Consider the following 56,357-nt stretch of genomic DNA (forward strand, 5'->3'; position numbering starts at 1 on the left):
CGCCCCCCCCCCGGGGGGGGGGGGGGGGGGGGGGGGGGGGGGGGGGGGGGGGGGGGGGGGGGGGGGGGGGGGGGGGGCGGCCCCCCCCCGCCCCCCCCCCCCCCCCCCCCCCACCCCCCCGTGGTCCCCCGTTCCCCCGTTCTCCCCCGTTCCCCCGTGTTCCCCCGTTCCTGTCCCCCGTGTTCCCCGTTGCCCTCCCCCTTGAGAGCGGCTGGTCGGGTTCCTGATACACCCCGGACGGAAGAAAGTGCCGGAAAAAAATCCCGGCCTGATGCCGGGCGGTGCGCGGCCCGGAAAGAGGTGTCCCCCCGGCCCAGGATCCGGGGGGACGTCGAGGGTGTGCGGTGGTGCGGGGGATTCGGTGGTGCGGTGGTGCGACGGCCGGGGCCTCAGCCGGTGAAGCCGGCCGTGATGGAGGTGAACTGCCAGTTGTCCTGGCTGATGCCGGAGCAGTTGCTCACCACGCCGCCGCCCGGGCACGGCCGGTCGCGGTTGACCGACCAGAAGGCGAGCCGGGCGATGTGATGGCCGTTGGCCCAGTCACGGATCTGGCCCCAGATCGCCGGGGTGGTGTTCTCCTGCTGGTCGGACAGGCCGTTCATGCCGGAGATGCCGATGTGCGAGTAGGCGGTGGCGTCGTCCCAGCCGAAGGTCGACTTCAGCTTGGCCTTGAGGCCCTCGGCCGCGTTCACGGTGTTGCCGTACATGTCCGAGCCGCCACCGAAGTCGAACGGCATGATGGTGAAGACGTCGATGCCGGCGTTCAGCGACTGGGCCTGCTCGATGAGCCGGTTGCCGTAGTAGGTCGGGCCGGTGGTCGAGGTGCCGAAGGTGACGATCGTCTTCAGGCCCGGGTTGTCGGCCTTGACGGTCTTCAGCGCGGTCAGGATCTTCGCCTGCACGGCCTCGTTCTCGAACTCGTCCGTGTTCTCGATGTCCATGTCGACGGCCTTCAGGCCGTAGGCGTCGATCACCTTCTGCAGGGCCCCGGCGAGCGCGCTTGCGGAGGAGCAGTTGGCGCCGAGCTTGCTGCCCTGCCAGCCGCCGAACGACGGCACCACGTCACCGCCCGCGGAGCGGATCTGGCTGATGGCGCTCTGGTCGACGCCGCCGGTCAGCGGCCGGCTGCCGTCCCAGGCGGGGTTGCAGCCACCGGAGTCCAGCATGAACGCCATCGTGAACCACTTGATTCCGGTCGTGCTCATCACCGAGGACGCGCCGGGCGGGTCGCCCCAGCCCTCGTACAGGTAGGGCGCCGCCTGCTTGAAGCCGCCGCTCCCGCCGCCGGCGTCCGTCGTGACGCTCACGGAGTTGGAGGCCGCCGAGACGTTGCCGGCCGCGTCCCGAGCCTTGACGGTGAAGGTGTGGTTCGTGCTCGGCGAGAGCCCGCCGACCGTCGCACTGGTCCCGGAGACGCTCAGCACCTGGTTGGAACCGCTGTAGATGTCGTACGCCGTCACACCGACGTTGTCCGTCGAGGCGTTCCACTTCAGCGACACGCTCGACGACGACTTGCCGGTGGAGGTCAGACCCGTCGGCGCGGTCGGCGCCTGGGTGTCCCCGCCTCCGCCGCCCCCGGGGCCGTCCAGAGCGATGTCGTCGGCGTAGTAGGTGCCTTGCGCGTACCAGCCGTGCACGTAGATGGTCGCGCTGGTCTGGGAGGCGCCGGTGGTGAAGGACACCGACAGCCGGCTGTACGCCGACGGGGACGTCGTCCAGGTCGAGGCGCCGCCGTTCACACCGAGGTAGACGTATGAGCCGCGGACCCAGCCGCTCAGCGTGTACGTCGTGTTCGGCTGGACGGAGACGGTCTGGCTGCACTGGGCGTTGTCGCTCGACGTCACCGCGCCCGCGAGGGCCTTGGCGCCGCTGTGCACGGGCGAGGAGACGACGGACCCGAGGTTCGAGGTGCAGGTCCAGGGGGAGACGTTGCCCGACTCGAAGCCGGGGTTGCCGAGGATGTTGGCCGCGTGGGCCGTGCCGGGGAGGGCGACGGCTCCGGCGAAGGCCAGGGCCGCGGAGCCGAGCAGGGCGAGAAGCCGGCGTCTGGGACGTCTGAGTGTGTCGCGCACGCGATCTCCCTGAAGGAGTGGGGTTGTTCGGGAGGGCACGGGTGGGGAAGTGACCTGACCGTGCAGGAGAGTGCGCAACCAAGTTGGTATGGACCAATCAGAGTGTCAAGATGCGGCACCACAATTGGTCCAGACCGATAGTGCCGTCGGGGCTGGGCCGGGCCGGGCCGGGGTGGGGTGGGCCGGGCCGGGGTGGGGGCGGACCGGGGGCCGGATCGGGCCGGGGCCGGCGTCGTCCGCCATGCGGATCAGGCCGGTCCCGGTCCGGCTGGTGGCTGCCTGGCTGATGGCCGTCCGGCCGGTCCCGGTCCGGCCGGTGTTCTTCAAGCCGGCGTCCTCGCCCGGGTGGTGGACTGTGCCGGGACCTCGCCGGCCGGTTGGGGTGCGGGGACCGGTACGGCCGGCAGCAGCGGTTCCACGGGCTGTGTCCGCTGCTGCGGAAGCGACACCGGCCGCAGCGGGCGCGGCCCCGACACCACCGTGTAGTCCTGTCCCAGGAACGGGGGCGCCACCTGCCCGGGGTCCTCGCCGAGCGCCAACTGCACGGCCGACCAAGGGACGTTGATCCCGCACTGCGACAGCTGGTGCAGCCCGCCCGCGGGACGTGTGTTGACGTCCAGCAGCACCGGCTGTTCGCCGTACATCCGGAACTGGATGTTGGACAGGTAGTGCAGTCCGAAACCCTCCGCGATCCGCCGGGCCGGCTCCAGCCACTGTTCGTGCAGGGTGAAACCACGGCGGCGCCCGTTCTTGGTGCGGCCCACCGCCAGACGGACCCGGTTGTCCGGCCCGGTCAGGCAGTCCACCGAGACCTCGGGCTGATCCAGGCGAGGCATCACCAGCCAGTCGACGGGCTCCCCGGCCCGTTCCAGGGCACCGAGGACCAGGTCGAGGGGGACGTGGGGGCCCGGGAAACCACTCAGATGTGTGAGGGAGAACGGCGCCCGCGTGATGACGCGGAAGCCAACCCCGCCCGCGCCGGACGCAGGCTTGAAGCACGCCCGCTGCCCGGACGCCTCCAGTACCTCGACAGCGGCCAGCAGTTCACCGGCCGTGCGCACCCGCCACCACGGCGGCACCGGCACGCCGATGGACCGGACCGCCTCGTACGCGGTCGCCTTGTCCTCGAAGACGGCCACCGCCTGCGGGGTCGGCGCGAGCAGCGCGGTGCCCGCGGCGGAGAAGTCCGCGCGGTGCGCCACGATCGCGGCCTGGTGCAGCCGGGGCACGAACACGTCGATGCCGCGCCGCACGCACAGGTCCAGCGCGTACTCGACGTACGCGGCCGGGGACAGGCCCTCGGGTTCGAGCTCGGCGGTGTCGGCGGCCGCCAGCACGGGGGAGTCGGCGTCGCCGTGCGTGGCGTGGATCTCGACGGCCCGGGCGCTGGGATTTCTCCGCAGCTGATCCATGAAGAACACGTTCTCCGCGTACGTGCGGTTGAGCCAGACGCGTACGCAAGAGACCATGCAGGCCGCCTTTCACGGTTCGCGGGCAGGGCGAAGCGGGCCGTGCCCGGCCAGAGGGGAAGAAGGGACACCAAACCGCCCTGCGCGAGGGAGAGTTCCAGCGGTGGTGTTGGGGCGATCATACGGCTTTGAACAGCCGTCGAGTGCAACGCGCGTGTTACGGATTGGCTCCGCGCCCAACCGCCGCCGCCCCGGGGGTCGCCGGGGCCGCGGGGGCCGCCGCGCAGGGGCGCCCTTGTCCGGACGCCCCCGGGTGTGTTCTTGTGGAGCCAACGTGCGCGCGATGGGGGGGCGAGAGGTGACGGGGACGCCCGGCGGATCCGGACGGCTGCTGGCCATCAGCGACCTGCACATCGGCTACAGCGAGAACCGCGCTCTGGTGGAGCGGATGGAACCCGGCTCCGAAGGCGACTGGCTGCTGGTCGCCGGGGACGTCGCCGAGACCGTGGCCGACATCCGCTGGGCCCTGAAGACCCTGGCGAGCCGCTTCCGCAGGGTCGTCTGGGTGCCCGGCAACCACGAACTGTGGACCCACCCGCGCGATGCCGTCACCCTGCGAGGTGTCGCCCGCTACGAACGCCTCGTCGAGATGTGCCGCGAACTGGGCGTGACCACGCCCGAGGATCCGTATCCCGTCTGGGACGGCCCCGGTGGCCCGGTGGCCGTGGCGCCGCTGTTCCTGCTGTACGACTACTCCTTCCTGCCGGCCGGCTGCACCACCAAGGACGAGGGTCTGGCCCACGCGCACGGCACCGGAGTGGTCTGCAACGACGAGTACCTGCTGCATCCCGACCCCTACCCGAGCCGCGAGGCCTGGTGCCGGGCCCGGGTTGCCGAGACCGCGCGCAGGCTCGCCGAACTGCCCTGCGACCTGCCCACGGTGCTGGTCAACCACTACCCGCTGCACCGGCACCCGACGGACATCCTGTGGTACCCCGAGTTCGCCATGTGGTGCGGCACCCGGCTGACCGCCGACTGGCACAGCAGATTCCGCGTGGCCGCCATGGTCTACGGCCATCTGCACATCCCGCGGACCACCTGGCACGAGGGCGTCCGCTTCGAAGAGGTGTCGGTGGGATACCCCCGCGAGTGGCGCAAGCGCCCGGAACCGCCGGGCAGGCTGCGCCGCGTTCTGCCGATGGAGGACGGAACCCGGTGATCGAGGAACTGCTCCCGGACTCGGTGGTGGCGGTGGAGAGCCGCGGCGACGACGAGGCCGGCCACGCCACGCTGTTTCCCGAGGAGCAGGTGGTCGTGGCCCGGGCGGTCGCCAAGCGCCGCCGCGAGTTCGCCGCCGTACGCTCCTGCGCGCGCCGCGCCATGGAGAAGCTCGGCGTGCCGGCGCAGCCGCTCCTGCCCGGCGAACGGGGCGCCCCGCGCTGGCCCGAGGGCCTGAACGGCAGCATGACCCACTGCGACGGCTACCGTGCCGCCGCCCTGGTCCGCGCCACCGACCTGGCCGGCCTCGGTATCGACGCCGAACCCCACGCGCCCCTCCCGGACGGCGTCCTGGCCTCCGTCGCCCTCCCCGCCGAGGCGGAGCGGCTCGGGCGGCTGGCCGCCGAGCGGCCCGGCGTCCACTGGGACCGGCTGCTGTTCAGCGCGAAGGAGTCCGTCTACAAGGCGTGGTTCCCGCTGACCGGCAAGTGGCTGGACTTCTCGGAGGCCGACATCGAGATCAGCACCGACCCCGACACCCCCTGCCACGGTGCCTTCCGCGCCGCACTGCTCGTCCCCGGCCCCCTGGTCGGCGGCCACCGGCTCACCCACTTCGACGGCCGCTGGACCGTCACCGACGGCCTGGTGGCCACCGCGGTGACGGTCCCGCACGCCTGACTCCAGGCTCGCGCAGGGTGCACCGCTCCCCTACGGCCGGCCGGAGTCACGGGTCCGGTGCGCCCCGCTGCCCGGCCGGTCCGGGCGCACCGCAGTCCGGGCGCGGTCAAGGCCGGGGGCACCAGTGGTGGAGCAGGCGGAAGAAGGCGTCCTCGTTGCCCGTGAGGCCGGCTCGGGTCAGGGCCTGCTCGGCCTCGGCGAGCACGGCGGGCGGGACGAGCGGTGGCCGCCCGGCGCCCGGGGGGCCGTCGAAGGCGGCGCGCACCGTGTGCAGCAGTCGCAGGTAGGCCTGGACGGCGGTTCGCTCGCGGTCGGTCAGTACGGCGGTCGGCATCGCTTGCTCTCCCCGGTTTGGGCGTCACAGGTCACGCCCCCGGTCACCCGGACGGCGCACATGCGCCTCCGCGCGGCGGTGGCGCACCCTCAAGCCTGCCGCCCACCACTGACAACGCCCCCGCGCTCCGCTCCGGTTCGCCCGCTCGGCCGAGGAGAAGTCCCTGATCACTCCGTGTTCGCGCGTCCGTGTGCCCGCGTCCGTGTTGCCGTGTCCGTCTTCGCGCGTCCGTGTTGCCGTGTCCGTGTTGCCGTTTCCTGGTTCCTACGTCCGGCCCCTCGCCGCGGCGTCGCCCTCCACCCGTCGGCCCAGGTAACCGAGCGAGGCCTCGATCCGCCCCGCCAGGTGGTCGCGGTGCACCGGACCCCGCAGGGACGAACTCGCGAGCCACGTACGGCATTTGCTGGCCAGCAGCAGGCCGAAGGTCTCAGCGGCCTCCTCCTCGGCCAGGTCGAACCGGCTGCGCGCGGCAACCCGTTGGACGGCCGCCCGCAGGTCTGCTCCGTCGCCGAGCAGGCGCGCGGCGACCGTGACCCCGTCGACGTGGTGGCCGCAGTGGCCGGCCGTCATGTGCCACAGCTCGTGGCCGAGGATCACCAACTGGTGGTCGGGGGCGGTGCGTTCCTCGACGAGGACCAGGTCCTGGTCGGCCATGTCGAGCCACAGCCCGCTGGCGGTACCGGCCGGGAAGGCGGCCATGCGCAGAAGGACCGGCCGCCCGCGGCGCCTGCTCATCGCCTCGCACAGCGCGGCGTACAGATCGGCGGGCCGGGCCGGCGCCGGCAGTGTCAGTTCGGCGACCAGCTCGCCGCACAGCCGGCGCATGTCCCTGCCGATGCCCACGCCTTTGACCAGCATCACGACTCGGGCCGCTTGACGCTCTCCAGGAGCATGTCCAGCCATTCGGCGACCTTGTCGCGGTGCTGGTCGGTGGGCAGCTGCGCGGCCCGCCAGGCGATTCCGCGGACGCCGTGGTCCTGCAGCAGCCGCTCCAGCGGGTCGTCGGCGGCCGCGGCTGCGGCTGCGGCCCGCTCGCGGTCGGCGAGCCGCTGCAGCAGTTCCTGCTCGGTGCGCTGCAGGGCGCCCGCCAGGGCCTCGGGATCCTCGGCGGTGAGGAAGCCCGCGTGCACGCGGAAGAAGCGCTGGATGGCGTCGCAGTGCTCCATGGTGGGACGCCGGTCGCCGTTGATGAGCGCGCCCGCCTGCTGCCGCGACATGCCGGCGCCGTCGGCTATCTCCTGCTGGGTGTAGCGGCGCCCGTTGGGCTTGAGCCGGGTGCGGCGCAGCAGGTCCAGCCGCTGCAGGAACCGGGCCTGCACATCCGGCTCGCCCGCCGGCCGCCCGCTCAGCAGGGCCCTGACCACGGACTCCGGGACGCCGCAGGCCACGGACAGCCGGCCGACGTCGAAGACCTCCGCCTGAGACACGCCGAGCCGCTCGGCGAGCGCGGTGACGCGTGCGACGACGGCCGGCAGCACGGTCGGCGCCGTGGTGCCCGGATCCTCGATGCCATCGGTCACCGACAGATCTCCTACGTCTCTCACAGGCTTGTCACAGGGCGGGGTGCCGTGAACTTCCCGGAGAGTAGCGGGTCATTCGAACTCACATCCAGGTCTCGCCACAACTGTGGCCAATTTCAGCCGTCAACCGGCATGAAATGCCACGATAGTTGACACGACTCGCCTCTGAGCAGCAGGATCAAGGCGCCGCGTGAAGGCCGCAGAGGCAAGAGGGGTGACCTCCCGATGGCATTTCAGGCAGGAGGGCAGCGGCCGGCGCCGCCACCCGTCCCCGTCAGTCCCGAGGCGCAGGCCTATCTGCAGGACTACGCCACGCTGCTTCAGGCCGTCTCCTTTCCCTCCCTCGTCGTCGACCACCGCTGGGACGTGGTGCTGACCAACAGCGCCTTCACCGCGCTGTTCGGAGGCGTCGGTCCGCATCCGACGGCGATGCCGGACGACAACTTCCTGCGTTTCGTCCTCTTCCACCCGGAGGCGGGCACGGTCCTCGGCGAGCACGAGTCGCGCTGGTGCCTGCCGATGCTGGCGCACTTCGCCGCCACCGTGGAGCGCTGCGGCCACGACCACGGGCTGCAGGCCATCCGCCGGGACATCGCCCAGGACCCCATCATGGAAGCCGCCTACCGCCACGGCCTGCCGCACTGGATCAGCGCGGTCGGCGAGTCCGCCGCCGAGTCCGACGGCGCCGTCCGTCCCCTGCTGCATCCGGATCCGCGCTGGGGCGCCACCGACTGCCGCATCGTCGAGGAGACTCCGGCGACCCTGCGGGAACTGGGCTACACCCGCCTCACCCTGGTCCTGCGCGAGACGCGCCGCCCCCTCTCGGCCCCGCGCGGAGCGCGCCGGGCCCGCCGCGCCTCGGGCCACCTCAGCGTGGTCCCGACCCCGGAGACCTGACCCGGCACCGCCGGCGTTCAGGCCGCCGACGGCGCCGGGCCCACTCGCTGGCCGTCACTCCCTGGCCGCAGCCCGGTGTCGCGGGGCAGCGCGAACCAGTCCCAGCGCGTGTAGTCCGAGTACGCCGACCGCCGCGGATCCAGGTCGAGCAGCAGTGGCCGTACGTCCCCCCGGCGGTGGACCGTCACCACTCCAGCCACGCCGGCACGTCGGTCAGCGGTTGTCGGCGGACACGGCCACCGCCGGCCGGGTGTAGCCGCCGGCGGTCCGCGAGCCGGTCCGACCTATTCTCAGAGGCTGTGATGTGTGACATAGTACTGGTGTGAGCGAGCCGCTGACCTGCGATGTCGTGGTGGTCGGCGCCGGGATGGTGGGCGCCGCGTGTGCTCTGTACGCCTCCCGGGCGGGCCTGGACGTCGTCGTGGTCGACCGCGGTCCGGTGGCCGGCGGGACGACCGGCGCCGGGGAGGGAAACCTTCTCGTCTCCGACAAGGAACCCGGACCCGAACTCGGCCTCGCCCTGCTCTCCCTGCGCCTGTGGCGCGAGCTCGCGGCCGAACTGGGCACGTCGGTGGAGTACGAGCCCAAGGGCGGTGTGGTCGTCGCCGCCACCCCGGACCGGCTGACCGCCCTGGAGCGCCTCGCCGCCGCCCAACGCGCCGCCGGAGTCGACGCGGTGACCGTTCCCGCCGACCGGCTCCCCGACCTGGAACCGCACTTGGCCGCAGGCCTCGCGGGCGCCGTGCACTACCCGCAGGACGCACAGGTCATGCCGGCCCTGGCCGCCGCCCACCTGCTCAGGGCGTCCGCGGCCCGGCTGCTCACCGGCCGCACGGTGACGGAGGTGCTGCGCGGGACGGACGGCGCGGTGCGGGGCGTACGGACGGACCGGGGCGACCTGTTCGCCCCCGCGGTCGTCAACGCGGCGGGCACCTGGGGCGGCGAACTGGCCGCCCGCGCCGGGGTGCACCTGCCCGTCCTGCCCCGGCGCGGCTTCGTACTCGTCACCGAACCACTGCCGCCACGCATCCGGCACAAGGTCTACGCAGCCGACTACGTTGCCGACGTCGCCGGCGACGGTGCCGCCCTGCGGACCTCACCGGTGGTGGAGGGCACCGCCGCCGGGCCGGTCCTGATCGGCGCCAGCCGCGAACGGGTCGGCTTCGACCGGTCGTTGTCCCTGCCCGCGGTGCGCGCGCTGGCGGCGGGCGCCACCGGCCTGTTCCCGTTCCTGGCGCGGGTACGGGCCCTGCGGACGTACATGGGCTTCCGGCCGTATCTGCCCGACCACCTGCCCGCGATCGGCCCCGACCCGCGGGTGCCCGGCCTCCATCACGCCTGCGGGCACGAGGGCGCGGGCATCGGACTGTCCACCGGCACCGCCCATCTCATCGCTCAGGTGCTGACGGGCAGGACACCCGATCTCGCACTGGGGCCCTTCCGGCCCGACCGCTTCCTGCCGGAGGTGCCATGAGGCCGGGGAACCCGCCGGAGCGGGCGGGCGCACCGTCCGCACCCGCCTTCGCCGTCACCTTCGACGGCCGACGGATCGAGGCCCTGCCCGGCCAGACGGTCGCCGCCGTGCTCTGGGCGGCCGGCGTCACCTCCTGGCGCACCACCCGGGGCGCGCGCCGGCCTCGTGGGGTCTTCTGCGGGATCGGCGTCTGCTTCGACTGCCTGGTGACCGTCAACGGCCGCCCGAACCTCCGGGCCTGCCTGGTGCCGGTACGCCCCGGCGACGACATCCGCACACAGGAGGGCACCGGCCATGAGGACTGACCTCGCCGTGATCGGCGCCGGCCCGGCGGGACTCGCCGCGGCGCTGGCGGCGGCCGCACGCGGCCTGCGCGTCACGCTCCTGGACGCGGCCGAGGCACCGGGCGGCCAGTTCCTCCGGCAGCCCGCGGCGGCCCTCGCGGCCCGGTACCCCGGGGCATCGCATCCGCAGGCGTCGCACCTCCCCGAACCGCACCTCCCCGAACCGCGTCCCCACGAACCGCATCCCAAGCCACCGCATCCCAAGCCACCGCATCCCAAGGCACCGCGCCACCAGTGGCGCACCTGGGAACGGCTGCGCGACGGCCTCGCCGCGAGCGGGGTGACGGTCCTGGCGGAACACCACGTATGGGCCGTCGAGCGCGGCTTCACCGTGCACGCCCTGCTCGGCCCCGAGCAGGAGGAGTCCGTCGCCGTCCGGGCAGCGGCGGTGCTGCTGGCGACCGGCGGCTACGAGAAGGTACTGCCCTTTCCCGGCTGGACGCTGCCCGGTGTCGTCACCGCCGGCGGCGCGCAGGCCATGCTCAAGGGCGCCCTTGCGGTACCGGGGCGCCGGGCCGTCGTGGCCGGGACCGGGCCCCTGCTGCTGCCGGTGGCCACCGGACTCGCGGCAGCCGGGGTCGAGGTCGCCGCGCTCGTGGAGTCGGCGGACTTCAAGGCCCTGCTGCGCCATGGCCCCGCCCTGGCCGCCAAGCTGCCGGAGGGCGCCGGATACGCGGCCGGGCTCCTGCGCCACCGCATCCGCCTGCTCGCCCGCCACACGGTCGTCCGCGCGCACGGCGCCGGCACCCTGACCGCCGTCACCGTCGCCGCCCTCGACCCCGCCGGCCGGGTCCGGCCCGGCAGCGCGCGGCGCATCCCCTGCGACACGCTCGCCGTCGGCCACGGAATGCTCGCGCACACCGACCTCGCCGAGAGCCTCGGCTGCCGGCTCGCCGGGCTTGCCGTGCACGTCGACGACGAACAGCGCACCGACGTACCCGGCGTGTGGGCGGCGGGGGAGGCCACCGGCATCGGCGGTGCCGCCCTCGCCCTCGCGGAGGGACACATCGCCGGACGGTCGGCGGCGGCCCGCCTCCGGGGCACCGCGCCCGACCCGGGAGACTGGGCGGGTGCCGCCAGGTCACGCAGCAGACTGGCGAGGTTCGCGCGGGCCCTCGACGCCGTCTACACACCACCCGCCCACTGGCCCGAGCAGGTCACCGACGACACCGTGGCCTGCCGCTGCGAGGAGATCACCGCCGGGGCCGTGCGGGCGGCCGTTGGAGAACTCGGCGCGGGCGACCTGCGCACCGTGAAGCTGCTCACCCGGGCCGGGATGGGCTGGTGCCAGGGCCGGATGTGCGCACCGGCGGTCGCGGGCCTCGCAGGATGCGAGGCCGCTCCGTCCAGAAGGCCGTTCGCACGACCGGTGCCGCTGGGCGTACTGGCCCGGCAGCACCGCGACGCCACCGAGGAAGGAGCCCCATGACCGACCACCGCCCCTGGCGCGGCGTCCTCGTCGCCACCGCGCTGCCCCTGAACGACGACCTCTCCGTCGACCACGGCCGCTACGCCGAGCACTGCGCCTGGCTCGTCGGCAACGGCTGCGACGGCGTCGTCCCGAACGGCTCGCTCGGCGAGTACCAGGTGCTCACCACCGCCGAGCGCGCCCGGGTCGTGGAGACGGCCGTCGCCGCGATCGGCGGGCAGCGCGTGATGCCCGGCGTCGCGGCCTACGGCTCCGCGGAGGCCCGCCGCTGGGCCGAGCAGGCGCGTGACGCCGGCTGCCGTGCGGTGATGCTGCTGCCGCCCAACGCCTACCGCGCGGACGAGCGCTCCGTCCTCGCCCACTACGCGGAGGCGGCGAAGGCGGGCCTGCCGATCGTGGCGTACAACAATCCGATCGACACCAAGGTCGACCTCGTGCCGGAACTGCTGGCGCGACTGCACGGCGAGGGGTACGTGCAGGCCGTCAAGGAGTTCTCGGGCGACGTCCGCCGCGCCTACCGGATCGCCGAACTCGCCCCGGACCTGGACCTGCTGGCCGGCGCGGACGACGTCCTGCTGGAACTCGCGCTCGCGGGCGCCAAGGGCTGGGTGGCCGGCTACCCCAACGCCCTGCCCGCCGCGACCGTGGAGCTGTACCACGCCGCCGTCGACGGCGACCTGCCCACCGCGCGGGCCCTGTACCGGCAGCTGCACCCGCTGCTGCGCTGGGACTCGCGGACCGAGTTCGTACAGGCCATCAAGTTGTCCATGGACATCGCCGGACGCTACGGCGGCCCCGTACGGCCCCCGCGCATGCCGCTGCTGCCGGGGCAGGAGGCCGGCGTGCGCGCCGCCACCGAGAAGGCCCTCGCGGCCGGGCTCGCCTAGGAGGAGGGGGAGCAGCACATGCGCAGCAAGCTCGTCCTGCACGCCGTCGACTCGCACACCGAGGGCATGCCCACCCGCGTGATCACCGGCGGGATCGGCGCCGTCCCCGGCGCGACCATGAACGAACGGCGGCTGTACTTCCGTGAACACCGCGACGAGATCAAGCAGTTGCTGATGAACGAGCCGCGCGGCCACTCCGCCATGAGCGGCGCCATCCTCCAGTCGCCGGCCCGCCCCGACTGCGACTGGGGCGTGGTCTACATCGAGGTCTCGGGCTATCTGCCGATGTGCGGGCACGGGACGATCGGCGTGGCGACCGTCCTCGTCGAGACGGGGATGGTCGAGGTCGTCGAACCGGTCACCACCATCCGGCTGGACACCCCGGCCGGGCTCGTCGTCGCCGAGGTGGCCGTGGTGGGCGGTGCGGCCAGGGCCGTGACATTGCGCAACGTCCCGTCCTTCGCCGTCGGCCTCGACCGCAAGGCCGTGCTGCCCGGGGGGCGGACGGTGACGTACGACCTCGCCTACGGCGGCAACTTCTACGCCATCGCACCGCTGGAGCAGTTCGGCCTGCCCTTCGACCGCTCCCGCAAGGACGAGATCCTCGCGGCGGGTCTGTCCCTGATGGACGCCGTCAACGCCGGGGCCGAACCGGTCCACCCCGAGGACCCCACCATCCGCGGCTGCCACCACGTCCACCTGTACGCGCCCGGAGCCACCGCCCGGCACTCGCGGCACGCCATGGTGATCCATCCGGGATGGTTCGACCGCTCGCCCTGCGGCACCGGCACCAGTGCTCGGATGGCTCAACTGCATGCGCGGGGCGAACTGCCGCTGCACACCGACTTCGTGAACGAGTCCTTCATCGGCACCCGGTTCACCGGACGGCTGCTCGGCACCACCGAGGTCGCCGGCCGGCCGGCCGTCCTGCCCTGTTTCACCGGGCGAGCCTGGATCACCGGCACCGCCCAGTACCTGCTCGACCCGGAGGACCCCTTCCCTGCCGGGTTCGTGCTGTAGCCGGTTCCGGTAGGGTCCGGTGACCGCAGAGGAGGACGACCGTCATGGCCGCGCAGCACACGCCCGCCCTGCCCGCGCTGGGCGGCAGCAGGCCCAGCTACCGGGAGCGGGTGGCGGACGCGCTGCGAGCCGCGCTGATCGCGGGGGAACTGCGCCCCGGTGAGGTGTACTCCGCCCCCCATCTCGCCGCCCGCTTCGGAGTCTCCGCGACCCCGGTGCGCGAGGCGATGCTCGACCTCGCCAAGGAGGGACTGGTCGCCACCGTCCCGAACAAGGGCTTCCGGGTCACCGCCGTCTCCGAGCGGCAGCTCGACGAGTACACCCACATCCGGTCCCTGATAGAGATCCCGACCACGGCCGCACTGGCGGCCACCGCCGGACCCGCCGACCTGGAGGCGCTGCGGCCGGTCGCCCAGGAGATCGTCACCGCTGCCGTGGCCGGCGACCTCATCGCCTATGTCGAGGCGGACCTGCGCTTCCACCTCGGCCTGCTGGCGCTCGCCGGCAACGGCCACCTCGTGGAGGTCGTAAGGGACCTGCGGCGCCGCTCCCGGCTGTACGGGCTGACGGCGCTGGCCGAGCAGGGGCGGCTGCGGGCGTCGGCCGAGGAGCACCTGGAGCTCCTCGACGCGCTGCTCGCGCGGGACGAGGAGGCCGTGCGGGCGGTGATGACCCGGCACCTGGGCCATGTCCGGGGGATGTGGGCCGCGCCGTAGTCCGAACCCGGTCGTACCCCGACCCGAACCGCAGTCTCGCCCAGGGCCGCCCGGCCACCGCGACCGGCTCGCAGGAGGTCTGCACACCCGGCAAGGCGGCCGACGGCGACGCGAACGGCTACTGGGGGTCCACCAACGACGCCTTCGCGCAGTCCTGGACGGTGGACCTGGGGTCGAGTCGGGCCGTGCGCCGGCTGGTGCTGAAGCTGCCGCCGTCGTCGGCCCGGGGCACCCGGACCCAGACCTTCACCGTGCTGGGCAGCGCCGACGGCTCCGGCTGCTCGACCGTGGTGGGCGCGCCCGCTCCGAGGCTGGACCGACGCCGCATCGCCGCCATGTTCATCAGCCCGTGTCGCGCAGGGGCGGGCGCACCCGGACAAGAGGCCGTCATCGCCACCGTGGCCGTCCTCGGCGCCGTCGCGGACACCGTCAGCGGCACGGCTGCCGCGCACCTGGCGTACCGCCGGGTTTCACACGGGCGCCACCGCACCCTTCCCTCCCGTTCGGTGCTCTTGGAACACTCGCTCCGCGACATTCCGTCCGTTCCGGCCATCCGCACCCCAGGATGAGAGGTCCTTGCCCATGCCGTCGCCCACCCCCGAAGTCAACCGGCGCCGATTCCTTCAGATCGCGGGCGCCACCACGGCGTTCACCGCGCTGTCGAGCAGCGTCCAGCGTGCCGCCGCGTTGCCCGCGAACCATCGCACGGGGTCGATCGAGGACGTCGAGCACATCGTCGTCCTCATGCAGGAGAACCGTTCCTTCGACCACTACTTCGGCACGCTCTCAGGCGTCCGCGGCTTCGGCGACCCGCGCCCGGTCGCAGGGCGGAACGGCAGGACCGTATGGCACCAGACGGACGCCGGTGGCAAGGAGATCCTGCCCTTCCACCCCGACGCCGACGACCTCGGCCTGGCGTTCATCCAGGACCTGCCGCACGGCTGGAACGACGGACACGCCGCCTTCAACTCGGGCGCGTACGACAAGTGGGTGCCCTCCAAGGGCACCACTACGATGGCGTACCTGACCCGTGACGACATCCCCTTCCACTACGCGCTCGCCGACGCCTTCACCATCTGCGACGCCTACCACTGCTCGCTGATCGGCTCCACCGACCCCAACCGCTACTACCTGTGGACGGGTTACACCGGCAACGACGGCCAGGGCGGCGGCCCGGTCCTCGGCAACGACGAGGCGGGGTACGGCTGGACGACGTATCCCGAGCGGCTGCAGAAGGCGGGCGTGTCCTGGAAGATCTACCAGGACGTCGGCGACGGCCTCGACGCCGCCGGCGGATGGGGCTGGATCCAGGACGCCTACCGCGGCAACTACGGCGACAACTCGCTGCTGTACTTCAAGCAGTACCAGAACGCGACGCCCGGCGACCCGCTCTACGACAAGGCCCGCACCGGCACCGACGCCCGCAGGGGCGAGGGCTTCTTCGACCGGCTGAAGGCCGACGTCAAGGGCGGGGAGCTGCCGCAGATCTCCTGGATCGTCGCCCCCGAGGCCTTCACGGAGCACCCCAACTGGCCCGCCAACTACGGTGCCTGGTACGTCGCCCAGGTCCTGGACGCGCTCACCTCCGACCCCGAGGTGTGGGCGAAGACCGCGCTGTTCATCACCTACGACGAGAACGACGGTTTCTTCGACCACGTCGTGCCGCCGTTCCCGCCCGGCTCCGCCGCCCAGGGCAAGTCCACGGTGGACGTGGGCCCCGACCTGTTCAAGGGCGACGGCAGTCACGTCGCCGGACCCTACGGGCTCGGTCAGCGGGTGCCGATGCTCGTCGTCTCGCCGTGGAGCAAGGGCGGGTTCGTCTGCTCCGAGACGTTCGACCACACCTCGGTCATACGGTTCATGGAACGCCGCTTCGGGGTGCACGAGCCGAACATCTCGCCCTGGCGGCGTGCGATCTGCGGCGACCTGACGGCCGCCTTCGACTTCTCCCGCAAGGACACCCGGCCGGTCTCGCTGCCGGACACGGCCGGCTACCGGCCGCCGGACCACGACCGGCACCCCGACTACGTGCCCACCCCGCCCGCGCAGGGGGCGCTGCCGAAGCAGGAGCGCGGCCACCGGCCCACGCGCCCGCTCAAGTACGCGCCCTTCGTGGACGGTTCGGCGGACGCCGCGGCCGGGAAGCTCACCCTGGCCTTCGCCTCCGGCCCGCATGCCGGCGCCGCCTTCCTCGTCACCTCCGGCAATCGCACCGACGGCCCCTGGACCTACACCACCGGGGCCGGCCGGACCGTCTCCGACACCTGGAACTCGGCCTATTCCGGCGGCTCCCACGATCTCACCGTGCACGGACCGAACGGGTTCCTGCGGGTCTTCAAGGGCCCCGGCAGGACGGCGGGCCCGGAGGTCACCGCGCGGCACGTGGGCGACGGCGTCGAACTCGCCTTCACCAACAGGGGCACGGGCGCGGCGCGGCTGAGGGTGACGAGCGGCTACGGCGGACACCCGACGGTGCTCGTCGTGCGGCCCGGCGCCACGCTCAGGCACCGCTTCGACCTCACGGCGAGCAGGCGCTGGTACGACCTGACCGTCACGCGGGAGGCGGATACGTCCTTCCTGCGGCGGTTCGCCGGACATGTGGAGAACGGGCGCCCCGGGGTGAGCGATCCGGCGATCGTGACCGGCTGACGTCCGCGGCGGACGGCGGTTGCTTTGCGGCCGGCTCGCGGTAGTGTGCCCCGGTGACCACGCATTCGAACACACCTGCAGGTTGGTACCCCGATCCGAACGGGGCGGCGCAGACGCTGCGTTACTGGGACGGCTCCCAATGGACGGAGCACACCCATGCCGGCCAACAGGCCCAGGCGGCACCGCGGACACCGTCGCAGGTGCCGGCACAGCCCGCCGGTCCCGACGCGCGCGTACAGCGCCAGGTGCAGCAGCAGGCCGGGGTCGCCCCGAGCGGCCCCGGCGGCGGCTCGCTGTTCAGCGAGCCGGTGCTCGTGGTGAACCAGAAGGCCAAACTGATCGAGCTGACCAACGAGTACAAGGTCTTCGACCAGAACGGCAACCAGATCGGTGCGGTCACCGAGGTCGGGCAGAGCGCGCTGAAGAAGATCCTGCGGTTCGTCTCCAGCCTCGATCAGTTCCTGACGCACAAGCTGGAGATCCGGGACGGCTACGGCCAGCCGCAGCTGGTGCTCACCCGGCCCGCGAAGTTCTTCAAGTCGCGCGTGATCGTGTCGCGTCCGGACGGCTCGGTGGTGGGCGAGATCGTCCAGCAGAACGTCTTCGGCAAGATCAACTTCGCGATGAACGCCAACGGGCAGCAGGTCGGCGCGATCAAGGCGGAGAACTGGCGCGCCTGGAACTTCGCCATCGTCGACCACGCCGACAACGAGGTCGCCCGGATCACCAAGACCTGGGAGGGCCTGGCCAAGACGATGTTCACCACTGCCGACAACTACGTCCTGCAGATCCACTACCAGCTGCCCGAACCGCTGCTGAGCCTGGTGGTGGCGACGGCGCTGACCGTCGACACCGCACTCAAGCAGGACTCGCGCGGGCTGGGCTGACGAACGGTCACAGCGGTGTGAGACGCCCCGGCCCGGCCGGCCGGTGCAGCAGCCCAGGTTCCCCGGACGCCGGCCGCGGCTCCAGGGCCAGGACGGCGGCCACGGGGTGCGCCTCGTGGCCGCCGTGCTGTCCGTGTGGTGCGCCCTGTGGGAGCTGCACGTGCTGTGCGTGCTGTGCGTCCGGTTCCGTCGTGGGGTGCGGGACCTCCACCGCGGAGTGCGGGGACGTCCCTGGGGTCCGGGAGAGTTCCACCACCCCCCGGGCGGCGAGTGCCGCGCCCGCCAGCGCGAGCAGTATCCCCGTCGCGCCGCCCGTCAGTCCCTGGCCGAGCAGCGACAGCCCGATCACCGCCGCCGCCACCGGGTTGGCCAGGGTCACCACGGCCAGCGGGGCGCCCAGGCCGCCCCGGTAGGCGGTCTGCGACAGCAGCAGCCCGCCGGTCGCGAACGCCGCGACGAGCAGCGCCACCACGATCACCCGCGCGCTGAGCAGCGGCCCCGAGTGGTCCGTGGCGGCCACCGTCACCGTCTGGGTGAGCGCCGAGGCGACACCCGAGGCGACACCGGAGGCGGTCGCGTGCCGCAGACCCGGCCGCGCCCCGGGCCGCGAGAGCGCACCGATGAGAACGGCCGTGCCGCCCGCGACCGCCAGCGCCCGGACCGGGCTCAGTACCTGTGTGGGCGCCGGCCCGGACGCCGCGAGGAGAATCGCGCCCAGCCCGAGCAGCGTGCAGGAGGTGCCCCGCCACTCGGCCGCGGTCACCCGCCGGCCGGCCAGTCGTGCCCCCATCGGCACGGCGGCCACCAGAGTGAGCGCGCCCAGCGGCTGGACCACGGTCAGCCGCCCGTACCTGAGGGCCACCACGTGCAGCAGGGCCGCCGACCCGTTCAGAGCGACCGCCCACCACCAGGTACCGGAGCCGAGCAGGCGCACCAGGCCCGCGCCGGCGTCGCGTGCGGCGAGCCGCTCCTGGGCGACGGCGGCGGCCGCGTAGGCGACGGCCGAGAACAGCGACAGGACCACGGCGAGGACGGCGGCGCTCATCGGCCCGTCCCCACCAGCGTGTTCCCCTCGGCCGGCACGATCCGGGCCCGGCCCTGCCCGGCGGAGGCGCCCGCCGCGTGGCGGGGCCCGGGTATCGCCACGAGGGCGAGGCCGAGCAGGACCGCCGCGACGATCGCATCCAGCCAGTAGTGGTTGGCCGTGCCCACGATCACCAGCAGGGTCAGCAGCGGGTGCAGCAGCCACAGCCAGCGCCACCGCGACCGGGTGACGGCGATCAGTCCGACGGCCACCATCAGCGCCCAGCCGAAGTGCAGCGACGGCATCGCCGCGAACTGGTTCGACAGATGGTCCGTCTTCGGCGGTCCGTACACCGACGGCCCGTACACCCGGGCGGTGTCCACCAGGCCCGCCGAGTCGAGCATGCGCGGCGGGGCGAGCGGGAACGTGAGGTGCACCACCAGGGCCGCGGCGGTGACCGCGGCGAGGACCCGGCGGGCCCAGCGGTAGTGCCCGGGGCGCCGCAGATGGAGCCAGACCAGGAACGCGGCCGTGGCCGGGAAGTGCACCGTCGCGTAATAGGTGTTCGCCAGGTGCGCCGGGACGTCGCCGTGCAGCAGCAGCGACTGCACGGTGTCCTCGCCGGGCAGGTGGAGCGCCCGCTCCAGGTTCCAGACGCGGTGCGCGTCGCGGTACGCCTCTGCGGTGTGCCCGGCGACCAGCTGCCGGCCGAACTTGTAGATCAGGAAAAGCCCCGCGACCAGCAGCAACTCACGCACGAGCGGGGGCCGCGCGGTCCCGTCGGGCTCCGCTTCGGCGGCCTCGCTTCCAGAGCCCATGCCCCGGCCCCCTCACTGAACGGTGGTGCGTGCGCGGCGACGTCCGTGCCGCCGGCTGTGCAGTACATCGATACGATAGCGTACCGATACGGCAGTGTACCGATACGACTGAGTACCGGTACACTGCCGTATCGACAGCGTGCGTCACACTGGACGGCGGGCCTTCGGGTCCCTGACACGAGCGAGGAGAAGAGCGATGACTTCGCAGGCCGCGGACGAACCGGAGTCGGTCGTCGCCTCGCGCCGCTCCAAGATCACGCCCGAGCGTGAGCAGGAGTTCTTCGACGCCGTGCTCGAACAGATCCGCGAATGCGGGTACGACGCCGTCACGATGGAGGGCGTCGCCGCCACCACCCGATGCAGCAAGTCCACGCTCTACCGGCAGTGGAAGACCAAGCCGCAGTTCGTGGTGGCCGCACTGCGCGCCAACCGGCGCTCGCGCTTCGCCGGAATCGACACCGGCTCGCTGGCCGACGACCTCAGGCGGGCCGCGTGGGTGGCGGGGGAGTGGTCCGGCAAGGACACCAGGCTCCTGCAGGCGCTCGGGCACGCGATCATGCAGGACGCCGAGCTGAAGCGGGCGCTGCGCGAGGCGCTGGTGGAGCCGGAGATCGCGGCGCTGCGGGAGATCCTGCGCCGCGGCGTCGAGCGCGGGGAGGTCAGTGCGGACAACCCGGCGCTGGAGTACGTACCGGCGCAGATGTTCGGCGTCCTGCGCATCCGGCCCGTGCTGGAGGGGGACTACGCCGACCCGGACTACCTGGTCCGGTTCGTGGAGGCCGCCGTGCTGCCGGCACTCGGCCTCACCTGAAGACCCAGGCCGCCGTCCACGGGATGACTGGACGGTGACCTGCCGGCGCCGCACCGTGGGGACGGGGGCGGCGCGCACCACCGGCCGGGTGGGGTTCCTCTGGAGCGGAGGGGCACCCCACCCGGTCGGCGCGTGTCCGGCGACCGGTCAGATGTTCTGGCCGTCGCCGCCGCCCGAGGACACCTTGATGCCCCGGGTGATGTCGTCGATCACGGACTGCTTCTGTCCCACGTCGAGACCGAAGCGGACGACGACCAGCCGCCGCGGGTCCGCGGGCGAGGGGAAGGCCAGCGACTCGACATAGCCGTCGGCGCCCTTCGCCGTCACCGCCTTCCAGCGGACCAGATAACCCTTCTGGCCGGCCACGGTCACCGCCTTGGAGGACAGCACCTGGTGCGAGGTGATCCCGCCGTAGGTCCGGCCGCCGTAGGACTCCTCGGCGTTGGCCGCTATGTCCGCCTTCGCGACCTGCTCGGCCGTGCTGTCCCGCCTGCCGAGCGCCAGGGCGGGCGCCGAGTACGCACCGCCCTTGGTGCACTGCTGGGAGGTGTCTCCGGGGCACTTGTAGGAGTCGTCGGAGGTGACCTGGGCGCCCACGGTGAGCTGCTGTCCGTACCAGCCGCCGGGAATGGGCAGGCTGATGCCGCTGGCCGCGTCGGTCACCGAACCGCTCCGGATCTTCGGCGCCGCGGACCGCCCCGGCCCCGGCGACCGGCCTCCGGAGCCCCCGGACCCGCCGCTGCCGCCGCCGAAGGGACCGCCCTGGCCGCCGGAACCCTCCTGCCCGCCGGGGCCGCTCTGACCGCCCCGGCCCTGCTGCGACCCCGCGCGGTCGCCGCCCGTGCCCTCGCCCTTGGTCAGCGCGTACACGCCGGCCCCGATGCTCGCCAGCACCGCCGCGGCCACCGCGACCGCGACACCCGTGCGCAGACCGCGGCGCGAACCGGCCGGCGCAGGGGCGGGATACCCCGGATGCACGGGCTGCCCCGGATGCACGGGCTGCCCCGGATACAAAGGCTGCCCGGGATGGGCCGGCTGCCCCGGGTGGGTCGCATGGCCCTGACCGGCCGGGGCGGCCGGGAACACCTCCCCGGCGGGCGGCTGCTGCCCCGGAGGACCCCATACGGCGGCCGACCCGGCGGGGCGGGTCCGGTCCGTCCATGCCCTACCGTCCCACCAGCGTTCGGTGGCGGGGCCGTCACTAGTCTGCCCGGGGTCGGGGTACCACCCGGGAGGAGTCGCCTGCGTCATGCCCCCACCGTAAGAGGCGTCGGTGAAAGCCGGATGAGAGGGACCCGGCCCCGGCGGCCCGGGCACGCCATCGCCGGCGAAGCGAAGCGGGAGGCCGGTCCCCCGGGTACGGCGGACGCCGGCGCCTGCCGGTGCGCATCCGGCCGCCCGAGCCGATCACACCCGTGGGGCCCGTCGACCGCACGGCGTCGACGCGCGTCCGTCACCGTGCGCGCGCCGCGCAGACACCCCGTCAGGAAAGTGGGGCCCGCCGCCCGGCCCTCCGTACACACCCCGCGCCACCACCGGCGCCACCTCCGGCTGTGGCGGTACCCGATGAGCCCGCCACCCGGGTCCCGCGCCTGACGTACCGTCAATGCCCACCCCGGCCCGCCTGGGCCCATACGCCTGACGTGCCGTCAGTGCCCGCCGCCCGGGCGCCGGTCCGGCCCCGGAGGGCACCGGCTTCCCGGCTACGCCCGTTGACATCCCGGTGCCGTCGCCGCGCAGGTCGCGGGGCTGCCGCGTCGCCCAGGCGCCCCACCCGTCACCCGTCACGGCAACAGGTGCCCGGTCCGCCCTCCACTTCGGCGGTCCGGGGGCTACGCTCGAGATCTGTACGTCGTTCGGGCGACTTGGGGAGGTAGCGGGATGACGGAGGTACGGCCGGACGAGGCCGCCTCGGCTTCCCTGTGGGAGCGCGACGAGGAAGTCACCGCTGTCCTGCGCGCGGTCGACACCCTGTGCGCCGACCGTTCGTCCTCGGGCGGCCTGCTGGTCGTCCAGGGCGAGGCGGGGCTCGGCAAGACCGCCCTCCTGGCCGAGATCCGCCGCCTCGCGCAGCAGCGCGGCTGCACCGTGTGGTCGGCACGCGGCGGCGAGATCCTGAAGTCCGTACCCTTCAACGTGGTACGGCAGTTGCTGCAGCCGGCACTCATGTCGCTGATGCCCGAGGAGGCCCGCGAGTACCTCGGCGACTGGTACGACATCGCGGGACCCGCCCTCGGCATCGCGGAACCCGGCGCGCGGCAGGCGGACCCGCAGGGCGTGTGCGACGGCCTGGTCGCCGCGGTGCGCCGGCTCGCCAAGCGGGAGTGGCCGCTGGTCCTGCTGATCGACGACGCCCACTGGGCCGACGAGGAGACCGTGCGCTGGCTCGCCGCGTTCGCCGAGCGCCTCGACGACCTGTCCGTGCTGGTCGTGGTGGCCCGCCGGACCGGCGAGGCCTCCGGGGACAGTGCCCGCCGGCTGGACGCGGTGGCCGCCGCCGCGGGGGTGAGCACGCTGAGCGCCCTCACTCCCGAGGCCACCGCCGGACTGACCCGCGCCACCCTCGGCCCGCACGCCGACGCCCCGTTCTGCCGCGAGGTGTGGGCGGTCACCGGCGGCAACCCCTACGAGACCGTCGAACTGCTCGCCAAGGTACAGGACAGCGAACTCGAACCGGTCGAGGCCCAGGCCGGCGAGCTGCGCGCGCTGAACCGCTCGGCCCGTGGCGGCGGCCTCGTCGCCCGCCTCGAGGAACTTGGCATCGACGCCACCCGGTTCGCCTGGGCCGCGGCCATCTTGGGCACCGACATCTCCGTGGACCTGGTCGCCAGGCTGGCCACCATGGGCCGCGAGGACGCGGTGCGCTGCGCCGAACTGCTGCGCGGCGCCCGCATTCTCACCAAACCCGACCCGGCGACCTCGCACGGCGACGACGGGGACCTGGAGTTCGTGCACCCGCTGATCGCCACCGCCGTCTACAACTCCATACCGGACGCGCTGCGCACCGCCATGCACGGCATCGCCGCCCAGGTCGTCTCGGACTCCGGGCTCGGTGCCGCCGCGGCCTCCCGGCACCTGCTCCAGGTCCACCCGGACGACGACGAGGAACTCGTCGAACAACTGCGCAAGGCCGCCCGCGAACACCTCGCCGTCGGCGCCCCCGACGCGGCCCGCCGCTGTCTGGAACGGGCCCTGCTGGAACCGCCCACCCCGGAGGTGCACGCGCGCGTGCTCTACGAGCTGGGCTGCGCCGCACTGCTGACCGCGCCCGCCACCACCATCGAGCACCTCCAGCGGGCCCTGGGCATGCCCGGCCTCGACGGCGACACCCGGGTGGACGCCGTCTGGCGGCTGTCCCAGGCGATGCTGCACAACAACCAGCTGGAGGAGGCGGTCCGCACCGTGGAGGCGGAGGCCGCCCGCCACGAACCGGGGCCCACCCGGCTGCGGCTGCAGGCCGTGCAGTACATGTGGGAGGGCCTGCACGCCGGCGAGACCGGTTCGCCGGACCGTTCCGAGCGGCTCGCCGAACTCGCCGCCCGCTGCACCGGACGGGACAACGCCGAACGCGCGCTGCTGATCCTGCGCGGTTTCGACGCCATGACCCGCGGCGAGAACGCCGAGGAGATCATCGAGGTCTGCGACCGCGCCCTCGTCAACGGCCGCCTCGCCCCCGGTTTCGGCTGGACCGACACCGAGTGGGGCATCGAACTGCTGCTGATGCTGGCCGGCGCCTACGCCTACTGCGACCGCCTGGACCGCGCCGAGGCCCTCTACACCGAGGCTCTGCGCACCTACGAGATCGCCGGCTGGAGCGGTGGCCACCTCGCCCTCGCACACGCCTATGTCGGCCTCGGGCACCGCAGGCGCGGCCGGCTCAGGGAGGCGGAGGCGGCCCTGCGTGAGTCGCTGCGCCTGGCCGAACGGGTCGGCCGCGGACTTCCCCTGTACTGGACCGCGTCCTGCAACCTCGTCGACACTCTGCTCGCCCGCGGTCATGTCGAGGAGGCCTGGGAGGTCGCCGAGCGGTACGGCTTCACCCCGCCCTACCCGGCCACCATCCTGATCCCCGATCCGCGTTGCGTCCGCGGCCGGCTGCTCCTCGCCGTCGGCCGCACCAAGGACGGCATCAACGAACTGGAGGCCGCCGAGAAGGCCGCGGCCGCCCGCGGCCACCACAACCCGGTGATGGTGCCCTGGGCGGCCGACCTCGCCCGCGCCCTCGCCACCGAGGACCCCGCCCGGGCCGGCCGCCTCGCCGCCGACAACCGCCGCCAGGCCGAGCGGTTCGGGACCGACACCGCGATAGGAGAGGCCCTGCGCTGCGCCGCCGCCCTGGAGACCGGCCAGCGCGCGGTCCGCCTGGCCGCCCAGGCCGTCACCTACCTCGAGGCGTCCCCGTGCCAGTACGAGCACGCCGCCGCCCGCGTCGAGTACGGCATCGCCTCCCGCTCCGTCGCCGAGCTCGACCGGGGTCTGGCGCTGGCGCGTTCGTGCGGCGCGGACGGGCTGGTGGCGCAGGCCCGGCAGGTACTGGAGTCGGGGCGCGGACTGCGGTGACTCACACCGTGGGCAGCCGGCCGGTCACCGCCGCCGGCCGCTGCGCACCCCGGTGCGGGGCGTCCTCGTGCGTCCGCGCAGGACGTGTGCCGCCGAAGTGGCGGCCCGAGCCCGGCTCCGGGGCCGGCCGCTCGGTGCGGCCCGGGTCGCGGCGGTGGTCCGGGACGACGCGGGCCGAGCGGACCGGCTCGACGGCGACGTACCGGCCGAGGCCGGACGCGGCACCGGCCGATCAGCACTGTGGACGTGCCTCCACCGCAGGCCGCGACCCGGGCGCCGGGGTGGCGCTACACGTCACGGCCCCCGGGGTCACCCTTCGCCGGACTCCTCCGCCAGCACCCGCTGGGCCACCGCGAAGGCCGAGTTCGCCGCCGGCACCCCGCAGTACACGGCGGTCTGCAGCAGCACCGCGCCGATCTCCTCGGGGGTGAGCCCGTTGCGGCGCGCCGCGCGCACATGCATGGCCTGTTCGTCGTAGTGGCCGTGCGCGACCAACGCCGTCACGGTGATCATGCTTCGCCGCCGACCCCAGGCTCGTACAGGGCATGGACCAGCACGTTCGGCACACCGCCCTGACCGCGAAGGCCCCCGCGCACCCCGCGCCATTGTCATCCCCGGGTCACCCCTGCGCGGCGAAGACCACCCAGACCTGGCCGCGGGCGAAATTCACGGCCGTGCCGTCGGCGGACGTGAACGCGGTGCCGTCCGCCGCCCGCGGCCGCTTCCAGGTGACGTCCCAGACGCGCCCGTCGCGCAGCACCTCCGCCTTCCCCGACCCCACGGTCTCGGTGTACGGCGTGTAGTTGCCGAGCACGTCGTGCAGGCTGGATCTGCGCACCTTCACGTGCTGCACCACCACGGTGGCCGGGGTCACCTGCCGGCCGTCGGCCGTCACCGTGGGCCTGCCGTCCATCGCCACCTGCCAGCCGTGCCGCCGCTCGGACCAGGTGAAGGTGAAGCGGGCCGCCGGGTAGCGGACCGTGCGGGAGGTCTCGGCGCGGCCGCCCGAGGGGGCCGCGCCGTAGTGGAAGCCGGTGGTCAGCGCGCCCGCTCCCGGTGCGGAGGCGAGCAGCCGGCCCGGGCGCACATAGAGGTTGTGCGGGGCCGCCCGGCCGCTGCCCCGGAAGTAGGCGCCGGGCTTCTTCCCGGGCGGCACGGCCGACACCGGGGCCGCATCGATCAGCGGCAGCAGCTTGGTCTGCGCGCCGGAGAAGGCGAGGGCCGGGCGGTCGAACTGACGCAGCAGCTCCAGGTCGGACTCGCGGGCGCTGCGCACCGGCCCGACGACCGGCGGCAGCTGTGTGGCGTAGACGGCCATCAGCCGGCTCAGCCCGCCCTCCACCTGCTCGGCATAGACGACGTCGGCGGCGTTCAGACCCGTCTGGGGCCGGGCCGGCGCCACGTTGTCGATCTTGACGGCGAGTACCGGGCCGGTGTGCCCCGGGGGTGCCGTCGGCGACTGCCTCTGGGTGTTTCCCCGCCCGTTCCCGGCCGGGCCGTGCCCTGTCGAACAGCCCGTCGCCAGGGCGGCCGACGCCATGGCGGCCAGCAGCGTCCCCGCCGTCACGGCGCGCCGCACGCGCGATCTTCGTCCCATGCCCACCGTTCCCGCCCCGTCTCCGTCGAGTTGTCCCTTGATTGTGTGTTCATCGGTTCATTCATGGCCATCCCCGCCCGGTTCCCATCGCGCGCGTTCCGCCGGGCCGGACGGCCCACGTGCCGCCGTGCACGTGCCCGGCGGTTCGGAGGTGGGCGCCCGGGTACCCGGGCGCCGCACAGGAGACGGAAGGCGACGGAGGGAGCGCGCCGCAATGAAGGCAGTGACCTGGCAGGGCAAGCGCGACGTTCGGGTGGAAGACGTCCCCGATCCGAAGATCCAGGAGCCGACGGACGCCGTCATCCGGATCACCTCGACCGGACTGTGCGGCTCCGACCTGCACCTGTACGAGGTGCTCACCCCGTTCATGACGCCGGGCGACATCCTCGGCCACGAGCCCATGGGCATCGTGGAGGAGGTGGGCCCAAAGGTGCCGAACCTCAAACCCGGCGACCGGGTGGTCGTACCGTTCCAGATCTCCTGCGGCCACTGCTTCATGTGTTCCGCGGGACTGCAGACCCAGTGCGAGACCACCCAGGTCACCAGCGAAGGCATGGGCGCCGCACTGTTCGGCTACACCCGCCTGTACGGCGCCGTCCCGGGCGCCCAGGCCGAGTACCTGCGCGTCCCGCAGGCGCACTACGGCCCGATCAAGGTCCCCGAGGGCCCGCCCGACGACCGTTTCGTCTACCTCTCCGACGTGCTGCCCACCGCCTGGCAGGCGGTCGCGTACGCCGATGTGCCGCAGGGTGGCACCGTGGCCGTGCTGGGCCTCGGACCGATCGGGGACATGGCCTGCCGGGTCGCGCAGGCCCGCGGCGCCGGACGGGTGTTCGGTGTGGACCTGGTCCCGGAGCGGCTGGCCCGGGCGCGCCGGCGGGGTGTGGAGACGTACAACCTGCGCAGTTTCGACAACGAGAAGGAACTGGTCGCCGCGATCCACGACGAGACCGACGGACGCGGTCCCGACGCGGTCATCGACGCGGTAGGCACCGAGGCGCACGGCAGCGCGGCCGCCCGGCTCATCCAGCAGGCCTCCGCGGCGATGCCGCGGGCGCTGAGCGGGCCGCTCGCCGAACGCTTCAGCGTGGACCGGCTGGCCGCCCTCCACACCGCCATCGAGCTGGTGCGCCGTGGCGGCACGCTCTCCCTGATCGGCGTCTACGGCGGCACGGCCGACCCGATGCCGATGCTCACCTTGTTCGACAAGCAGATCCAGATGCGGATGGGCCAGGCCAACGTCCGCCGCTGGAGCGAGGAGATCCTGCCCTATCTGACGGACGCGGACCCGCTGGGCGTCGACGACTTCGCCACGCACCGGGTGCCGCTGGCGGACGCGGCGCACGCCTACGAGATGTTCCAGCACAAACAGGACGGTGCCGTCAAGGTGGTCATGCACCCGTGAGCACCGGGGCGCGTCAGGGGCGGGCGCCGAGGATCTCCGCGAGGTCGTAGCGGACCGGCTCCTCCAGCTGGGCGTACGTGCAGCTCTCCGGGGTGCGGTCCGGGCGCCAGCGGCAAAAGCGCGCCGTGTGCCGGAACCGCCGGCCGTTCTCCATGTGGTCGTACGCCACCTCGGCCACCCGCTCCGGCCTCAGCGGCACCCAGGACAGGTCCTTCCTGCCCGACCATCGGCTGGGCGCCCCCGGCAGCCGGGCCGATGCGTGGGCCGCCTCCTCGGACCAGGCCGCCCACGGGTGCCCGGCGACATCGTCCATCCGCAGCGGCTCCAGTTCCTCGATCAGCTCGGCGCGCCGTTTCATCGCGAAGGCGGCCGACACCCCGACGTGCTGGAGCCGCCCCTTGTCGTCGTACAGGCCGAGCAGCAACGAGCCGACGACCGGACCGCTCTTGTGGTGGCGGTAGCCGGCCACGACCACATCCGCCGTGCGTTCGTGCTTGACCTTGAACATCGCACGCTCGTCCTGCAGATAGCGCAGGCCCAGCGGCTTGGCGACGACACCGTCGAGGCCCGCCCCCTCGTACTGCTCGAACCACTGCCGGGCCACATCGATGTCGGTCGTCGCCGGCGCCACGTACACCGGGGCCGTGACCCCGCCCAGCGCCCTGACCAGCAGCGCTCGCCGGTCGGACAGGGGCACGTCCAGCAGCGACCCGCCGTCCAGCGCGAGCAGGTCGAAGGCCACGAACGAGGACGGGGTCCGCTCCGCCAGCATCCGGACCCGCGTGTCGGCGGGATGGATCCGCTCGGTCAGTGCGTCGAAGTCCAGCCGGCCCTCCCGGGCGATCACGATCTCCCCGTCCAGGACGCAGCGCTCGGGCACCCGCTCCTTCAGCGCCGCCACCAGCTCGGGGAAGTACCTGGTCAGCGGCTTGCCCGTACGGCTTCCGAGCTCGACCTCGTCGCCGTCGCGGAACACGATCGCCCTGAAGCCGTCCCACTTCGCCTCGTACTGCATGCCCGGCGGGATCCTCGCCACCGACTTGGCGAGCATCGGCTTAACGGGCGGCATCACGGGCAGATCCATGGCATCGATTCTGCGCGTACCCGCCCGTGTTCGCCCGGTGTGCGAGGTGTGCGCGGTACGCCTACCGTGGCTCGCATGGGCGATGCGGTGGAACTGGAGGTGGCCGGCCGGACGGTACGGCTGTCCAGCCCGGACAAGGTGTTCTTCCCGGAGCGCGGATTCACCAAGCTGGACGTCGCCCGCTACTACCAGGCGGTCGCCCCGGGTGTCCTGCGCGCCCTGCGCGACCGTCCCACCACGCTGGAGCGCTACCCCGACGGCATCACCGGCGAGTGGTTCTACCAGAAGCGGGCGCCCAAGGGCATGCCCGACTGGATCCCGACCGCCCACATCACCTTCCCCAGTGGCCGCAGCGCCGACGAGATGTGCCCCACCGAGGAGGCCGCCGTGGTGTGGGCCGCCCAGTACGGCACGCTCACCTTCCACCCCTGGCCGGTACGGCGTCACGACGTCGACCACCCCGACGAACTGCGCATCGACCTCGACCCGCAGCCCGGCACCGACTACGCCGACGCCATCCGCGCCGCCCGTGAACTGCGCGCCCTGCTGGAGGAGTTCGGGGGACTGCGCGGCTGGCCCAAGACCTCCGGCGGCCGCGGTCTGCACGTCTTCGTGCCCATCGAACCGCGCTGGACCTTCACCCAGGTGCGGCGGGCCGCCATCGCGGTGGGCCGGGAGATGGAGCGCCGGATGCCCGAGCAGGTGACCATCAAGTGGTGGAAGGAGGAACGGGGCGCCCGCATCTTCCTGGACTACAACCAGACCGCCCGCGACCGCACCATCGCCTCCGCCTACTCGGTGCGCCCCCGCCCCGACGCACCCGTCTCGGCCCCGCTGCGCTGGGAGGAGGTGGGCGACGCCCACCCCCGCGACTTCGATCTGGCCACCATGCCGGCCCGCTTCGCCGAAGTGGGCGACGTGCACGCCGACATGGACGACCACGCGTTCTCCCTGGAAGCCCTGCTGGAACTGGCCGCACGGGACGAACGCGACCACGGCCTCGGCGACCTGCCCTACCCGCCCGAGCACCCGAAGATGCCGGGCGAGCCGAAGCGGGTACAGCCGAGCCGGGCGAAGAAGCAGGACCCGCCCGCCCGTTGACGGCCAGGCCTCAGCCGAGGCCGAGCACCGCCCATTCCCTGCACGGCTCCTCGTTTTCGGTCCGAGAGCGCTCTCACGGCGGTGTCCGGCGCCGGGCTATCCTGATCCGCAACCGCCGGTGAGGAGTGCCGAAGTGACCGAGACAGCGTCGCGTCCCACCTTGGAGGCCGTGGCCGCGAGGGCGGGGGTGTCGCGGGCCACCGTGTCCCGGGTGGTGAACGGCTCGGACGGGGTCAGGGAGCCGCTCGCCGAGCGGGTCCGGCAGGCCGTGGAGGAACTCGGCTACGTGCCCAACCAGGCGGCCCGCAGCCTGGTGACCAAGCGCCACGACGCCGTCGCCGTCGTCATCGCGGAGCCGGAGACCCGCGTCTTCGCCGACCCCTTCTTCGGACTGCAACTGCGTGGGATCAGCAAGGAACTGACGGCCCACGACGCCCAGCTCGTACTGCTGCTGACCGAGGGGCGGGACGACCACGCCCGGGTCGGGCGCTACCTCGCGGGCGGTCACGTCGACGGCGCGCTCGTCTTCTCCCTCCACCTCGACGACCCGCTGCCGGGCCTGATCCAGAGCGCCGGGGTGCCCACCGTGTTCGGCGGACGGCCCGGCTGGAGCGACGGCTTGGGCGGGGCCGTCTACGTCGACAGCGACAACCGGGGCGGGGCCCGGGAGGCCGTACGGCACCTCGTCGGACTCGGCCGCACCCGGATCGGGCACATCACCGGCGCCCTCGACCAGACCTCGGCCGTGGACCGGCTCGACGGCTTCCGGGACGTGATGGTCGACGCCGATCCCCGTCTGATCGTGGAGAGCGACTTCACCCCCGCCGGCGGCGAGCGCGCCATGCGTGAACTCCTGGACCGCTGCCCCGGCCTGGACGCCGTGTTCGCCGCCAACGACCTCACCGCCTCGGGCGCCCTGCGTGTCCTGCGCGAGCGCGGGCTGCGGGTGCCCGAGGACGTCGCCGTGGTCGGCTTCGACGACATGCTGCCCGTCGCCGAGCAGACCGACCCGCCGCTGACGACCGTCCGCCAGGACATAGAGGAGATGGGCCGGCTGATGGCCCGTCTCCTCCTGCGCGGCCTCGACCGGCAGAACGCCGAGACGGGCGTGGGAGGCGTACCGCGCAGTGTCGTCCTGCCGACGACACTGGTACGGCGCGCCTCGGCCTAGTAGTCCTTCGGGGCCGTCCGCGGCCTGCCGCTTTCGTGTTCACCTCACGGCTGCTGCGGCGCGCTCCTGATCACCGCGAAGCGGGCCCCGTAGGGGTCGGCGAGCCTGGCGATGCGGCCCACGCCCGGGATGTCGACGGCGGCCCTGCGGACCGAACCGCCCAATTCCCCGGCCCTGGCGACGACGGCGTCGACGTCGGTGACCTCGAAGTACGGCAGCCAGTACGCGCCGGTCCTGGCCTCGACCGGGTCGTCGGCGAGCGGCACGATGCCGCCGAACATGGCGTCCTCGCCGCCCTCGGCGGGGTTCACGCACGTGTATGTGCCGCCGGGGAAGGGCACCGCCGAGGTCTCCAGGCCCAGCACCTTGTTGTAGAAGGCGGCCGCGGCGGCGATGTCCGGCGTGTACAGCTCGACCCAGCACAGCGAGCCCGGCTCGCCGGCCGTGTCCACGCCCTTGGTCTGCCCCGGCTGCCAGATGCCGAACGGCACGCCGGCCTCGTCGGCGAGCACCGCCATGTGCCCCTGGCCCATCACGTCCATGGGCCGCACCAGCACATTGCCGTGCGCCTGCTCGGCGGCCTTGGCGGTCGCCTCCGCGTCGGCGCTCTGGAAGTACACGGTCCAGGAGGGCGGGCCCTGCTCCGCCGTGGTCTGCATTCCGCCGGCCACGGTCCGGCCGTCCAGCTGGAAGAAGCCGTAGCCGCCGGCCTCGGGGCCCGCCGACTGGAACGTCCAGCCGAAGAGCCCGCCGTAGAAGGAGCGGGCGCCGCCGATGTCGGAGGTGCCGACATCGATCCAGTTCGGGGCGCCGTTGACGAAACGGGTGGTGAGCATCCTTGCCCTCCTTCGAAGGGGCCCGGTTGTCTGCACTGCCGAGTCTTGCACCGCCCACTGACAACCGCTGCCGGAGCCCGCCACGTCCCGCGTCCGTCCCGCGCGCCGCCGTGCGCCGGCGCGCGGGCGGGTCCATCGTCGGTACGGCCACGACGCCCCGCGGCGCCGCGTTGATCCCGCGTTGATCGAACGTTTTTCACCGCCCGGCACGATCGGGCGCATGCACTTCGACACGATCACCCCGGCCGACACCGCCTGGCAGGCACAGGCCCTGTGCGCGCAGACCGGGGCCGACTTCTTCTTTCCCGAGCCGGGCAGCTCGGTGCGTGAGGCGAAGCGCATCTGCGGGATGTGCGAGATGCGCCCGGCCTGTCTGGAGTACGCACTGGAGAACGACGAACGCTTCGGCGTCTGGGGCGGCCTGTCCGAAAAGGAACGGCTGGCACTCCGGAGGGTGGCCCGGTAGCGCCACGGGCCCCGCGCCGGGCGGCGGGTCAGCCGCCGGCCCGGGCCGCCATCCGTGCCTTGCGCGCGGCCAGCTTCTCGTCGAACTTCAGGGCCTCCGCGTCCAGGCCGCCCATGAACAGGCCCAGCTCCTCCTGCGCCTTGAGGCCCTCGGGGCCGAGGCCACCGATCTCCATGACCTTGAGGAAGCGGAGCACCGGCTGGAGCACGTCGTCGTGGTGGATGCGCAGGTTGTAGACCTCGCCGATGGCCATCTGGGCCGCCGCCCGCTCGAAGCCCGGGATGCCGTGGCCCGGCATCCGGAAGTTCACCACCACGTCCCGCACCGCCTGCATGGTCAGGTCGGGCGCGATCTCGAACGCCGCCTTGAGCAGATTGCGGTAGAAGACCATGTGCAGGTTCTCGTCGGTCGCGATGCGCGTCAGCATCCGGTCGCACACCGGGTCGCCGGACTGGTGGCCGGTGTTGCGGTGCGAGATGCGGGTGGCGAGCTCCTGGAAGGCGACGTAGGCGACCGAGTGCAGCATCGAGTGACGGTTGTCGGACTCGAACCCCTCGCTCATGTGCGCCATGCGGAACTGCTCCAGCTTGTCCGGGTCGACCGCGCGCGAGGCGAGCAGGTAGTCGCGCATCACGATGCCGTGCCGGCCCTCCTCGGCGGTCCAGCGGTGCACCCAGGTGCCCCAGGCGCCGTCGCGGCCGAAGAGGGTGGCGATCTCGTGGTGGTAGCTGGGCAGGTTGTCCTCGGTCAGCAGGTTGACGACGAGGGCGATGCGGCCGATCTCCGTGACCTTGGACTGCTCCTTCTCCCAGGCCTCGCCGTCGTCGAAGAGTCCGGGGAAGTTGCGGCCCTCGCTCCACGGCACGTACTCGTGCGGCATCCAGTCCTTGGCGACCTTCAGATGCCGGTTCAGCTCCTGCTCGACCACTTCCTCCAGCGCGTGCAGCAGCCGCGCGTCGGTCCAGGTGGACGGGCTGCCGAGGGGAGAGGAGGTGATCGTCACGGGAACTCCAGGGGGACGCGCAAGGATACGGAAGGCAGACGGAACGGGCGGAACGACCGGCGAGCGGTGCCGGGAACCTACGGGATCGTAGGCTACGAACCCGTAGGTTACGAAGCCGTAGGTTAAGTTCGCCGTAAAGATTGCTGATCAGACCGCTCGCATGCGGGAGTTGAGACAAGTGTGCGAAGGTCCGGGGATTGCAGGTCCGGGGCCGGTGAGGTGATCCGGTCGGCCGGTCAGACGTACAGCTCCCGCAGCCGCACCGAGAGGCACGTCACACATCCCTCAAGCTTCTCGAACTCGCCGATGTCCACCAGGACCGGCTCGAAGCCGAGGTCGCCGAGCAGCTCCGCGGTCTTCGGCGCGCTCGCCGCCATCAGCAGCCGGCTGCCGCCGAGCAGCACCACATGCCCGCCGGACTCCTCGGGCACCGGCAGGAAGCGCGGGTACAGCGACGGCGTGTCCACCTTCGGGATGTGGCCGATGACGGTGCCGTCGGGCAGCGCCGTCACCGCCGACTTCAGATGCAGCACCTTGCTCACCGGGACGGCGACGACCCGTGCCCCGAGCGGTTCGAACGCGGCCCGCAGCTGCTGCACGCCGGCCGCGTTGGTGCGCCCGCCGCGGCCGACGTAGATGGTGTCGCCGACCTTCAGGACGTCCCCGCCGTCCAGCGTGCCCGGCTCCCAGATCCAGTTCACCGAGCAGCCCAGGCGCGCCACCGCCTCCTCGACCCCGGCCGTCTCCGCGCGCCGGGACTCGGCGCCGGGCCGGGTGATCAGCGCGACGTTCCGGTACATGACGACCGTGTCCTCGACGAACACGGAGTCGGGGCAGTCCTCGGCCGGGTCCACCTCGATCGTCTCCCAGCCGTGCGCGCGCAGCGCCTCGACGTATTCCTCCCACTGCCGCAGCGCGAGCTCGACGTCGACCTTCTCCCGCTCGATATGCGTCACCAGCCCTTCGGCGAGGCGCGGGCCGGGGCGGCGGACGAGGGCCTTCTTGCTGGGCACGACGGGCCTTTCGTATCGGCGGGGTGTCTTGGGGCGCGGACGGGACCGCACCGGTTGGCCATCATGCGCCAACCGCCCGCGCGGACAAAACCCTCCTGCCGGGCTGTGGCCCTCCTGAGATGCGCACGGCCACGGCCGGGCGGGAGCCGGGCCGTGGCCGACGATTCCCGCCGGGCGGGGGACGCTGGTCCGAAGCGAGGGGCCAGACGCGACCCGGGAGCGACCTAGGAGGGGTCTGCGACGGCTTCCCCGGTGGTCTCCCTCAGTCCTCCCTCCTCCAGCAGCAGCCAGCGTGTGATGCCGATCGACCTGAGGAACGGCAGGTCGTGGCCGGCCACGATCAGCGCGCCCTCGTAGGACTCCAGGGCGGTCGTCAGCCGGCGCACGCTCGCCATGTCCAGGTTGTTGGTCGGCTCGTCGAGCAGCAGCAGCTGCGGCGCGGGCTCGGCCAGCATCAGCGCGGCCAGCGCCGCCCGGAAGCGTTCGCCGCCGGACAGCGTCGCCGCCTTCTGGTCGGCCCGGGCTCCCCGGAACAGGAAGCGGGCCAGGCGGGCCCGGATCCGGTTGTTGGTGGCGCCCGGCGCGAACCGGGCCACGTTCTCGGCGACGCTCAGCTCGCCGTCGAGGACGTCGAGGCGCTGCGGCAGGAAGCGCAGCGGGACGTGCGCCGCAACCTCGCCCGACACCGGTGCCAGCTCCCCGGCGACGGTGCGCAGCAGGGTCGTCTTGCCGGCGCCGTTGCGGCCGACCAGCGCCACGCGCTCCGGGCCGCGCAGCTCGAATCCGCCGTCCACGCGCGCGCCGTACACCGGCTGCAGGTCCCGCAGCGTGAGGACGCCGCGGCCCGGCGGTACGGCCGTGTGCGGCAGGTCGACGCGGATCTCCTCGTCGTCCCGTACCGCCTCCACGGCCTCGTCCAGCCGCTCCCTGGCCTCGGCGAGCTTCTCCTCGTGCAGGATGCGGTGCTTGCCCGCGGACTCCTGTGCCGCCCGCTTGCGGGCACCCATGACGATCTTCGGTTCGCGCTTGCTGTCCCACATCTTCTGGCCGTACCGCTTGCGCCGGGCCAGCTTGACCTGGGCGTCGGCGAGCTCGCGCTTCTGCTTGCGGAAGTCGGCCCCGGCGACGCGCACCATGCGCTCGGCGGCCTCCTGCTCGGTGGCCAGGGCCTCCTCGTAGGCCGAGAAGTTGCCGCCGTACCAGGTGACCTCCCCGGAGCGCAGGTCGGCGATCTGGTCGACGGCCTCCAGCAGTTCGCGGTCATGACTGACCACGACCAGCACGCCCGGCCAGGCCGCGACGGCCGCGTGGAGCCGCCGGCGCGCGTACAGGTCGAGGTTGTTGGTCGGCTCGTCCAGCAGCAGGACGTCCGGCCGGCGCAGCAGCAGCGCGGCCAGCCGCAGCAGCACGGACTCCCCGCCCGAGACCTCGCCGACGGTGCGGTCCAGTCCGAGGTGGCCGAGCCCGAGCTCGCCGAGGGTGGCCAGCGCGCGCTCCTCCACGTCCCAGCCGTCACCGACGGCCTCGAAGTGCTCGTCGGAGGCGTCACCGGCCTCGATGGCGTGCAGCGCGGCCCGCCGTGCGGCGATGCCGAGCGCCTCGTCGACGCGCAGGGCGGTGTCGAGTGTGGCGTTCTGCGGGAGGTGTCCGACCTCGCCGACGACGCGGACGGTGCCGTCGCAGGGGGCGAGCTCGCCCGCGACGAGTTTCAGCAGGGTGGACTTGCCCGAGCCGTTGGCGCCGACGAGGCCGGTCCGGCCGGGGCCGAAGGAGACGTCGAGGCCGGTGAGGACGGGACTGCCGTCGGGCCAGGCGAAGGACAGGGAGGTACAGGTGATGGATGCGGTCATGGGCGGCCTCGCGGTTGCGTGGTGCGGTCAGGGGCAAACGCGTGTCGAGACACCGCGAGGCGAGGGCTCACCGTGTAGGAGAGGAGCGACGGGGCATGAGAAGAGCCCTGGGCCGGACTTCCTTCAGGACGGCTCGGACGCCGAGGTCGCACGCGGCGCACACACCTTCAGCGGTGTGAGGCGGTGTCTCAGGACCTCAGACGAGCAACGTCCTTCTCCAATCGACGGCAACAGGACCGCTGTACACCGTATGAGGGGGCAGTGCGGCTGTCAACGAATATGGCGTGGGCCCCGAACCCACCGCCCGAAGGAGGCCCCGTGCCCAACGGCTCGCTCTCGCTGCCGGCCCGGCTGTATCTGCTGGCCTGGGACACCACCCGGCTGCGCATCACCGGCGCCGCCCATCTGCACCACCTGGTCCGGGCCGGCGCCCTCACGGAGCTGGCCCAGCGCGGTCTGCTCGTCGACGACGACGGCATCGCCACGCCGGTCGACCTGGACGCCCGCACCGGTGACGCGGTGCTCGACGGGCTTCTCGACCTCGTACGGGAGTCGCGGCCGCGCCGCTGGAAGACCTGGGTGACGCTGCGGGCCCGGTTCACCCTGGTGGCCGTGCGGGAGCAGCTGGCCGCCGAGGGATATCTGCGCGCCGAGAAGCGGCGCGTGTTCGGGATCTTCCCGTCGGTGGAGTACGCACTGGAACGCGTCGCCGTGGTGGACGCGTTGCGCGAGGAGGCGCGCCAGGTGCTCGAGGGAGCGCTGCCGGCCGTGCGGGTGTCCGAACGCGACGCGGCCGTCGTCGCACTCGCGGCCGCCGCCGAACTGCGCACGCTGGTGCCCGGCAGGGACCGCAGACGCCACAGGCGGCGCATCGAGGAACTGACCGAGCGCAGTGGAGCGGCGGCCCCCGCTCTGCGCGGGGTCGTCCACGAGGTCCGTACTGCCGTGGTCGTGGCCGCCGCGGCGGCCTCGGCGCCGGCGGGCGGCTGACGGGTTCCGCCCGGCCCGTGCACACCCGTGCGTCCTCGTCCCCGGGGCCGTCGACCCGGGACGGTCGGAGGCCGTCGGTTCAGCCGGTGCCTCAGCAGGCGTCGCGCATCAGCTCGGCCAGGTCGCGGTCCAGGTCGAGTTGCAGATGCTCCAGGCCGACCGGCACCAGCTCGCTCGTGGCCTGCAGGAACCGCCGTATCTCGCCGCTGCGGACATGCACCACGGCGGTGCCCTCGGGGGCGTGGAACTCCAGGACGGTGCGGTCGTAGCCGTACGGCCGTACGCGCACGTCGCCGTGGCCCTGGGGCTCCTGCAGACCGGCGGTGAGCAGGTCGCGGGCGAAGGTCCAGCAGACCTCCACACCCTCGAGCGTGGCCGGGGCGGGGAAGGTCATGCGGACGGCGAACGGGTCGCTCCGGTCGTAGTGCAGCGTGGCGGGAATGCTGGGCATCCGCGGCGCGGCGGCGACCAGGCGTGCCTCCACGGGCTGCTCGATGAGGGTGGACAACGCCTTGCTCCCTTGTGACGGCTGGACGAACGTCCGGGTGGATGAGGCCGGGCATTGAAGGAGACGTCGGAATCAGCCAATCCGTGCACACCGTAAACGAGTGACCTCTGTCACCGCGCTCACTCACAGCCGTGACACGGCTCTCCTGCCGTGCAGGAGGCGCCAGTTGGGCGCCTCCGGCCGTCTGGACGCCGCCCGGCCGGTCGGCTAGCTTCGCCCGCCATGAGGCGCTTGGGGAGCACGCTGCGAACGAGACGGCTGGTGGCCGCGGTCGCGGGTGGCGCGGTGCTGGCCGCGCTGGCGGCCGTACCCGCACGGGCGGTCGGACCCGGGCCGGGGCCCGGTCAGAAGCAGACGCGCGGTCAGCAGGGCGGGTCGCCGCACTGGCGGCTCAAGGACACCGGCACGCCCGGGGTCCGCTTCCGCGGCCTGTCCGCGGTCGGCCGCCGTACCGCCTGGGTGGCCGGAACCGGCGGCACGGTGCTGCGGACCACCGACGGCGGGGCGAGCTGGCGGAACGTCTCACCGCCGGGTGCGGCGGACCTGCAGTTCCGGGACATCGAGGCGTTCGACGCGCGGCGGGCCGTCGTTCTGGCCATCGGCGAGGGCGAGGCGTCCCGCGTCTACCGCACCGACGACGGCGGAACGACCTGGACGGAGTCCTTCCGCAACACCGACGCGCATGCCTTCTACGACTGCCTCACCTTCTTCGACCACCGCCACGGGCTGGCGATGAGCGACCCGGTGGACGGCCGGTTCCGCATCCTGTCGACCGGTGACGGCGGACGCTCCTGGAAGGTGCTCCCCGGCCGGGGCATGCCCGCGGCGCTGGACGGGGAGGCCGGCTTCGCCGCGAGCGGCCAGTGCCTGGTCGCCGCGGGGCCGCACGACGTCTGGCTCGCCACCGGCGGAGGCGCACGCGCGCGCGTGCTGCACTCCGCGGACCGCGGACTGAACTGGAGCGCCACCGACACGCCGATCCCCGCGGGTGATCCGGCCAAGGGGGTCTTCGCGCTCGCCTTCCGCGACCGCGTCCACGGCCTCGCGGTCGGCGGCGACTACCGCCCCGGCCGGACGTCACCGCGGGCGTCCGCCACGACACCGGACGGCGGTCGCACCTGGCGGCCCTCCGTCACGCCGCCGCCCGCCTACCGCTCCGGCGCCGCCTGGCTCCCGCACACCCGCGCCGCCGCCCTCGCCGTCGGTCCCACCGGAACCGACCTCACCACCGACGGCGGCCGCACCTGGCGGACCGTCGACAACGGCTCGTACGACACCGTCGACTGCGCGTCGGACGGGGGTTGCTGGGCAGCGGGGGAGCAGGGGCGTGTCGCTCGACTGGAGGACTGAATATCGCCCGATATGACGAACTGATCCAGAATGCGGGTATCCGTTCATTGCACAGAGAGGAAGTGAACGGCATGCCACGCGGTTCCAGTTCCAAGCGGGAGCGTCAGTACGAGCACATCAGGAAGAGCGCGCAGGACCGGGGGGAGAGCACCGAGCGCGCCAAGGAGATCGCCGCGCGCACGGTGAACAAGGAGCGCGCCCGCTCCGGCGAGTCGAAGACGGCCGGCCGCTCGTCGATACAGGACATGTCCTCCGGCAGGAGGGGTGGCCAGCGGTCGGGCCGGGGCTCCGGGGGCCCCACCTACGACCAGCTCTACGAGGAGGCCAGGCGGCGCAACATCCACGGCCGCTCGGACATGAACAAGCACCAGCTCCAGCAGGCGCTGGGCAGGGGCTGACCGGGACCCCGCGCGGGGCGGGCCCGCATCCGCCCACGGCGGCGGGCCCGCCCCGCCTCCTGTCCGGCGCCGCCCGGACCGTAGGCTCGGCGTCACCATGACGACCGTACGCATCCCCGCGGGCTGGCCCGTGACCGAGGATCAGGCCCTGGCCGTGCAGGACGAGTTGCGCGGGCAGGTGGTGCTGGACGAGACGGGCCCGCCGCCCGGGGCGGGGCGCGTCACCGGGGTCGACGTCGCCTACGACGACGAGCGGGACGTCGTCGCGGCCGCGGCCGTCGTGCTGGACGCGGCCACGCTGCGGGTCGTCGCCGAGGCCACCGCCGTGGGCCGGATCTCCTTCCCCTACGTGCCCGGACTGCTGGCCTTCCGTGAGATCCCCACCGTGCTGGCCGCGCTGGACGCCCTGCCCTGCCCGCCCGGCGTGGTCGTGTGCGACGGCTACGGCCTGGCCCACCCGCGCCGCTTCGGCCTGGCGAGCCACCTCGGCGTCCTGACCGGACTGCCGACCATCGGCGTCGCCAAGAACCCCTTCACCTTCACCTACGACGACCCGGCCGCCCCGCGTGGCAGCGCCGCCCCGCTGCTCGCCGGCACCGAGGAGGTCGGCCGCGCCCTGCGCACCCGCGACGGCGTCAAGCCGGTCTTCGTCTCCGTGGGCCACCGGACGACCCTGGACAACGCCTGCGCCCTCACCCTGGCCCTCACCCCCGCCCACCGCCTGCCGGAGACGACGCGCAGGGCCGACGCCCTGTGCCGCCGGGCCCTGCGGGAGGCGACGGCGACGGACGCGCAGGGTACACCACACCGTGCGCACTGAGTACGGAGTCTGAGTACCCGTACGGATGTGGCCGCCGTGGCCCCGTCGGCAGGCTGTGCCGCATGACGACACACCGTTCCCCGAAGCCCCTCGCCGACCCCGGCCGGCCCGTCGAGCGCGCCCTGAACGCCGCCCTGATCCTCGCCGCGCTGGCGGGGCTCGACTGGATAGGCGGGATGATCTGCACGGTGGCCGGATGGTCGCTGTAGCGGCCGGGACCCGGCGGGAATCGCCGTAGAGGATCTGCCGGACGGGATCTGCCGTGACAGGACCTAACGGGTCGCCGCTACGCGGAAGGTGAGGCCGGCCGCGCGCAGTCGGCCGATCAGCGCGTCGCCCATCGCCACGGCCGTCGTGACCTGGCCGGCCGTCCGCGGCAGGTCGTCGAGGGCGAGGGACAGGGCGGACTCCGCGAACATCTTCGCCGTCTCGTCGTATCCGGGGTCGCCGCCGGCCACCTCGGTGAGCACACGCCGGCCACCGCCCTCGCCCACGAAGCGCACCGAGAACCAGCTCCGCGCCCGCTGCTCGGCGCTCGGCCCCTGGCCCGGCCGCAGGCGGCCGGACAACCAGCGCCGCGCGGGCGGCACCTGGGCCGCGGCCACCAGCGTGCCCACGGCCGCCGCTCCGCCCACCGCGACGGGCAGGTGCCTGACGGCGGCGTAGTGGCGGTAGCGGAAGTCGGGGCCGTAGCGTTCCAGCGCCCGCGCGGAGCGCAGCACGATCTGCGGGTCGATGGTCGGCAACGGCAGTGCCCAGGCGCCGACCTCTCCGGCGAATCGCGGCGCTGCCGCCGGCGCGGACACCCGCCGGCCCACCAGCCGGGGTTCGTGCCGGGCGCGGTCCCGCGCGGCGGCCCGCATCCGCAGCGGGCGCGCGAACTGGTTGAGCGCCGAAGCGAAGGTCCCGCCCGAGAAGCCTGCGTCCGCGCGCACGAACCCGTCCACGGTCAGCGGCACCCCCTCGGGAAGCTGCTGGACGGTGAAGTACACGCCCAGGTCGTGCGGTACCGAGTCGAACCCGCAGGCGTGCACCAGCCGCGATCCGGTCTCCCGCGCGCGTGTGTCGTGCCGGACGTACACCAGGTCGACGAACTCCGGCTCGCCGGTCAGGTCCAGGTAGTCCGTGCCGAGGTCCGCGCAGGCGGCGACGAGCTCCTCGCCGTAGGTCACGTACGGACCCACGGTGGTGGCGAGCACGCGCGTGTGCCCGGCGAGTTCGCGCAGTGAGGCCGGGTCGGCCACGTCGGCGCGCAGCACTCCTACGGACGCGCCGCCGGGCAGCCGCTCGCGCAGTGCCCGCAGCTTCCGTTCGCTGCGGCCGGCGATCGCCCAGCGCAGCCCCCCGGGCGCGTGCGCGGCCAGGTACTCCGCGGTGAGCGCACCCACGAAGCCGGTGGCTCCGAAGAGCACGACGTCGTACGGACGGTCGGTCCTGTTCGGCCTGCTCATGACACCCCTCGCTTCCGCAGCCCGCGCCGCTGTCGGTGGCCGAGGCTAGCGTGAGGGTGCGGGGCCCGGACGCGAGGGGTGCCGTCGGGCGGGCGCCGGGCACGACTTGGCTAAGCGCTTGCTCGCCCAGGGCTTGTGTCCGGTGGAACACGTTCTTAGCATCGTCGGTGTTACATCAGTTGTGTCAAAAGCAAGGGGGCTGGATGGCAACGGCCAAGGCGGCGGGGCGGCACGGCCCGCTCACCGGTGTGCGCGTGGTCGAGCTGGCCGGCATCGGCCCGGGCCCGTTCGCCGGGATGCTGCTGGCCGACCTGGGCGCCGACGTGGTCCGGGTGGACCGCCCCGGCGGCGCCGTACTCGGCATCGACCCCGCCCGCGACATCACCAACCGCAACAAACGGTCGGTGGTCGCCGACCTGAAGTCCCCGGACGGCCCCGCCCGCGTCCTGGACCTCGCCGAGCGCGCCGACATCCTGATCGAGGGCTACCGCCCGGGTGTCGCCGAGCGCCTCGGCGTCGGCCCCGAGGCCTGCCACTCCCGCAACCCCCGGCTCGTCTACGGCCGGATGACCGGCTGGGGCCAGGACGGCCCGCTCTCCCCCCGCGCCGGACACGACATCGCCTACGTCGCCGTCACCGGCACCCTCGGCCTGATCGGCAGGCCGGACGAGCCCCCGGCCGTCCCCGCCAACATCCTCGGCGACTACGCCGGCGGCTCGCTCTACCTCGTCGTCGGGGTCCTCGCCGCCCTGCACCACGCGCGCGCGACCGGCGCAGGACAGGTTGTGGACGCCGCCATCGTCGACGGTGCCGCGCATCTGGCCGCGATGATCCACGGCATGCTCGCGGCCGGCGCCTGGCAGGACCGCCGCGGGTCCAACCTCCTGGACGGCGGATGCCCGTACTACGGCACCTACGAGACCGCCGACGGCGGGTACATGGCGGTCGGCGCCCTCGAGCCCCAGTTCTACGAGGAGTTCACCGACCGGCTCGGCCTCGCGGACAAGTACGCCGGGGCACGGACGGACGTCACCCGATGGGGTGAACTGCGTGAGGCGGTCGCCGGCCGCTTCGCCTCCCGTACCCGCGAGGAGTGGACGGCCGTCTTCGAGGGCTCCGACGCCTGCGTGGCGCCCGTGCTCTCGCTGCGCGAGGCCCCGCACCACCCGCACCTGGCCGCCCGCGGAACCTTCACCGACCACACCGGCATCACCCAGCCGGCCCCGGCGCCCCGCTTCTCGACCACCCCGACCGCCGTCCGCACCGCCCCCGCCCGGCCGGGCGCGGACACGGCGGACGTGGCCCGCGACTGGGACCTGCCCGCACTCCTCGAGGACGGTGCCTGATGGGCATACGGCGCTGACGCATTCTCAAGACCATCCCCCGACAAAACCCTCATTGAAAGGCTTGTCAGTGAGCACCGAAGCGTACGTGTACGACGCGATCCGCACCCCGCGCGGGCGTGGCAAGGCTGGCGGCGCCCTGCACGGCACCAAGCCCATCGACCTGGTCGTCGGACTCATCCACGAGATCCGTGACCGCTTCCCGGACCTCGACCCGGCAGCGGTCGACGACGTCGTGCTCGGCGTCGTCGGCCCCGTCGGCGACCAGGGCTCCGACATCGCCCGGATCGCCGCGATCGCGGCGGGGCTGCCGGACACGGTGGCCGGCGTGCAGGAGAACCGCTTCTGTGCCTCGGGCCTGGAGGCCGTGAACCTGGCCGCGGCCAAGGTGCGCTCGGGCTGGGAGGACCTGGTTCTCGCGGGCGGCGTCGAGTCGATGTCCAGGGTGCCCATGGCCTCCGACGGCGGCGCCTGGTTCAACGACCCGATGACCAACCTCGCCGTCAACTTCGTGCCCCAGGGCATCGGCGCCGACCTGATCGCCACCATCGAGGGCTTCACCCGGCGCGACGTCGACGAGTACGCGGCCCTGTCCCAGGAGCGCGCGGCCGCCGCCTGGAAGGACGGCCGCTTCGACCGGTCCGTGGTCCCGGTGAAGGACCGCAACGGCCTGGTCGTCCTCGACCGCGACGAGCACCCCCGCCCCGGCACCACCGCGGACTCGCTCGCCAAGCTGAAGCCGTCCTTCGCCGACATCGGCGAGCTCGGCGGCTTCGACGCCGTCGCCCTGCAGAAGTACCACTGGGTGGAGAAGATCGACCACGTCCACCACGCCGGCAACTCCTCCGGCATCGTGGACGGCGCCTCGCTGGTCGCCATCGGCTCCAGGGAGGTCGGCGAGCGCCACGGGCTGCGGCCGCGCGCGCGGATCGTCTCCGCCGCCGTCTCCGGCTCCGAGCCCACCATCATGCTCACCGGGCCCGCCCCCGCCACCCGCAAGGCGCTCGCCAAGGCCGGCCTGACCATCGACGACATCGACCTCGTCGAGATCAACGAGGCCTTCGCGGCGGTCGTGCTGCGTTTTGTGAAGGACATGGGCCTGTCCCTGGACAAGGTCAACGTCAACGGCGGCGCCATCGCCCTCGGCCATCCGCTCGGCGCCACCGGCGCGATGATCCTCGGCACCCTCGTCGACGAACTGGAGCGCCAGGACAAGCGCTACGGCCTCGCCACGCTGTGCGTGGGCGGCGGCATGGGCATCGCCACGATCGTCGAGCGCGTCTGATCCATCCCAGCGGCGCCCGCAGACCTCAGACTTCAACGGAGACCCCCGACATGACCGAGAGCACCACCATCCGCTGGGAACAGGACGACACCGGCGTCGTCACCCTCGTCCTCGACGACCCCCACCAGTCGGCGAACACCATGAACCAGGCGTTCCGCGACTCCCTCGCCGCGGTCACCGACCGCCTGGAGGCGGAGATCCAGGCCGATCCCGCATCCATCCGCGGCATCGTCCTCACCTCCGCCAAGAAGACCTTCTTCGCCGGCGGCGACCTTCGCGACCTCATCCGGGTCACCCCCGAGACCGCCCAGGAACTGTTCGACGGCGGTCTCGCCATCAAGCGGAACCTGCGCCGCATCGAGACCCTGGGCAAGCCGGTGGTCGCCGCCATCAACGGCGCGGCCCTGGGCGGCGGTTACGAAATCGCCCTGGCCTGCCACCACCGGATCGCCCTCGACACCCCGGGCACGAAGATCGGCTGCCCCGAGGTGACCCTGGGCCTGCTCCCCGGCGGCGGTGGAGTCGTGCGCACCGTGCGGCTGCTGGGCATCGCCGACGCCCTGCTGAAGGTCCTGCTCCAGGGCACCCAGTACAACGCGCGCCGCGCCCAGGAGGACGGTCTCGTCCACGACGTGGCCGCCACCCAGGACGAACTGCTCGCCAAGGCACGCGCCTTCATCGACGCCAACCCCGAGTCCCAGCAGCCCTGGGACGAGCCCGGCCACCGCATCCCGGGCGGCACTCCGGCCAACCCCAAGTTCGCCGCGAACCTGCCCGCCTTCCCGGCCACCCTGCGCAAGCAGACGAACGGCGCCCCCTACCCGGCCCCGCGGGCCATCCTGGCCGCCGCCGTCGAGGGCGCCCAGGTCGACTTCGAGACCGCCCAGGTCATCGAGGCCCGCTACTTCGTGGAGCTGGCCGCCGGGCAGACCTCGAAGAACATGATCCAGGCCTTCTTCTTCGACCTCCAGGCCGTCAACTCCGGCGCCAACCGGCCCCGGGGCGTCGAGCCCCGCCAGATCCGCAGGGTCGCCGTCCTCGGTGCCGGCATGATGGGCGCGGGCATCGCCTACTCGTGCGCCCGCGCGGGCATCGAGGTCGTCCTGAAGGACGTGTCCCTCGAGGCCGCCGTCAAGGGCAAGGGCTACTCCGAGAAGCTGTGCGCCAAGGCCGTCGCCAGGGGCCGTACCAGCCAGGAGAAGGCGGACGCGCTGCTCGCCCGGATCACGCCGACCGCCGAGGTGGCCGATCTCGCGGGCTGCGACGCGGTGATCGAGGCGGTCTTCGAGGACGTGGCCCTCAAGCACAAGGTGTTCGAGGAGATCGAGAGCGTCGTCGCGCCGGGCGCGCTGCTGTGCTCCAACACCTCCACCCTGCCGATCACCCTGCTGGCGGAGGGAGTTGAGCGGCAGAGCGACTTCATCGGGCTGCACTTCTTCTCACCCGTCGACAAGATGCCGCTGGTCGAGATCATCAAGGGCGAGCGCACCGGCGACGAGGCGCTGGCCCGCGCCTTCGACCTCGTCCGGCAGATCAGCAAGACGCCCATCGTCGTCAACGACTCGCGCGGCTTCTTCACCTCCAGGGTCATCGGCCACTTCATCAACGAGGGCGTGGCGATGGTCGGCGAGGGCATCGAGCCCGCCTCCGTCGAGCAGGCGGCCGCCCAGGCCGGCTACCCGGCCAAGGTGCTGTCCCTGATGGACGAGCTGACGCTCACGCTGCCCCGCAAGATCCGCAACGAGTCGAGGCGGGCCGTCGAGGAGGCGGGCGGCACCTGGGCCGCGCACCCCGCGGAGGCGGTCATCGACCGCATGGTCGACGAGTTCGGGCGCACCGGCCGCAGCGGCGGCGCGGGCTTCTACGAGTACGGCGAGGACGGCAGGCGGGCCGGGCTCTGGCCGGGCCTGCGCGAGCACTTCACCAAGCCGGGGTACGAGATCCCGTTCGAGGACATGCAGGAGCGCATGCTCTTCTCCGAGGCGCTGGACACGGTCACGCTCCTGGAGGAGGGCGTCCTGACCTCCGTCGCCGACGCCAACATCGGCTCGATCCTCGGCATCGGCTTCCCCGGCTGGACCGGCGGGGTGCTGCAGTACATCAACGGCTACCAGGGAGGTCTTCCCGGCTTCGTGGCCCGCGCGCGGGAACTCGCCGAGCGCTACGGCGAGCGGTTCACGCCTCCCGCCCTGCTGGTGGCGAAGGCGGAGAAGGGGGAGACCTTCACCGACGGGCGCTGACGCGCCGCTCACGCGGAGGGCGTGTCCCGGGGGTCCTGGCCCCGGGGCCCCTCCGGCCGGGCGGCGTCGACCCACTCGCGCAGCTCCTCCTTCAGCGACCGCTGGAAGGTGGTCAGCAGGGCCTGCACCACCAGCGGGTGCATGTGGGCGGACAGCGACTTCACGTCCTGCGTGCCGCGCTCGGCCACCGCCTCGCGCAGCAGCCCGGACAACTCGTGGGCGGCCGCCCGCGCGTGCTCGATCAGCGCCGTGCGGGCGGCGAGGATCGTCTCCTGGGACAGGGGGACGTCGAGCAGCTGTACGCCGAGCCGCAGCAGCCCGGAGTCGACGCGGAAGGCGTCCCCGTCGGCCACGGCCACGTTCATCGCGGCCAGCCGGCGCACCTCCTCCCCGGTGAGCGCCCGGCCCGCCCGCCGCTCCAGCTCCGGCCGGGTGAGCGTCTCCACCGTCTCCGGCGCCCAGGAGGCGACCACCGCGCAGTGGACGGCCAGGTCGTGCGGGGTCAGGTCGGGCGGCAACTGCCGCAGATGACGCTCGATCGCGGCGAGGGTCATCCCCTGGTGCTGCATCTCCTCGATCAGCGCCAGCCGCGCGAGGTGCTCCCGGCCGTAGTGACCTACCCGGCGCGGACCGATCACCGGGGGCGGCAGCAGGCCGCGGGTGCCGTAGAAGCGGACGGTGCGCACCGTGACGCCGGCCCGCGCGGCCAGCTCGTCGATGGTGAGGGTCGGCTCCCCGGTGTCGGTCGTCATGTGCAGCAGTATCGCTGCAGTACCGCTGTCTCACCAATGGTGTGAAAGCCCTGACCTGCGGTGTGCGACGGGTGACCGTTGCCAGGAGGTGTGGGGCCGGGCGGCCGAGAGGGCAGGTGACTGCCCCGGCCGCCCGGCCCGTCGCTCACTTGGCGTGCGCGTCGTCGGTGGCCTCGATCTTCTTCCACGACCTCGGCCGCGCGGGAGCCGTCGCCCGCTTGGCGACGGACGCCGCGCGGGCCGCGGGAGCGGACGGTTTCGCCGGCTGGAAGAGCCAGGTGTCGAAGAGCGCGGCCAGGGGCTTGCCGGAGACCTGCTCGGCGTACTTCTGGAAGTCGGCCACGGAGGCGTTGCCGTAGGCGTGCTGCTGCGGCCAGCCCTTGAGGACGGCGAAGAAGGCGTCGTCGCCGACCGCGTTGCGCAGTGCCTGGATGGCGAGCGCGCCGCGGTCGTAGACGGCGATGTCGAACTGGTCGTCCGGCCCCGGGTCGCCCGGCTTGACCGTCCAGAACGCGTCGTCGGCAGGGTGCGAGGCGTAGACGTAGTCCGCGAGCTCCTGCGCGGTGCCCTCGCCCTCGTGCTCGGACCACAGCCACTGCGCGTAGCGCGCGAAGCCCTCGTTGATCCAGATGTCCTTCCAGCCCTTGAGCGACACGCTGTCGCCGTACCACTGGTGGGCCAGCTCGTGTACGACGACGGAGGTGTTGGAGCCGTTCGCGAACTGCTTCGGGCTGTAGTACACGCGCGTCTGCGTCTCCAGCGCGTACCCGGTCGTCGTGTTCGGGACGTAGCCTCCGGCGGAGCTGAACGGATACGGCCCGAAATAGCCGCTCAGCCAGTCGACGATCTCTCCGGTGCGCTCCACGCTCGCCCGTGCCGCCCCGTCGTTGTCGCCGAGATCCCTGCTGTAGGCGTTGACGACCGGGGTGCCGCCCTCGGAGGTGCCCGTGGTGATGTCGAACCTCCCGAGCGCGAGCGTGGCCAGATACGTCGCCTGCGGCTTGTTCTCACGCCAGTTGTACCGGGTCCAGCCGAGCCGGGAAGCGGTCGACTGCAGCGTGCCGTTGGAGATCGCCTGGGTGCCGTCCGGCACGGCCACCGACACGTCGTAGGTGGCCTTGTCGCTCGGATGGTCGTTGCTCGGGAACCACCACCAGGCGGCCTCGGGCTCGTCCGCCGCGACCGCGCCGTCCGGGGTGCGGTGCCAGGCGGTGAAACCGTACGCGCTCTTGGCGGACGGCACCCCGCGGTAGCGGACCACCACCGTGACCGGTGTGCCCTTCGCCAGCGGCGTCTTCGGGGTGACCACCAGCTCGTGCTGACCCGAGGAGGAGAAGGCCGCCGGCGCGCCGTTGACCCGCACCTCGCTCACGTCCAGCAGGAAGTCCAGGTCGAAGCTGGAGAGGTCCTGCGTGGTCCGTGCGGAGATCGTCGCGGTACCCTCCAGCTCGTCGGTCGCGGGCCGGTACGTCAGCCTGAGGTCGTAGTGGGAGACGTCGTAGCCGCCGTTGCCGTAGTCGGGGTAGTAGGGGTCGCCGATGCCCGGCGCGCCGGGTGAGTAACTCGCGGCCGATGCCGGGATCGCCAGCAGAAGGGTGGCCGCCGCCAGTGCGCCCGGCGCGATGATTCTGCGGTGCACGTCAGCTCCAAGTAGTCAGGACGGGGGGTCTGCTCGGAGCCTATTGAGTCCCTCGGTCACCGGGCATGTCCATGGCCACCGCGGTCACACGATCGCCATTCGGCCGTCATGACCGCAGCGCTCACAGGGGTCCTTTCCGGCCACGGTCGGGTCCACCGGTCCGTCAGGTCCCCTCTTCTGCACGGGAGTTGCCCCCTGTACCGTCCCGCGCATGCCGATAAGCATGCGCATGAAGACCTGGAGGTCGCTCGCCGTGACGGCCACCGCCGTCCTGGCGGCAGCGCTCCTCACCCCGGCGCCGGCCCACGGCGCCCCACGCGACAGCCGGACCCCGCGCGAGAGCCGCCCCGTCTACTCCTACGCCCACGCCGTTCGCGAGGCCGTCTGGGTCGACACCGGACTCGACGGCGACGGCGACGGCAGGAGCGACCGCGTCGCCGTCGACATCGTCCGGCCCCGCGAACCGGCCCAGCAGGGCCGCAAAGTACCCGTGATCATGGACGCCAGCCCGTACTACTCCTGCTGCGGGCGCGGCAACGAGAGCCAGAAGAAGACCTACGACGCACACGGCCACGTCGTGCAGATGCCGCTGTTCTACGACAACTACTTCGTGCCTCGCGGCTACGCCTTCGTCGGCGTCGACCTCGCCGGCACGAGCCGCTCCGACGGCTGCGTCGACGTCGGCGGCCGCTTCGACGTCCAGTCCGCCAAGGCCGTCGTCGACTGGCTGGGCGGCCGCGCCAGGGCCTACACCACCCGCACCGGCTCCACCACGGTCAAGGCCACCTGGACCAACGGGACGACCGGCATGATCGGCAAGAGCTGGGACGGCACCATCGCCAACGGTGTGGCCGCCACCGGGGTCCGGGGCCTGAAGACCATCGTGCCGATCAGCGCCATCTCCTCCTGGTACGACTACTACTTCGCCAAGGGCGCCCCGCTCTACGGCTCCGGCCCCGACTGGCTGTCGAACTACGTGGAGAGCCCGGACGCGCAGGCCAGATGCGCGGCCGTGCAGAAGAAACTCGTCGACGGCGCCCCGCGCACCGGCGACTGGACCGGCCTGTGGACCGAGCGCGACTACGTCAAGGACGCGGGCAAGGTACGGGCGAGCGTCTTCCTCGTGCACGGCATGCAGGACCTCAACGTCCGCACCAAGAACTTCGGCCAGTGGTGGGACGCCCTGGCCAAGCACGATGTGCAGCGCAAGATCTGGCTCTCCCAGACCGGCCACGTCGACCCCTTCGACTTCCGCCGGGCCGCCTGGGCCGACACCCTCCACCGCTGGTTCGACCACGAACTCCTCGGCTACGACAACGGCATCGACCGCGAACCCATGGCCGACATCGAACGCCACCCCGACCAGTGGGTCACCTCCCGGACCTGGCCGCCGCGCGGCACCGGGGCGACCACCCTGCGCCCCGCCCCGGGCAGCCGGCCGGGCGTCGGGACCCTCGGCCTGCGCGGTGCCCACGGCACCGAGACCTTCACCGACGACCCCCGGCTGAGCGAGACCGACTGGGCCGCCGGGATCGACAAGCCGGCCCCGGAGAAGGCGGGCTTCGTCACGGGGCCGCTCAGCCGTGCGCTGCGGCTGTCCGGTTCCTCGCAGGTCACCGTCACCGCCACCCCGACCACCTCGACGGCACACCTGTCCGCCGTGCTCGTCGACCTCGGACCCGACACCATCCGCGACTACGCCGACGCCGCCGAGGGCATCACCACCCTCACCGACCGCACCTGCTGGGGCGCGAGCACGGCGGGCGACAGCGCCTGCTTCAAGGAGACCGAGGCCAGGACCAGCGCCGTCACGTACACGGTCCTCAGCCGCGGCTGGGCCGACCTCGGCAACTACGCCTCCGCCGGCAAGGGCGTACCGCTCACCCCCGGCAAGGCCTACACGATCACCCTGGACCTGGCGGCGACCGACCACGTCGTCCCCACGGGTCACCGTCTGGCGCTGATCGTGGCGGGCACGGACAAGGACCTCATCGATCCTCCGTCCAGCACCCCGACCCTCACCCTGGACCTGTCCCGCACCTCGGCGAAGGTCCCGCTCCTCGGCGGCACGGCGGCCTTCGCCCGGGCCACGGCCGGCTCGGCGCCCGCCGCACCGGGGGCCACGACCCTGGACGGCGTACGGGCACCGCACACCGTCCACCGGGTGCCGGCGCACTGACGTACACGGTTCAGGCGGCCGGGGCCACCAGCCCGGCCGCCTGGCGTGCGCAGCCCCACGCCACGGTGACCCCGGCCCCGCCGTGACCGTAGTTGTGCACCAGCACCCGCCCGCCGGGAAGCCGCTCACGCTCCAGCCGCACCGCGTGCCGCGCCGGACGCAGCCCGACCCGGTGCGCCAGCACCCGCGCCTCCGCGATCTCCGGCCGGAACGCCGCGCACCGCGCGACGATCGCCTCGGCCACCGCCGGATCGGGCGTCAGGGACCAGGCGTCCTCCTCGGCCGTACCGCCGAGGACGAGCCCGCCCGGCTGCGGGAAGAAGTAGGTGGAGGCGGCGGAGGTGTGGCCGACGGAGGTCAGCCACGTGGTGATCCCCGGGTTCTCCACGACGACGAGCTGCCCGCGCACGGGCCGCACCGCGGGGTCCGGTACGAGGGCCCGGGCGCCGAGGCCCGTGCAGTTGACCACCACCGGGGCGTCGACGGCGGCCAGATCCGTCACCGTCCGCTCCTCGACCCTCCCGCCCGCAGCCAGCAGCCGCTCCCGCAGCCACGGCAGATGGGCCGGCATGTCGATCAGCGGCAGCCGCGCCCACAGCCCCGTACCCGTGTACTCCCCGGCGCGCGCCTTACGCAGCCCGGGCACCCGCGCCGCCCACGGCCCGAGCGCGTCCAGCCGGGTCTCGCCGTGCACCCCCTCGACCATCCGCACACCCGTCTCACCGGGACGCGCGGCCAGTTCCTCGTACACGGCCAGGGATTCAAGGGCCCAGTCCCCGACGAGCGAGACCGGCTCGATCCGGTAGGGCCACCACAGCCCGCCGGCCACCGCCGACGTCGTACGCCCGGCCGGCTCCCGCGTCCACACCCGCACCCGCAGGCCGCGCTCGGCCAGCACGACGGCCGTCGTCAGCCCGGCGATCCCGCCGCCGACCACGACGGCCTCGCCACCCACCTCACTGTCCACGCAGGGACGGTAGCGGAATGTGTCACGGGGCGCTCACATCGGCCCCGCACCGGGAATACTCACCGCATGTCTGCCGAGTACGCGACCTTCGGCCTGGCCCCGGCGATGCGTGCCGGGGAAGTCCTCGCCGACGGCGGCCACCAGCGCCACCGGGACTTCGTGGACTTCGTCGTGGACGGGCGGCCGCTGCTCTACCGGCTGTCGGACCTGGACGCGGTCTCCCCGCTCGCCTCCGACATCCCGCCCGCCATCTTCACCGCGCAGGTGCGCGGCCTGCTGCTGGAGACCGAGGCGCCGCTGCCGGACGGCCGGTACGTCATCTACGGCTGCCCGGAGTGCGCGGACCTGGCCTGCGGCGCAGTCACCGCGGTCATCGAGAGGCACGGCACGGACGGCCGGGACTACCTCTGGCGGGACTTCGCCTGGCAGACGGACGAACACGCCGACCTGGAGCTCAACGGCTACCACGGCATCGGCCCGTTCCGCTTCGACGGCGCCGAGTACCGCGCGGCACTGGGCGCGCTGCTGGACGGCGGCGCCCCGGCCGCACGCCGCCGGGTGCTGCTGATCGGCGCCCGCGTCGCGTTGCCGGCCAGGCTCGCCGCCGCGCTGCGCACCATCGGCATCGGCGCCGACATCACCCACGACGCGCACGACGTCCCCGCCGACGAACTGCGCGCGTACGGCGCGGTCGCCTTCGGCCGGGCGGTCGGCGCGGAGGAACGCGCCGCCGTGCGCCACGCCTTCGAACGCGCCGGCATCGAGGCGGCCTACGTCGACGGACTCGCCCCGATCGTCCCGCTCCTCGTCGCCCAGATCGAACACGCCCTGGACCGCGGCCCGGTGGAACAGCGGCGCCTGACCCGCCTGGCCGCCGCCGGCGGCGCCGCGGAGGTCGACATCACCTCTCCCTGCCGGGTCCGGCTCACCGCGTACCGCCTCGACCGGTTCCACCGCACCCACACCCGCCAGGTCTTCGACGGCGTCCTGGCCCCGGGCCGGCACCGCATCCCGCTGGACGCCCGGGCGGTGCGGGGGGAGGCCTTCGTGGTGGCGCGGACCTCGGGGAGCGTGCTGGTCGCTGCGGTGGCGCGCTGAGCCCGGCCCGGGGCGGGCACTAGGATCGGCGCTCTGATGACTGCCACTCTCGTCGCCAAGAACCTCGCCGCCGGGCACGGTGACCGCTCGCTGTTCGCCGGGCTCGACCTCGTCGTCGCGCCCGGGGACGTGATCGGGCTGGTCGGTGCCAACGGCGCGGGCAAGTCCACGCTGCTCAGGATGCTTGCCGGGCTGAGCGCGCCCGAGCAGGGCGAACTCATCCTCTCCCCGCCGGCGGCGACCGTCGGACACCTTCCCCAGGAGCCGGACCGGCGCGCGGGCGAGACCGTCCGCCAGTTCCTCGCCCGCCGCACCGGGGTGGCCGCCGCCCAGCGCACCATGGACGAGGCCACTCAGGCGCTCGTCGAGGACGCACCGGGCGCGGACGACGCGTACGCGCTGAGCCTGGAGCGGTGGCTCGGCCTCGGCGGCGCAGACCTCGACGAGCGCGCCGAGGAGGTCGCGGACTCCCTCGGGCTGGCCGTCGGTCTCGACCAGCCCATGACGTCCCTGTCCGGCGGCCAGGCGGCCCGCGCCGGCCTCGCCTCGCTGCTGCTGTCCCGCTACGACGTCTTCCTGCTCGACGAGCCGACCAACGACCTCGACCTGGCCGGCCTGGAGCGGCTGGAGCGCTTCGTCACCGGGCTGCGCGCCGGAACCGTCGTCGTCAGCCACGACCGCGAGTTCCTCACCCGCACCGTCACCAAGGTCCTCGAACTCGACCTCGCCCAGCACCGGATCAACCTCTACGGCGGCGGCTACGCGGCCTACCTGGAGGAGCGCGAGGTGGCCCGCCGCCACGCCCGCGGCTCCTACGAGGAGTACGCCGACAAGAGGGCCGCCCTCCAGGACCGGGCGCAGATGCAGCGGGCCTGGATGGACAAGGGCGTGAAGAACGCCCGGCGCAAGGCGGGCAACGACAACGACAAGATCGGCCGCAAGTTCCGCAGCGAGGCCAGCGAGAAGCAGGCCGCGAAGGCCCGCCAGACCCAGCGCATGATCGAGCGCCTGGACGTCGTCGAGGAGCCCCGCAAGGAGTGGGAGCTGCGCATGGAGATCGCGGCGGCCCCGCGCTCGGGCGCCGTCGTCGCCACGCTGCGCGACGCCGAGGTACGGCGCGGCGGCTTCGTGCTCGGCCCGGTGTCCCTGCAGATCGACTGGGCGGACCGGGTGGCGGTCACCGGTGCGAACGGCGCGGGCAAGTCGACGCTGCTGGCCGCCCTGCTGGGCCGCGTCCCCCTGGACGCCGGACACGCGGCGCTGGGCTCCGGCGTCCTGGTCGGCGAGGTCGACCAGGCCCGCCGACTGTTCCACGGCCCCGAGACCCTCCTGGACGCCTTCTGCACGGCCGTCCCCGACACCGAGCCGGCGGAGGTCCGCACCCTGCTCGCCAAGTTCGGCCTCAAGGCGGCCCATGTCCTGCGCCCCGCGGCGACCCTCTCCCCGGGCGAGCGCACCCGGACGGCGCTCGCCCTCCTCCAGGGCAGAGGCGTCAACCTGCTGGTCCTCGACGAGCCGACCAACCACCTCGACCTGCCCGCCATCGAGCAGCTGGAGTCCGCCCTGGACTCCTACGAGGGCACCCTCCTGCTGGTCACCCACGACCGCCGCATGCTCGACGCGGTACGCGTCACCCGGCAACTGGAGGTCGCCGACGGCAAGGTGACGGAGCGCTAGCGCTGCGATCGGAGAGGTTCACCGGCTCGCGACGCCCGGCGCGGCACCTCACCGCGTTGTCGCATCACCCGAGTACATATCCAGTACGCGGGCGATGCTCCGCCTTGCGATGCACCGCACCGGACGCCGCGGGCTATCCGGCGAACCTTTCCGGCCACAGCACTAGGTCCGGATCGGCGGTCACCGGTGCGGGCGCGGGGCCCTACACTCGGCAACCGTTGCCCAGCGGAGCGAAACCGCAGACCGAAAGGCCTGGTTGCCCATGTTCCAAGACGCCCCCATCTACCACCAACTCGTCGCCGAGCGTGGTGACGTGCCCGCCCGCGTCCGCGACGCGGCCACGACCATACGTCTCGAACTCGAGCAGGTGATGCGGACCGGACAGCCACCGGGCGCCTTCGGGCCGGGGCCGTCGCCGCAGGGGCCGGCCCCACGACCCCACTCCGCGCTACCGCCGGGCCCACACCCGCGATAGCGCCCCGCCGGTACCGGGGACCATGACCGGACGGTCGAACCGGCCGGACGGCCCCGCACCGGCGGGACGGGCGGCTGACCGCACCGGCCGTCCGGTGCGGGTTGCCCGGAGGGGCCGCATTGACGGGACGGGCCGCCGGCCGGACCGGCCGTCCGGTGCGGGTTGCCCGGAGGGGCCGCTGACCGGACCCGCCGGAAGGCACCGATTGCCGGCGCCCCGGATTGGCTCCTGCGGCCCGGATTGGCTCTACGGCCCGGATTGGACGAGCGGGCCCGAACTCGCCCTCAGCTGCAGCGAGTTCGGGCCCGCAGTCGTCAGCGTCGGCCGTTCTTCGGGTCCACCAGACCAGCGCGGCGCAGCGCGTCGGCCATGGCGCTGTTGGCGGGCGGTGGCGCCTGGCGCGAGCCGCCACCGCCGCCGCCACCGCCACCGCGGCCCTGGCGCTGCTGCGGCGGACGCCCGCCGCGCTGCCGCCGCTCACCGCCGCCGCCCTGCCCCTGCCGGTCCTGCGGCGCCGCCTCGTCGTCCAGGCGCAGGGTCAGCGAGATCCGCTTGCGTGGAATGTCGACGTCGAGCACCTTGACCTTGACGATGTCACCCGGCTTGACCACGTCCCGCGGGTCCTTCACGAACGTCCTCGACATCGCCGAGACGTGCACCAGACCGTCCTGGTGGACACCGACGTCCACGAACGCGCCGAAGGCCGCCACATTCGTCACCACGCCCTCCAGGATCATCCCGGACGACAGGTCGGAGATCTTCTCCACGCCCTCCTTGAAGGTGGCCGTCCGGAAGGCCGGCCGCGGGTCGCGTCCTGGCTTCTCCAGCTCCTTGAGGATGTCGGTGACCGTCGGCAGACCGAAGGTGTCGTCCACGAAGTCGGCCGGCTTCAGGGAACGCAGCACGCCCGTG

At 73.1% G+C, this 56,357-nt stretch carries 50 protein-coding genes and 2 pseudogenes (1 of these 52 running past the window's edge); 30 read left to right on the top strand and 22 right to left on the bottom strand.

What is annotated here, in order from left to right; genetic code table 11:
• Positions 1–389: 389 nt before the first annotated feature.
• Positions 390–2,072, bottom strand: a complete 1,683-nt coding sequence (locus tag ACH4UM_RS36615; RefSeq protein ID WP_398189317.1) for a carbohydrate binding domain-containing protein — start codon at positions 2,070–2,072, stop codon at positions 390–392.
• A gap of 323 nt (positions 2,073–2,395) precedes the next feature.
• Positions 2,396–3,541, bottom strand: coding sequence for an ATP-grasp domain-containing protein (locus ACH4UM_RS36620; protein ID WP_398189320.1), 1,146 nt, complete (start codon positions 3,539–3,541; stop codon positions 2,396–2,398).
• Between the two features lie 298 nt (positions 3,542–3,839).
• On the opposite strand from ACH4UM_RS36620, the gene ACH4UM_RS36625 reads away from it, so the two are divergent.
• A complete protein-coding gene (locus ACH4UM_RS36625; RefSeq protein ID WP_398189504.1) occupies positions 3,840–4,700 on the top strand; it encodes a metallophosphoesterase family protein in 861 nt (286 codons plus the stop codon).
• Positions 4,697–5,377: a 4'-phosphopantetheinyl transferase gene (locus ACH4UM_RS36630; RefSeq protein ID WP_398189322.1), complete on the top strand. Its 681-nt coding sequence runs from the start codon at positions 4,697–4,699 to the stop codon at positions 5,375–5,377. Before ACH4UM_RS36625 ends, ACH4UM_RS36630 begins: the two co-directional genes overlap by 4 nt.
• 106 nt (positions 5,378–5,483) lie before the next feature.
• Here the strand turns inward: ACH4UM_RS36630 and ACH4UM_RS36635 are convergent, their stop codons facing one another.
• From ACH4UM_RS36635 to ACH4UM_RS36645, 3 genes are all read right to left on the bottom strand, one after another.
• Positions 5,484–5,711, bottom strand: coding sequence for a hypothetical protein (locus tag ACH4UM_RS36635; protein WP_398189325.1), 228 nt, complete (start codon positions 5,709–5,711; stop codon positions 5,484–5,486).
• 264 nt (positions 5,712–5,975) lie between these two features.
• Positions 5,976–6,536: a toxin-antitoxin system, toxin component gene (locus ACH4UM_RS36640; protein ID WP_398189506.1), complete on the bottom strand. Its 561-nt coding sequence runs from the start codon at positions 6,534–6,536 to the stop codon at positions 5,976–5,978.
• Positions 6,537–6,568: 32 nt separating this feature from the next.
• Entirely contained in the window at positions 6,569–7,231 is a 663-nt protein-coding gene (locus ACH4UM_RS36645; protein ID WP_398189327.1) for a helix-turn-helix domain-containing protein, read from the bottom strand.
• Positions 7,232–7,456: 225 nt separating this feature from the next.
• Here ACH4UM_RS36645 and ACH4UM_RS36650 point away from each other — a divergent pair, with 225 nt between their 5' ends.
• Complete coding sequence (locus ACH4UM_RS36650) at positions 7,457–8,128, top strand: hypothetical protein (RefSeq protein WP_398189330.1); 672 nt, start codon at positions 7,457–7,459, stop codon at positions 8,126–8,128.
• A gap of 17 nt (positions 8,129–8,145) precedes the next feature.
• Here the strand turns inward: ACH4UM_RS36650 and ACH4UM_RS36655 are convergent, their stop codons facing one another.
• Positions 8,146–8,328, bottom strand: a complete 183-nt coding sequence (locus ACH4UM_RS36655) for a hypothetical protein (RefSeq protein ID WP_398189333.1) — start codon at positions 8,326–8,328, stop codon at positions 8,146–8,148.
• A 122-nt stretch (positions 8,329–8,450) separates the two neighbouring features.
• Here ACH4UM_RS36655 and ACH4UM_RS36660 point away from each other — a divergent pair, with 122 nt between their 5' ends.
• From ACH4UM_RS36660 to ACH4UM_RS36700, 9 genes and pseudogenes are all read left to right on the top strand, one after another.
• Positions 8,451–9,602, top strand: a complete 1,152-nt coding sequence (locus ACH4UM_RS36660) for an NAD(P)/FAD-dependent oxidoreductase (protein WP_398189336.1) — start codon at positions 8,451–8,453, stop codon at positions 9,600–9,602.
• Entirely contained in the window at positions 9,599–9,907 is a 309-nt protein-coding gene (locus ACH4UM_RS36665) for a (2Fe-2S)-binding protein (protein ID WP_398189338.1), read from the top strand. The genes ACH4UM_RS36660 and ACH4UM_RS36665 overlap by 4 nt, the downstream gene beginning before the upstream one ends.
• A complete protein-coding gene (locus tag ACH4UM_RS36670; protein WP_398189341.1) occupies positions 9,897–11,375 on the top strand; it encodes an NAD(P)/FAD-dependent oxidoreductase in 1,479 nt (492 codons plus the stop codon). Before ACH4UM_RS36665 ends, ACH4UM_RS36670 begins: the two co-directional genes overlap by 11 nt.
• On the top strand, positions 11,372–12,262 hold the full coding sequence (locus tag ACH4UM_RS36675) for a dihydrodipicolinate synthase family protein (RefSeq protein WP_398189343.1): 891 nt from the start codon (positions 11,372–11,374) through the stop codon (positions 12,260–12,262). Before ACH4UM_RS36670 ends, ACH4UM_RS36675 begins: the two co-directional genes overlap by 4 nt.
• A gap of 18 nt (positions 12,263–12,280) precedes the next feature.
• Positions 12,281–13,282 (top strand): proline racemase family protein, encoded by a 1,002-nt coding sequence (locus ACH4UM_RS36680; protein ID WP_398189346.1) that lies wholly within the window; start codon positions 12,281–12,283, stop codon positions 13,280–13,282.
• A 44-nt stretch (positions 13,283–13,326) separates the two neighbouring features.
• Complete coding sequence (locus ACH4UM_RS36685) at positions 13,327–13,998, top strand: GntR family transcriptional regulator (RefSeq protein ID WP_398189349.1); 672 nt, start codon at positions 13,327–13,329, stop codon at positions 13,996–13,998.
• A 14-nt stretch (positions 13,999–14,012) separates the two neighbouring features.
• Positions 14,013–14,315, top strand: a pseudogene (locus ACH4UM_RS36690) (discoidin domain-containing protein); the annotation flags it as partial.
• A gap of 265 nt (positions 14,316–14,580) precedes the next feature.
• Positions 14,581–16,647: a phosphocholine-specific phospholipase C gene (locus ACH4UM_RS36695; protein ID WP_398189352.1), complete on the top strand. Its 2,067-nt coding sequence runs from the start codon at positions 14,581–14,583 to the stop codon at positions 16,645–16,647.
• Positions 16,648–16,700: 53 nt separating this feature from the next.
• On the top strand, positions 16,701–17,534 hold the full coding sequence (locus ACH4UM_RS36700) for a phospholipid scramblase-related protein (RefSeq protein ID WP_398189355.1): 834 nt from the start codon (positions 16,701–16,703) through the stop codon (positions 17,532–17,534).
• 7 nt (positions 17,535–17,541) lie between these two features.
• On the opposite strand, the gene ACH4UM_RS36705 is transcribed toward ACH4UM_RS36700, so the two are convergent.
• Both ACH4UM_RS36705 and ACH4UM_RS36710 read right to left on the bottom strand, forming a co-directional pair.
• A complete protein-coding gene (locus tag ACH4UM_RS36705) occupies positions 17,542–18,579 on the bottom strand; it encodes a hypothetical protein (RefSeq protein ID WP_398189358.1) in 1,038 nt (345 codons plus the stop codon).
• Complete coding sequence (locus ACH4UM_RS36710; protein ID WP_398189360.1) at positions 18,576–19,376, bottom strand: phosphatase PAP2 family protein; 801 nt, start codon at positions 19,374–19,376, stop codon at positions 18,576–18,578. Before ACH4UM_RS36710 ends, ACH4UM_RS36705 begins: the two co-directional genes overlap by 4 nt.
• Positions 19,377–19,572: 196 nt before the next feature.
• Here ACH4UM_RS36710 and ACH4UM_RS36715 point away from each other — a divergent pair, with 196 nt between their 5' ends.
• Positions 19,573–20,187, top strand: a complete 615-nt coding sequence (locus ACH4UM_RS36715) for a TetR/AcrR family transcriptional regulator C-terminal ligand-binding domain-containing protein (RefSeq protein ID WP_398189363.1) — start codon at positions 19,573–19,575, stop codon at positions 20,185–20,187.
• A 147-nt stretch (positions 20,188–20,334) separates the two neighbouring features.
• Here the strand turns inward: ACH4UM_RS36715 and ACH4UM_RS36720 are convergent, their stop codons facing one another.
• A complete protein-coding gene (locus ACH4UM_RS36720) occupies positions 20,335–21,438 on the bottom strand; it encodes a DUF2510 domain-containing protein (protein ID WP_398189366.1) in 1,104 nt (367 codons plus the stop codon).
• 630 nt (positions 21,439–22,068) lie between these two features.
• On the opposite strand from ACH4UM_RS36720, the gene ACH4UM_RS36725 reads away from it, so the two are divergent.
• On the top strand, positions 22,069–24,747 hold the full coding sequence (locus tag ACH4UM_RS36725) for an ATP-binding protein (RefSeq protein WP_398189369.1): 2,679 nt from the start codon (positions 22,069–22,071) through the stop codon (positions 24,745–24,747).
• Positions 24,748–25,056: 309 nt separating this feature from the next.
• Here ACH4UM_RS36725 and ACH4UM_RS36730 read toward each other — a convergent pair.
• Both ACH4UM_RS36730 and ACH4UM_RS36735 read right to left on the bottom strand, forming a co-directional pair.
• Positions 25,057–25,362, bottom strand: a pseudogene (locus ACH4UM_RS36730) (carboxymuconolactone decarboxylase family protein); the annotation flags it as partial.
• A gap of 4 nt (positions 25,363–25,366) precedes the next feature.
• On the bottom strand, positions 25,367–26,344 hold the full coding sequence (locus ACH4UM_RS36735; protein WP_398189371.1) for a DUF3048 domain-containing protein: 978 nt from the start codon (positions 26,342–26,344) through the stop codon (positions 25,367–25,369).
• Positions 26,345–26,558: 214 nt separating this feature from the next.
• Between ACH4UM_RS36735 and ACH4UM_RS36740 the strand changes: the two genes are divergently transcribed.
• Positions 26,559–27,749, top strand: coding sequence for a zinc-dependent alcohol dehydrogenase (locus ACH4UM_RS36740; protein ID WP_398189374.1), 1,191 nt, complete (start codon positions 26,559–26,561; stop codon positions 27,747–27,749).
• A 13-nt stretch (positions 27,750–27,762) separates the two neighbouring features.
• On the opposite strand, the gene ACH4UM_RS36745 is transcribed toward ACH4UM_RS36740, so the two are convergent.
• A complete protein-coding gene (locus tag ACH4UM_RS36745; RefSeq protein WP_398189377.1) occupies positions 27,763–28,833 on the bottom strand; it encodes an ATP-dependent DNA ligase in 1,071 nt (356 codons plus the stop codon).
• A gap of 75 nt (positions 28,834–28,908) precedes the next feature.
• Here ACH4UM_RS36745 and ligD point away from each other — a divergent pair, with 75 nt between their 5' ends.
• Complete coding sequence (gene ligD, locus ACH4UM_RS36750) at positions 28,909–29,934, top strand: non-homologous end-joining DNA ligase (RefSeq protein ID WP_398189380.1); 1,026 nt, start codon at positions 28,909–28,911, stop codon at positions 29,932–29,934.
• A 133-nt stretch (positions 29,935–30,067) separates the two neighbouring features.
• Positions 30,068–31,105 carry a LacI family DNA-binding transcriptional regulator gene (locus ACH4UM_RS36755; RefSeq protein ID WP_398189383.1) on the top strand — a complete coding sequence of 346 codons (1,038 nt, stop codon included), beginning with the start codon at positions 30,068–30,070 and terminating at the stop codon, positions 31,103–31,105.
• Positions 31,106–31,149: 44 nt separating this feature from the next.
• Here the strand turns inward: ACH4UM_RS36755 and ACH4UM_RS36760 are convergent, their stop codons facing one another.
• The gene (locus ACH4UM_RS36760) at positions 31,150–31,941 is read right to left on the bottom strand and encodes a VOC family protein (protein WP_398189386.1); all 792 of its coding nucleotides are present in this window, start codon (positions 31,939–31,941) and stop codon (positions 31,150–31,152) included.
• A gap of 220 nt (positions 31,942–32,161) precedes the next feature.
• Here ACH4UM_RS36760 and ACH4UM_RS36765 point away from each other — a divergent pair, with 220 nt between their 5' ends.
• The gene (locus ACH4UM_RS36765; RefSeq protein ID WP_398189388.1) at positions 32,162–32,407 is read left to right on the top strand and encodes a WhiB family transcriptional regulator; all 246 of its coding nucleotides are present in this window, start codon (positions 32,162–32,164) and stop codon (positions 32,405–32,407) included.
• A 28-nt stretch (positions 32,408–32,435) separates the two neighbouring features.
• Here the strand turns inward: ACH4UM_RS36765 and ACH4UM_RS36770 are convergent, their stop codons facing one another.
• From ACH4UM_RS36770 to ACH4UM_RS36780, 3 genes are all read right to left on the bottom strand, one after another.
• Entirely contained in the window at positions 32,436–33,410 is a 975-nt protein-coding gene (locus ACH4UM_RS36770; RefSeq protein WP_398189391.1) for an acyl-ACP desaturase, read from the bottom strand.
• 236 nt (positions 33,411–33,646) lie between these two features.
• Positions 33,647–34,423 (bottom strand): dimethylargininase, encoded by a 777-nt coding sequence (gene ddaH / locus ACH4UM_RS36775; RefSeq protein WP_398189393.1) that lies wholly within the window; start codon positions 34,421–34,423, stop codon positions 33,647–33,649.
• A 224-nt stretch (positions 34,424–34,647) separates the two neighbouring features.
• Entirely contained in the window at positions 34,648–36,273 is a 1,626-nt protein-coding gene (locus ACH4UM_RS36780) for an ABC-F family ATP-binding cassette domain-containing protein (protein ID WP_398189396.1), read from the bottom strand.
• Between the two features lie 318 nt (positions 36,274–36,591).
• On the opposite strand from ACH4UM_RS36780, the gene ACH4UM_RS36785 reads away from it, so the two are divergent.
• Entirely contained in the window at positions 36,592–37,263 is a 672-nt protein-coding gene (locus ACH4UM_RS36785) for a GPP34 family phosphoprotein (RefSeq protein ID WP_398189399.1), read from the top strand.
• A gap of 91 nt (positions 37,264–37,354) precedes the next feature.
• Here ACH4UM_RS36785 and ACH4UM_RS36790 read toward each other — a convergent pair whose 3' ends face one another.
• Complete coding sequence (locus tag ACH4UM_RS36790) at positions 37,355–37,771, bottom strand: SsgA family sporulation/cell division regulator (protein ID WP_398189402.1); 417 nt, start codon at positions 37,769–37,771, stop codon at positions 37,355–37,357.
• Between the two features lie 222 nt (positions 37,772–37,993).
• Here ACH4UM_RS36790 and ACH4UM_RS36795 point away from each other — a divergent pair, with 222 nt between their 5' ends.
• The 4 genes from ACH4UM_RS36795 to mmpA all read left to right on the top strand — a co-directional run bounded on the left by ACH4UM_RS36795 (position 37,994) and on the right by mmpA (position 40,548).
• The gene (locus ACH4UM_RS36795) at positions 37,994–39,121 is read left to right on the top strand and encodes a WD40/YVTN/BNR-like repeat-containing protein (RefSeq protein WP_398189404.1); all 1,128 of its coding nucleotides are present in this window, start codon (positions 37,994–37,996) and stop codon (positions 39,119–39,121) included.
• A 71-nt stretch (positions 39,122–39,192) separates the two neighbouring features.
• Positions 39,193–39,519, top strand: a complete 327-nt coding sequence (locus tag ACH4UM_RS36800) for a plasmid stabilization protein (RefSeq protein WP_398189407.1) — start codon at positions 39,193–39,195, stop codon at positions 39,517–39,519.
• Between the two features lie 97 nt (positions 39,520–39,616).
• A complete protein-coding gene (locus ACH4UM_RS36805; protein WP_398189409.1) occupies positions 39,617–40,339 on the top strand; it encodes an endonuclease V in 723 nt (240 codons plus the stop codon).
• A gap of 62 nt (positions 40,340–40,401) precedes the next feature.
• The gene (mmpA, locus tag ACH4UM_RS36810; RefSeq protein ID WP_398189411.1) at positions 40,402–40,548 is read left to right on the top strand and encodes a morphogenic membrane protein MmpA; all 147 of its coding nucleotides are present in this window, start codon (positions 40,402–40,404) and stop codon (positions 40,546–40,548) included.
• A 63-nt stretch (positions 40,549–40,611) separates the two neighbouring features.
• Here the strand turns inward: mmpA and ACH4UM_RS36815 are convergent, their stop codons facing one another.
• Positions 40,612–41,790 carry a saccharopine dehydrogenase family protein gene (locus tag ACH4UM_RS36815; RefSeq protein WP_398189413.1) on the bottom strand — a complete coding sequence of 393 codons (1,179 nt, stop codon included), beginning with the start codon at positions 41,788–41,790 and terminating at the stop codon, positions 40,612–40,614.
• 203 nt (positions 41,791–41,993) lie between these two features.
• Here ACH4UM_RS36815 and ACH4UM_RS36820 point away from each other — a divergent pair, with 203 nt between their 5' ends.
• The 3 genes from ACH4UM_RS36820 to ACH4UM_RS36830 all read left to right on the top strand — a co-directional run bounded on the left by ACH4UM_RS36820 (position 41,994) and on the right by ACH4UM_RS36830 (position 46,658).
• On the top strand, positions 41,994–43,136 hold the full coding sequence (locus ACH4UM_RS36820) for a CaiB/BaiF CoA transferase family protein (protein WP_398189415.1): 1,143 nt from the start codon (positions 41,994–41,996) through the stop codon (positions 43,134–43,136).
• 67 nt (positions 43,137–43,203) lie between these two features.
• On the top strand, positions 43,204–44,418 hold the full coding sequence (locus ACH4UM_RS36825) for an acetyl-CoA C-acetyltransferase (RefSeq protein WP_398189418.1): 1,215 nt from the start codon (positions 43,204–43,206) through the stop codon (positions 44,416–44,418).
• A 50-nt stretch (positions 44,419–44,468) separates the two neighbouring features.
• Positions 44,469–46,658 carry a 3-hydroxyacyl-CoA dehydrogenase NAD-binding domain-containing protein gene (locus tag ACH4UM_RS36830; protein WP_398189421.1) on the top strand — a complete coding sequence of 730 codons (2,190 nt, stop codon included), beginning with the start codon at positions 44,469–44,471 and terminating at the stop codon, positions 46,656–46,658.
• An 8-nt stretch (positions 46,659–46,666) separates the two neighbouring features.
• On the opposite strand, the gene ACH4UM_RS36835 is transcribed toward ACH4UM_RS36830, so the two are convergent.
• Both ACH4UM_RS36835 and ACH4UM_RS36840 read right to left on the bottom strand, forming a co-directional pair.
• On the bottom strand, positions 46,667–47,410 hold the full coding sequence (locus tag ACH4UM_RS36835; protein WP_398189424.1) for a MerR family transcriptional regulator: 744 nt from the start codon (positions 47,408–47,410) through the stop codon (positions 46,667–46,669).
• 145 nt (positions 47,411–47,555) lie between these two features.
• Positions 47,556–49,049, bottom strand: a complete 1,494-nt coding sequence (locus tag ACH4UM_RS36840; RefSeq protein ID WP_398189427.1) for a M1 family metallopeptidase — start codon at positions 49,047–49,049, stop codon at positions 47,556–47,558.
• A 211-nt stretch (positions 49,050–49,260) separates the two neighbouring features.
• Between ACH4UM_RS36840 and ACH4UM_RS36845 the strand changes: the two genes are divergently transcribed.
• Positions 49,261–51,228, top strand: a complete 1,968-nt coding sequence (locus ACH4UM_RS36845) for a Xaa-Pro dipeptidyl-peptidase (RefSeq protein WP_398189430.1) — start codon at positions 49,261–49,263, stop codon at positions 51,226–51,228.
• A 10-nt stretch (positions 51,229–51,238) separates the two neighbouring features.
• On the opposite strand, the gene ACH4UM_RS36850 is transcribed toward ACH4UM_RS36845, so the two are convergent.
• Positions 51,239–52,195 (bottom strand): FAD-dependent oxidoreductase, encoded by a 957-nt coding sequence (locus tag ACH4UM_RS36850; RefSeq protein WP_398189432.1) that lies wholly within the window; start codon positions 52,193–52,195, stop codon positions 51,239–51,241.
• 66 nt (positions 52,196–52,261) lie between these two features.
• Between ACH4UM_RS36850 and ACH4UM_RS36855 the strand changes: the two genes are divergently transcribed.
• From ACH4UM_RS36855 to ACH4UM_RS36865, 3 genes are all read left to right on the top strand, one after another.
• The gene (locus ACH4UM_RS36855) at positions 52,262–53,293 is read left to right on the top strand and encodes an oxidoreductase (protein WP_398189435.1); all 1,032 of its coding nucleotides are present in this window, start codon (positions 52,262–52,264) and stop codon (positions 53,291–53,293) included.
• 36 nt (positions 53,294–53,329) lie between these two features.
• Complete coding sequence (locus tag ACH4UM_RS36860) at positions 53,330–54,970, top strand: ABC-F family ATP-binding cassette domain-containing protein (protein WP_398189438.1); 1,641 nt, start codon at positions 53,330–53,332, stop codon at positions 54,968–54,970.
• Positions 54,971–55,232: 262 nt separating this feature from the next.
• Complete coding sequence (locus tag ACH4UM_RS36865; RefSeq protein WP_398189441.1) at positions 55,233–55,445, top strand: hypothetical protein; 213 nt, start codon at positions 55,233–55,235, stop codon at positions 55,443–55,445.
• Positions 55,446–55,759: 314 nt separating this feature from the next.
• Here the strand turns inward: ACH4UM_RS36865 and ACH4UM_RS36870 are convergent, their stop codons facing one another.
• Positions 55,760–56,357, bottom strand: partial view of a Tex family protein gene (locus tag ACH4UM_RS36870; RefSeq protein ID WP_398189443.1) — the 3' end only. 1,784 nt of this gene lie beyond the right edge of the window; only the last 598 of its 2,382 coding nucleotides appear in the window; its start codon lies off the right edge, out of view; it ends in the stop codon at positions 55,760–55,762.

The organism is Streptomyces sp. NPDC020801 (genome assembly GCF_044334385.1).
Lineage (GTDB): Bacteria > Actinomycetota > Actinomycetes > Streptomycetales > Streptomycetaceae > Streptomyces.

What these genes read in the sequence shown, in the direction of transcription:
- ACH4UM_RS36620 (WP_398189320.1), bottom strand. Translation starts at nt 3,541, where the DNA reads ATGGTCTCTTGCGTACGCGTCTGGCTCAACCGCACGTACGCGGAGAAC.
- ACH4UM_RS36635 (WP_398189325.1), bottom strand. Translation starts at nt 5,711, where the DNA reads ATGCCGACCGCCGTACTGACCGACCGCGAGCGAACCGCCGTCCAGGCC.
- ACH4UM_RS36640 (WP_398189506.1), bottom strand. Translation starts at nt 6,536, where the DNA reads ATGCGCCGGCTGTGCGGCGAGCTGGTCGCCGAACTGACACTGCCGGCG.
- ACH4UM_RS36650 (WP_398189330.1), top strand. Translation starts at nt 7,457, where the DNA reads ATGGCATTTCAGGCAGGAGGGCAGCGGCCGGCGCCGCCACCCGTCCCC.
- ACH4UM_RS36665 (WP_398189338.1), top strand. Translation starts at nt 9,599, where the DNA reads ATGAGGCCGGGGAACCCGCCGGAGCGGGCGGGCGCACCGTCCGCACCC.
- ACH4UM_RS36670 (WP_398189341.1), top strand. Translation starts at nt 9,897, where the DNA reads ATGAGGACTGACCTCGCCGTGATCGGCGCCGGCCCGGCGGGACTCGCC.
- ACH4UM_RS36675 (WP_398189343.1), top strand. Translation starts at nt 11,372, where the DNA reads ATGACCGACCACCGCCCCTGGCGCGGCGTCCTCGTCGCCACCGCGCTG.
- ACH4UM_RS36680 (WP_398189346.1), top strand. Translation starts at nt 12,281, where the DNA reads ATGCGCAGCAAGCTCGTCCTGCACGCCGTCGACTCGCACACCGAGGGC.
- ACH4UM_RS36685 (WP_398189349.1), top strand. Translation starts at nt 13,327, where the DNA reads ATGGCCGCGCAGCACACGCCCGCCCTGCCCGCGCTGGGCGGCAGCAGG.
- ACH4UM_RS36695 (WP_398189352.1), top strand. Translation starts at nt 14,581, where the DNA reads ATGCCGTCGCCCACCCCCGAAGTCAACCGGCGCCGATTCCTTCAGATC.
- ACH4UM_RS36705 (WP_398189358.1), bottom strand. Translation starts at nt 18,579, where the DNA reads ATGAGCGCCGCCGTCCTCGCCGTGGTCCTGTCGCTGTTCTCGGCCGTC.
- ACH4UM_RS36710 (WP_398189360.1), bottom strand. Translation starts at nt 19,376, where the DNA reads ATGGGCTCTGGAAGCGAGGCCGCCGAAGCGGAGCCCGACGGGACCGCG.
- ACH4UM_RS36715 (WP_398189363.1), top strand. Translation starts at nt 19,573, where the DNA reads ATGACTTCGCAGGCCGCGGACGAACCGGAGTCGGTCGTCGCCTCGCGC.
- ACH4UM_RS36720 (WP_398189366.1), bottom strand. Translation starts at nt 21,438, where the DNA reads ATGACGCAGGCGACTCCTCCCGGGTGGTACCCCGACCCCGGGCAGACT.
- ACH4UM_RS36725 (WP_398189369.1), top strand. Translation starts at nt 22,069, where the DNA reads ATGACGGAGGTACGGCCGGACGAGGCCGCCTCGGCTTCCCTGTGGGAG.
- ACH4UM_RS36735 (WP_398189371.1), bottom strand. Translation starts at nt 26,344, where the DNA reads ATGGGACGAAGATCGCGCGTGCGGCGCGCCGTGACGGCGGGGACGCTG.
- ACH4UM_RS36740 (WP_398189374.1), top strand. Translation starts at nt 26,559, where the DNA reads ATGAAGGCAGTGACCTGGCAGGGCAAGCGCGACGTTCGGGTGGAAGAC.
- ACH4UM_RS36745 (WP_398189377.1), bottom strand. Translation starts at nt 28,833, where the DNA reads ATGGATCTGCCCGTGATGCCGCCCGTTAAGCCGATGCTCGCCAAGTCG.
- ligD (WP_398189380.1), top strand. Translation starts at nt 28,909, where the DNA reads ATGGGCGATGCGGTGGAACTGGAGGTGGCCGGCCGGACGGTACGGCTG.
- ACH4UM_RS36760 (WP_398189386.1), bottom strand. Translation starts at nt 31,941, where the DNA reads ATGCTCACCACCCGTTTCGTCAACGGCGCCCCGAACTGGATCGATGTC.
- ACH4UM_RS36765 (WP_398189388.1), top strand. Translation starts at nt 32,162, where the DNA reads ATGCACTTCGACACGATCACCCCGGCCGACACCGCCTGGCAGGCACAG.
- ACH4UM_RS36780 (WP_398189396.1), bottom strand. Translation starts at nt 36,273, where the DNA reads ATGACCGCATCCATCACCTGTACCTCCCTGTCCTTCGCCTGGCCCGAC.
- ACH4UM_RS36795 (WP_398189404.1), top strand. Translation starts at nt 37,994, where the DNA reads ATGAGGCGCTTGGGGAGCACGCTGCGAACGAGACGGCTGGTGGCCGCG.
- ACH4UM_RS36800 (WP_398189407.1), top strand. Translation starts at nt 39,193, where the DNA reads ATGCCACGCGGTTCCAGTTCCAAGCGGGAGCGTCAGTACGAGCACATC.
- ACH4UM_RS36805 (WP_398189409.1), top strand. Translation starts at nt 39,617, where the DNA reads ATGACGACCGTACGCATCCCCGCGGGCTGGCCCGTGACCGAGGATCAG.
- mmpA (WP_398189411.1), top strand. Translation starts at nt 40,402, where the DNA reads ATGACGACACACCGTTCCCCGAAGCCCCTCGCCGACCCCGGCCGGCCC.
- ACH4UM_RS36815 (WP_398189413.1), bottom strand. Translation starts at nt 41,790, where the DNA reads ATGAGCAGGCCGAACAGGACCGACCGTCCGTACGACGTCGTGCTCTTC.
- ACH4UM_RS36820 (WP_398189415.1), top strand. Translation starts at nt 41,994, where the DNA reads ATGGCAACGGCCAAGGCGGCGGGGCGGCACGGCCCGCTCACCGGTGTG.
- ACH4UM_RS36830 (WP_398189421.1), top strand. Translation starts at nt 44,469, where the DNA reads ATGACCGAGAGCACCACCATCCGCTGGGAACAGGACGACACCGGCGTC.
- ACH4UM_RS36835 (WP_398189424.1), bottom strand. Translation starts at nt 47,410, where the DNA reads ATGACGACCGACACCGGGGAGCCGACCCTCACCATCGACGAGCTGGCC.
- ACH4UM_RS36845 (WP_398189430.1), top strand. Translation starts at nt 49,261, where the DNA reads ATGCCGATAAGCATGCGCATGAAGACCTGGAGGTCGCTCGCCGTGACG.
- ACH4UM_RS36855 (WP_398189435.1), top strand. Translation starts at nt 52,262, where the DNA reads ATGTCTGCCGAGTACGCGACCTTCGGCCTGGCCCCGGCGATGCGTGCC.
- ACH4UM_RS36860 (WP_398189438.1), top strand. Translation starts at nt 53,330, where the DNA reads ATGACTGCCACTCTCGTCGCCAAGAACCTCGCCGCCGGGCACGGTGAC.
- ACH4UM_RS36865 (WP_398189441.1), top strand. Translation starts at nt 55,233, where the DNA reads ATGTTCCAAGACGCCCCCATCTACCACCAACTCGTCGCCGAGCGTGGT.